At 41.8% G+C, this 48445-nt stretch carries 39 protein-coding genes, 2 rRNA genes and 1 riboswitch; of the genes, 34 read left to right on the top strand and 7 right to left on the bottom strand.

Annotated features, from left to right (window positions below; translation table 11 throughout):
• Positions 1-6: 6 nt before the first annotated feature.
• From rrf to tsaD, 5 genes are all read left to right on the top strand, one after another.
• Positions 7-122, top strand: a 5S ribosomal RNA gene (gene rrf, locus FKZ59_RS12305).
• A gap of 885 nt (positions 123-1007) precedes the next feature.
• Positions 1008-1457 (top strand): tRNA (adenosine(37)-N6)-threonylcarbamoyltransferase complex ATPase subunit type 1 TsaE, encoded by a 450-nt coding sequence (gene tsaE, locus FKZ59_RS12310; protein WP_141603093.1) that lies wholly within the window; start codon positions 1008-1010, stop codon positions 1455-1457.
• Complete coding sequence (tsaB, locus tag FKZ59_RS12315; protein ID WP_141603058.1) at positions 1454-2158, top strand: tRNA (adenosine(37)-N6)-threonylcarbamoyltransferase complex dimerization subunit type 1 TsaB; 705 nt, start codon at positions 1454-1456, stop codon at positions 2156-2158. Before tsaE ends, tsaB begins: the two co-directional genes overlap by 4 nt.
• Positions 2158-2601, top strand: a complete 444-nt coding sequence (gene rimI, locus FKZ59_RS12320; protein ID WP_141603059.1) for a ribosomal protein S18-alanine N-acetyltransferase — start codon at positions 2158-2160, stop codon at positions 2599-2601. The genes tsaB and rimI overlap by 1 nt, the downstream gene beginning before the upstream one ends.
• The gene (gene tsaD / locus FKZ59_RS12325; RefSeq protein WP_141603060.1) at positions 2601-3638 is read left to right on the top strand and encodes a tRNA (adenosine(37)-N6)-threonylcarbamoyltransferase complex transferase subunit TsaD; all 1038 of its coding nucleotides are present in this window, start codon (positions 2601-2603) and stop codon (positions 3636-3638) included. The genes rimI and tsaD overlap by 1 nt, the downstream gene beginning before the upstream one ends.
• Positions 3639-4074: 436 nt before the next feature.
• Here the strand turns inward: tsaD and FKZ59_RS12330 are convergent, their stop codons facing one another.
• On the bottom strand, positions 4075-6015 hold the full coding sequence (locus FKZ59_RS12330; RefSeq protein ID WP_141603061.1) for an ABC-F family ATP-binding cassette domain-containing protein: 1941 nt from the start codon (positions 6013-6015) through the stop codon (positions 4075-4077).
• A 125-nt stretch (positions 6016-6140) separates the two neighbouring features.
• Between FKZ59_RS12330 and FKZ59_RS12335 the strand changes: the two genes are divergently transcribed.
• The 3 genes from FKZ59_RS12335 to tatC all read left to right on the top strand — a co-directional run bounded on the left by FKZ59_RS12335 (position 6141) and on the right by tatC (position 8041).
• The gene (locus FKZ59_RS12335) at positions 6141-6773 is read left to right on the top strand and encodes a redox-sensing transcriptional repressor Rex (protein ID WP_141603062.1); all 633 of its coding nucleotides are present in this window, start codon (positions 6141-6143) and stop codon (positions 6771-6773) included.
• A gap of 91 nt (positions 6774-6864) precedes the next feature.
• Positions 6865-7137 carry a twin-arginine translocase TatA/TatE family subunit gene (locus tag FKZ59_RS12340; protein WP_141603063.1) on the top strand — a complete coding sequence of 91 codons (273 nt, stop codon included), beginning with the start codon at positions 6865-6867 and terminating at the stop codon, positions 7135-7137.
• A gap of 19 nt (positions 7138-7156) precedes the next feature.
• Positions 7157-8041, top strand: a complete 885-nt coding sequence (gene tatC, locus FKZ59_RS12345; protein ID WP_141603064.1) for a twin-arginine translocase subunit TatC — start codon at positions 7157-7159, stop codon at positions 8039-8041.
• An 89-nt stretch (positions 8042-8130) separates the two neighbouring features.
• Here the strand turns inward: tatC and FKZ59_RS12350 are convergent, their stop codons facing one another.
• On the bottom strand, positions 8131-8862 hold the full coding sequence (locus FKZ59_RS12350) for a CPBP family intramembrane glutamic endopeptidase (protein WP_220125038.1): 732 nt from the start codon (positions 8860-8862) through the stop codon (positions 8131-8133).
• A gap of 241 nt (positions 8863-9103) precedes the next feature.
• On the opposite strand from FKZ59_RS12350, the gene groES reads away from it, so the two are divergent.
• From groES to FKZ59_RS12380, 6 genes are all read left to right on the top strand, one after another.
• Positions 9104-9385 carry a co-chaperone GroES gene (gene groES, locus FKZ59_RS12355; protein ID WP_141603065.1) on the top strand — a complete coding sequence of 94 codons (282 nt, stop codon included), beginning with the start codon at positions 9104-9106 and terminating at the stop codon, positions 9383-9385.
• Between the two features lie 104 nt (positions 9386-9489).
• Positions 9490-11112, top strand: a complete 1623-nt coding sequence (gene groL / locus FKZ59_RS12360) for a chaperonin GroEL (protein WP_141603066.1) — start codon at positions 9490-9492, stop codon at positions 11110-11112.
• Between the two features lie 556 nt (positions 11113-11668).
• Positions 11669-12874 (top strand): EAL domain-containing protein, encoded by a 1206-nt coding sequence (locus FKZ59_RS12365; protein ID WP_141603067.1) that lies wholly within the window; start codon positions 11669-11671, stop codon positions 12872-12874.
• A gap of 172 nt (positions 12875-13046) precedes the next feature.
• Positions 13047-14336 carry a LysM peptidoglycan-binding domain-containing protein gene (locus tag FKZ59_RS12370; protein WP_141603068.1) on the top strand — a complete coding sequence of 430 codons (1290 nt, stop codon included), beginning with the start codon at positions 13047-13049 and terminating at the stop codon, positions 14334-14336.
• A 287-nt stretch (positions 14337-14623) separates the two neighbouring features.
• On the top strand, positions 14624-14911 hold the full coding sequence (locus tag FKZ59_RS12375) for an ArsR/SmtB family transcription factor (RefSeq protein ID WP_141603095.1): 288 nt from the start codon (positions 14624-14626) through the stop codon (positions 14909-14911).
• Between the two features lie 38 nt (positions 14912-14949).
• Complete coding sequence (locus FKZ59_RS12380; protein WP_141603069.1) at positions 14950-15903, top strand: cation diffusion facilitator family transporter; 954 nt, start codon at positions 14950-14952, stop codon at positions 15901-15903.
• Positions 15904-15932: 29 nt separating this feature from the next.
• Here FKZ59_RS12380 and FKZ59_RS12385 read toward each other — a convergent pair whose 3' ends face one another.
• Entirely contained in the window at positions 15933-17774 is a 1842-nt protein-coding gene (locus tag FKZ59_RS12385; protein ID WP_141603070.1) for a DNA ligase D, read from the bottom strand.
• Positions 17775-17871: 97 nt separating this feature from the next.
• Here FKZ59_RS12385 and ku point away from each other — a divergent pair, with 97 nt between their 5' ends.
• Complete coding sequence (gene ku, locus FKZ59_RS12390) at positions 17872-18696, top strand: non-homologous end joining protein Ku (RefSeq protein WP_141603071.1); 825 nt, start codon at positions 17872-17874, stop codon at positions 18694-18696.
• A gap of 53 nt (positions 18697-18749) precedes the next feature.
• Here the strand turns inward: ku and FKZ59_RS12395 are convergent, their stop codons facing one another.
• Complete coding sequence (locus FKZ59_RS12395; protein ID WP_141603072.1) at positions 18750-20195, bottom strand: tryptophanase; 1446 nt, start codon at positions 20193-20195, stop codon at positions 18750-18752.
• 279 nt (positions 20196-20474) lie between these two features.
• Here FKZ59_RS12395 and FKZ59_RS12400 point away from each other — a divergent pair, with 279 nt between their 5' ends.
• Positions 20475-21635 carry an endonuclease Q family protein gene (locus FKZ59_RS12400; RefSeq protein ID WP_141603073.1) on the top strand — a complete coding sequence of 387 codons (1161 nt, stop codon included), beginning with the start codon at positions 20475-20477 and terminating at the stop codon, positions 21633-21635.
• A gap of 199 nt (positions 21636-21834) precedes the next feature.
• On the opposite strand, the gene FKZ59_RS12405 is transcribed toward FKZ59_RS12400, so the two are convergent.
• Positions 21835-22581, bottom strand: coding sequence for an alpha/beta hydrolase (locus FKZ59_RS12405; protein ID WP_141603074.1), 747 nt, complete (start codon positions 22579-22581; stop codon positions 21835-21837).
• Positions 22582-22802: 221 nt separating this feature from the next.
• On the opposite strand from FKZ59_RS12405, the gene FKZ59_RS12410 reads away from it, so the two are divergent.
• From FKZ59_RS12410 to FKZ59_RS12450, 9 genes are all read left to right on the top strand, one after another.
• Positions 22803-23690: a LysR family transcriptional regulator gene (locus tag FKZ59_RS12410; protein WP_141603075.1), complete on the top strand. Its 888-nt coding sequence runs from the start codon at positions 22803-22805 to the stop codon at positions 23688-23690.
• 20 nt (positions 23691-23710) lie between these two features.
• Entirely contained in the window at positions 23711-24586 is an 876-nt protein-coding gene (locus FKZ59_RS12415; protein ID WP_246045891.1) for a tetratricopeptide repeat protein, read from the top strand.
• Between the two features lie 212 nt (positions 24587-24798).
• On the top strand, positions 24799-26190 hold the full coding sequence (gene hemG, locus FKZ59_RS12420; protein WP_141603077.1) for a protoporphyrinogen oxidase: 1392 nt from the start codon (positions 24799-24801) through the stop codon (positions 26188-26190).
• An 81-nt stretch (positions 26191-26271) separates the two neighbouring features.
• A riboswitch (SAM riboswitch) is annotated at positions 26272-26373 on the top strand.
• A 101-nt stretch (positions 26374-26474) separates the two neighbouring features.
• On the top strand, positions 26475-28322 hold the full coding sequence (locus tag FKZ59_RS12425) for a bifunctional homocysteine S-methyltransferase/methylenetetrahydrofolate reductase (protein WP_141603078.1): 1848 nt from the start codon (positions 26475-26477) through the stop codon (positions 28320-28322).
• Entirely contained in the window at positions 28315-31746 is a 3432-nt protein-coding gene (gene metH / locus FKZ59_RS12430) for a methionine synthase (RefSeq protein WP_141603079.1), read from the top strand. The genes FKZ59_RS12425 and metH overlap by 8 nt, the downstream gene beginning before the upstream one ends.
• Before the next feature lie 126 nt (positions 31747-31872).
• Entirely contained in the window at positions 31873-32361 is a 489-nt protein-coding gene (locus FKZ59_RS12435) for a GNAT family N-acetyltransferase (protein ID WP_141603080.1), read from the top strand.
• A 147-nt stretch (positions 32362-32508) separates the two neighbouring features.
• Complete coding sequence (locus FKZ59_RS12440) at positions 32509-33543, top strand: fatty acid desaturase (RefSeq protein WP_141603081.1); 1035 nt, start codon at positions 32509-32511, stop codon at positions 33541-33543.
• A gap of 84 nt (positions 33544-33627) precedes the next feature.
• On the top strand, positions 33628-34758 hold the full coding sequence (locus tag FKZ59_RS12445) for a sensor histidine kinase (RefSeq protein ID WP_246045890.1): 1131 nt from the start codon (positions 33628-33630) through the stop codon (positions 34756-34758).
• Positions 34755-35363, top strand: coding sequence for a response regulator transcription factor (locus tag FKZ59_RS12450; protein WP_141603082.1), 609 nt, complete (start codon positions 34755-34757; stop codon positions 35361-35363). Before FKZ59_RS12445 ends, FKZ59_RS12450 begins: the two co-directional genes overlap by 4 nt.
• An 81-nt stretch (positions 35364-35444) precedes the next feature.
• Here the strand turns inward: FKZ59_RS12450 and FKZ59_RS12455 are convergent, their stop codons facing one another.
• Both FKZ59_RS12455 and FKZ59_RS12460 read right to left on the bottom strand, forming a co-directional pair.
• Positions 35445-36422, bottom strand: a complete 978-nt coding sequence (locus tag FKZ59_RS12455) for a proline dehydrogenase family protein (RefSeq protein WP_141603083.1) — start codon at positions 36420-36422, stop codon at positions 35445-35447.
• A 179-nt stretch (positions 36423-36601) separates the two neighbouring features.
• Entirely contained in the window at positions 36602-36799 is a 198-nt protein-coding gene (locus tag FKZ59_RS12460; protein WP_141603084.1) for a hypothetical protein, read from the bottom strand.
• A 252-nt stretch (positions 36800-37051) separates the two neighbouring features.
• Between FKZ59_RS12460 and FKZ59_RS12465 the strand changes: the two genes are divergently transcribed.
• The 9 genes from FKZ59_RS12465 to FKZ59_RS12505 form a co-directional block, all read left to right on the top strand.
• Positions 37052-38509, top strand: a complete 1458-nt coding sequence (locus FKZ59_RS12465; RefSeq protein ID WP_141603085.1) for a nicotinate phosphoribosyltransferase — start codon at positions 37052-37054, stop codon at positions 38507-38509.
• A gap of 17 nt (positions 38510-38526) precedes the next feature.
• On the top strand, positions 38527-39354 hold the full coding sequence (nadE, locus tag FKZ59_RS12470; protein WP_141603086.1) for an ammonia-dependent NAD(+) synthetase: 828 nt from the start codon (positions 38527-38529) through the stop codon (positions 39352-39354).
• A 176-nt stretch (positions 39355-39530) separates the two neighbouring features.
• A complete protein-coding gene (locus tag FKZ59_RS12475; RefSeq protein WP_141603087.1) occupies positions 39531-39869 on the top strand; it encodes a hypothetical protein in 339 nt (112 codons plus the stop codon).
• A gap of 291 nt (positions 39870-40160) precedes the next feature.
• Positions 40161-41105: an AAA family ATPase gene (locus tag FKZ59_RS12480; protein WP_141603088.1), complete on the top strand. Its 945-nt coding sequence runs from the start codon at positions 40161-40163 to the stop codon at positions 41103-41105.
• Complete coding sequence (locus tag FKZ59_RS12485) at positions 41102-42289, top strand: DUF58 domain-containing protein (protein WP_141603089.1); 1188 nt, start codon at positions 41102-41104, stop codon at positions 42287-42289. Before FKZ59_RS12480 ends, FKZ59_RS12485 begins: the two co-directional genes overlap by 4 nt.
• Positions 42286-44454 carry a transglutaminase TgpA family protein gene (locus FKZ59_RS12490; RefSeq protein WP_141603090.1) on the top strand — a complete coding sequence of 723 codons (2169 nt, stop codon included), beginning with the start codon at positions 42286-42288 and terminating at the stop codon, positions 44452-44454. The genes FKZ59_RS12485 and FKZ59_RS12490 overlap by 4 nt, the downstream gene beginning before the upstream one ends.
• A 67-nt stretch (positions 44455-44521) precedes the next feature.
• A complete protein-coding gene (gene guaA, locus FKZ59_RS12495; protein ID WP_141603091.1) occupies positions 44522-46069 on the top strand; it encodes a glutamine-hydrolyzing GMP synthase in 1548 nt (515 codons plus the stop codon).
• 520 nt (positions 46070-46589) lie between these two features.
• On the top strand, positions 46590-47894 hold the full coding sequence (locus FKZ59_RS12500) for an NCS2 family permease (protein ID WP_141603092.1): 1305 nt from the start codon (positions 46590-46592) through the stop codon (positions 47892-47894).
• A gap of 483 nt (positions 47895-48377) precedes the next feature.
• Positions 48378-48445, top strand: a 16S ribosomal RNA gene (locus FKZ59_RS12505); the annotation flags it as partial.

The raw sequence follows: 48445 nt of genomic DNA on the forward strand, positions 1-48445 counted from the left end.
ATATTGTGAAGTGACGATGGCGAAGAGGTCACACCCGTTCCCATACCGAACACGGAAGTTAAGCTCTTCAGCGCCGATGGTAGTTGGGGGCTTCCCCCTGCGAGAGTAGGACGTCGCTTCGCAAGAAGGCACCACTGAAAAAGTGGTGCTTTTTTATTTTCAAAAAAGCCCCAAACTGCCAAAGACCGCAGGTCAGGTCGGCGCGGCTAAGGAAACGGACAATAAAAAGAAAAGGAAATGCCGATCAGCAGCAGGCGAGAAGCCCGGGGACCAAGAAGAACAAGGAAGCGAGGCGGACCGGAACGGAGCGTACTTTGTACGTGAGTCCGGACCGCCGATGCTGACGCAGAGATTCGAAGGTCAACGGGCTTCGGAGCCAGCGCCGATGGGAGTGGGTGGCATCTCCTGCGAGAGATAGACGCGCGCTTCGCAAAGGCACCACTGAAAAGTGGTGCTGTTTTATTTTAAAAAATAAACCCTAAATGATAAAAATTGAAAGTTTGTTCGAAAGAATAAGGAAGCTGCAATATAAAGAAAAGGTGATTCAAATCAGAAGGAAGCGAAAAGCCGGGAACGAAGTAGATTGTTGTAAAAAAGCCATTACTGTTTTGGCAGTAATGGCTTTTTACATTGAGAAGCAAGGATTTTTGCTCAAATGGTTTGAATCCAAGAGGAAGTCCCTACCATGCCATGGCACAAAAAAAGAAACAGAATAAATATAATATAAATCCCCTTTTTGAGGTGAAAAAATGAAGCGTTTAAAAAGAAACACCGTGGTACTCGTTTTTATTTTATTGGCAAGCCTTCTCCACTTTCTCCTCCACTATCTTTATAGATAAAAATTGCCGGAGCATCTCTCTATATAACAAATTGAAACAATTTATTTTTAGATAAGAAAGCAATGCGTTACTATATAGAGAGATGTTTTTATTTTGCTTTTCATTGAAGATGATAGGCTCTTTTCGATAAACTATTGTTGATGTTAGGTGAGAGGATACGTGATGGGAATGTATGAAAAGGAAGTCCATTCATTAGAAGAAACGAACCAATTGGCCATTCGTTTGGCGAATTTGCTTGAGCCTGGGGATAATATTACTTTTGAAGGAGATTTAGGTGCCGGAAAAACAACATTCATCAAGGCTTTGGCCAAAGGACTCGGCATTTCCAGGACGGTCAATAGCCCTACTTTTACGATTATGAAACAATATGAAGGCAGATTGCCTTTAAACCATCTTGATGTCTATCGATTGGAAAACAGTGACGAAGATTTAGGATGGGAAGAAATATTTTACGGTGATGCCGTTACGGTTGTCGAATGGGCGCATTTAATTGAAGATCACTTGCCTGATGAAAGATTAGAAATTGAAATTCAAAGAATGGGAGAAAATAAAAGGAAATTCATCTTTAAACCGGTCGGTAAACGATACGAACGGCTATGTGAGGAGTTATTTCAATGATTTGGTTAGGAATCGAAACTTCAAATAAACCACTTTCCGTCTCAATTGTCAGGGATGGACAAGTGTTGGCAGAAATTGTGCAAAACACAAACATGACACATTCCGTTACCTGCATGCCGGCAATTGAAGAAGTTTTTCGTAAAGCCAATTTAACCCCCGTTGACATTGATGCAATCGCGGTTTCGGAAGGACCAGGTTCCTACACCGGATTGCGAATTGGCGTGACAATCGCAAAAACTTTGGCATGGACATTAAGAAAGCCTTTAGCCGGTGTATCCAGTTTAAAAGTGCTCGCAAGCAATGCGGAATTATACAAAGGAATCATTTGTGCATTATTCGATGCAAGAAGAAAAAATGTTTATGCAGCAGCGTACCGAGGAATGAATTTAGAAACAGTTATTCCGGAACATCACGGTTCTTTGGAAGAATTGCTGCAGCAGTTAAAAGAATATAACGATCAGATTCTGTTTGTGGGCATGGATGTTCAAAAATTTAAGGAAGATATTCAGACAGTTTTAGGCGAACAAGCCAAATTTGCGCCTTCTTCTCTCAATTTGCCAAGAGCTTCTAAACTAATTGAGTTGGCTGAAAAAGAACCTCTGCCATCGTTGGAAACGATCCATTCCTTTGTTCCAAAATATTACCGTTTGGCTGAAGCGGAAGCAAAATGGCTAGAGCAACATCAAAAGGAGCAATCATGATGGTACGATATAGGAAAATGACTGCACAAGATGTGGAGGCAGTACATGCTATCGAAGTCGAATCCTTTCCCACTCCTTGGTCCCTGGATTCGTTCCATTATGAAATGCGTGTGAATCCTTATGCATATTACATCGTAGCAGAAGACGATGATGGAAATATTGTTGGCTATTGTGGTATGTGGATTGTCATTGATTCCGCCCAAATCACGAATGTGGCCGTAACAGAGAAAGCCAGAGGCCAAGGAATCGGGGAAGGGCTGATGAGGGAAGCGATGCGGGCGGCGAAGGAACATAATGCGGATATGATGAGTTTGGAAGTACGGGTATCCAATGAGGTTGCACAAAATTTATACCGAAAACTCGGATTCCAGGAAGGCGGAATCCGGAAGGGGTATTATGCAGATAATCATGAAGATGCTTTAGTAATGTGGGTGAAACTATAATGGAAAACTTAATTTTAGCGATAGAAACGAGTTGTGATGAAACTGCAGCAAGTGTCGTAAGAAATGGAAATGAAATTCTTTCCAACGTCGTCGCTTCACAAATTGAAAGTCAAAAAAGATTTGGAGGGGTCGTACCGGAGATTGCGTCCCGCCATCATGTCGAGCAAATTACCATTGTTATAGAAGAGGCGTTGGCAAAGGCAAACATCGTTCCATCAGATTTGGATGCAGTTGCAGTAACGGAAGGGCCGGGGCTTGTCGGAGCATTATTGATTGGCATTAATGCTGCAAAGGCATTCGCTTTTGCCCATGGGTTGCCCATTATCGGAGTACATCATATTGCCGGCCATATTTATGCAACGGCTCTCGTGGAAGAGATGCAATTTCCGCTTCTTGCGCTTGTTGTCTCCGGAGGACATACGGAATTGGTGTATATGAAGGAACACGGTTCTTTCGAAGTGATCGGGGAAACCCGCGATGATGCAGCGGGTGAAGCATACGATAAAGTGGCCCGCGTCCTGAATTTGCCTTATCCGGGCGGTCCGCATATTGACCGGATGGCTCATGAAGCTAAAAGGGGAGTAGAATTTCCGAGGGCGTGGCTGGAGGATTCGTATGACTTTAGTTTTAGCGGGCTAAAATCCGCTGTCATTAACTATAAACATAATTTGGAGCAGAGAGGGGAAAAAATTGTCCCTGAAGAAATTGCCAAAGGCTTTCAGGACAGTGTAGTGGAAGTATTAACAACGAAAACCGTAAGAGCTGCAAAGGATTTCGGTGTAAAACAAGTGATCGTGGCCGGAGGTGTTTCTGCAAATCGGGGATTGCGGGAAAGTCTCCGGAAAGCCCTTGAGCAAGAAGGAATTCCTTTTACGGCTCCTCCATTGAATTTATGCACCGATAATGCGGCGATGATTGCAGCCTGTGCGGCTTACATGTATGAAGCGGGTGTCAGAAGCGATTTATCGATGAACGGTTTGCCTGGAAAGGAATTAAAGAGCTGGATTGGCGAAAACGACAATCTTCGTCAATCATAATATAAAAGGTTTTCGGATATGACATATTTTGTCATATCTTTTTTTATTGAAGTTATACACAGAATTAAAATATTTTTTATTTTTCTGAAAAGTTATCCACAAGTATGTTAATATCTTTCTTCATTTGTCAAGACGAACATTCGTACTTATGCACAATCTGTGGATAACTTGTGCATAACCTGTGATAAAATTGTGGGAAATCAATATATTGTGTGTATTTTTTCAGAATCAAATGTGGATAATAAAAAATTGTAATGTGGATACTGTGGAAAATGTTGTTGATATGTTGATATTACTGAGTTTTGATTGTGAATAAAATTGTGGGAAATTATTATCGAAATTTGTCTATTGACCAAGATATATGGGCAATACAACATGTCGGTAAGAATTTGAGAAACAAAGAAAAAGCCGCCTGAACAATTTTTCAGGCAGCAAATCAGGATTGAAGATTTTCCAACTCTTCTTGCAGTTCCAGCCATTCCAGTTCGAGTTCGCTGTAGGCTTGTTTAAACGAATCCAGTTGGTTTTGCAGCTCCAATGCTTTTTCATAATCACTGAAAATTTCCGGTTCGCATAGCTTGAGCTCGATGTTTTTAATTTCCTCTTCACAATTAGCAAGATTATTTTCAATCTCTTCCAATTTTCTTCGGATTTGTCTTTCTCTTTTTTTGAATTCTTTATTGGCTGACGATGAACGTTCGGGCTTGGTTTCTTGCGTTGCTTCTTTTTTCGCCACGCTCATTTCGGCCAATTCCATCAATTCTTGCTTTTTCTCGACATAATAGTCATAGTCCCCCAAATATTCCATCGAGCCTGTTGGAGATAATTCAATCACTTTTGTGGCGATTTTATTGATAAAATAACGGTCATGGGAAACAAATAAAATCGTTCCGGGGTAGTCCATCAACGCGTTTTCCAATACTTCCTTGCTGTCCAAATCGAGATGGTTCGTCGGTTCGTCCAGGACAAGGAAATTCGCTTTTTCCAGCATTAGCTTGGCAAGGGCTAGACGCGCTTTTTCTCCTCCGGACAGGGAATGTACAGGTTTTAGGACATCGTCGCCGCTAAATAAAAATTGACCTAATATGGAACGGATATCTTTTTCGTTCATAAGCGGCCATTCGTCCCATAGTTCATTCAAAACCGTCTTGTTGCTGTGAAGTTTCGTTTGATCTTGATCATAATAACCGATTTTGACGTTTGTTCCGTAACGGATGCTGCCGGATAAAACCGGCAAATCTTTAACGATGGTTTTTAGCAAAGTGGATTTTCCGATACCGTTTGGGCCGACAATGGCAACCCGATCTTGCCGGAAAATGCGCAAGTTGATATTTCGTGAAATAATATGTTCATGATCATACCCAATGGATAAATTATCGATTGACAGCACGTCGTTTCCGCTTTGTCGTTCGATTTCAAACCCGAATTTTGCGGATTTTTCATCACCGTCAGGAGCTTCCATCCATTGGATGCGTTCCAGCATTTTTCTCCTGCTTTTTGCAAGTCTGGCAGTGGAAGCGCGGGCAATGTTTTTTTGAATAAAGGCTTCCAGTCTCGCTTTTTCATCTTGCTGCTGTTCATACATTTTTAAATCGCGTTCGTACTGTTTTGCTTTTTGTTCCAAATAATCGCTATAATTTCCTATATATCTGGTTACACGGCCTCTCGATACCTCATATACGATATGAACAATCTGATCCAAAAAATAACGGTCGTGGGAAACCATTAGAATGGCGCCATCATAAGATTTTAAATAATTTTCAAGCCAGCTTAGAGTTTCGATATCTAAATGGTTGGTAGGCTCGTCTAAAATTAATAAATCCGGTTTGCTTAGTAGCAATTTGGCAAGGGCCAGCCGTGTGCGTTGCCCTCCCGATAAGGATGAAACGGTTTGTCCGTACATGTCAGGGTAGAATTTCATACCATGCAGAACGGAGCGGATATCCGCCTCATATTGATAACCGCCGGCTTCTTTAAATGTATGCTGCAGTTGATCATATTCTTTCATGATCCGATCGTAATTCTCAGGGTTTTCATAGACTGAAGGATCGGCCATTTGCTGTTCTAATTCCCGGAGCCTCTTTTCCAACTTTTTTAACGGTTCGAATACCGTCATCATTTCTTCCCAAATTGTCCTTTGCGAATCAAGGCCTGTATGTTGCTCTAAATAGCCAATTGTTATATCTTTAGGAATGATGATTTCCCCGGAATCGTACGGAATTTGGCCGGCGATGATTTTTAGCAAAGTGGTTTTCCCGGCGCCGTTGCGGCCGACCAGTGCAACACGGTCCCGATGTTGAATTTCCAATTTGACATCGCTTAAAATTTCATCAGCTAAGTAGGATTTTGATACTTGATTTACTTGAAGTATGATCATGTTTACACCTCAATTCATTATTTAAGTGTAATCGATAGAAGGAATTCAGGCAATGTGGACGCTTTACTTATTTTGTTATGTTTAGTAATATAAAATCAATTTCGATTTGAAGCAGGGGGATTATCGTGAAAAAAGATATAAAAATTCCACAAGCAACGACAAAAAGACTTCCTCTTTATTATCGATTTCTGCAAAATTTCGCAAATGCCGGAAAACAGAGGGTTTCATCCCAGGAATTAAGCGAGGCAATGAAGATTGACTCAGCCACGATCCGACGGGATTTTTCCTATTTCGGCGCTTTAGGGAAAAAAGGTTATGGATACGATGTTGCTTACTTATTGGAATTTTTCAGACAGATCCTCGATCAGGACGAGGGGGCGAATGTTGCCCTTATTGGTGTGGGGAATTTAGGAAGCGCTCTTTTAAAATATAATTTCCAGAAAAATCATAATACAAGAATAGTTGTTGCTTTCGATACAAAGGCTCCGATGGAAGGGCATGAAATAAACGGGATTCCGGTATATCATCCCGATCGGCTCGAGGAAATGTATCAAAAATACAATGCAGAACTGGCTATTTTGACGGTATCTTCGCGTTCGGCCCAAATGATTGCCGACCGGTTGGCAGCCATCAACGCGAAGGGAATTTTGAATTTTACGCCGGTCCGTTTAAATGTTCCGGAATCGATGAAAGTAATGAATATTGATTTGGCGGTAGAATTGGAAGCTCTAATCTATTTGATTCGTAATAGTGATTGATAAAAAGTTTTCACAAACAACCATTTGATATGTAATGAAAAATATGTCGAATTGGGGTAAAATAATTACATATGACTGAGGAGGTGGCATCATGGTTGTCCATTTAAGTGCGATTTCACCGTCAGCTCTTATTATAATTGGGGTTGTTGCGTTAATCATTTTTGGGCCGAAAAAGTTGCCTGAATTTGGACGGGCTATGGGAACGACTTTGCGCGAGTTCAAAAAAGGCACGCAAGGTTTGATTGATGATAGCGATATTACGGATTCTAAAAAAAATGTGATTGAACAAACTACCCTTCAAATAGATCAGCAAAAAAATTCCACTGAAACGGTTGAAGCGAAAGAACAAGAAAATAATAAGTAATTTTAAGGATGTCTAGTAAATGCAAAAGGATCCAAAAGAACTTCCTGTAATCGAGCATATAGAAGAATTAAGAAAGCGCTTGATCGTTTGTGCTGTTTTTTTTGCGATTGCATTATTTGCCGGATTTTATTTTGCTGAGCCGATCATCAAATACATCCAGTATGATGCGGAGCCATTTATTAAATATTTTCAGCCGGATCATGGGCAAATGAACAGTGAAGAATCTCAGGGGCTCACATTAAACGCATTTAAAGTGACCGATCCGCTAACCGTTTATTTGGAAGTCGCATTTTTTGTCGCGTTAATTTTAACATCGCCTGTGATTTTATATCAGCTTTGGGCGTTTATAGCTCCGGGGCTGTATGAAGCTGAAAGGAAGGCTACATTAAAATATATTCCTTACGCTTTTATCCTGTTTTTGGCTGGAGTATTGTTTGGCTACTTTATCCTTTTTCCGAACGTCATGAATTTTATGATGGGCTTGTCTGAACGATTGGGCATTCAGCAGACGATCGGCATTAACGAATACTTCGGCTTTTTATTCAAATTGGTGATACCTTTTGGCTTGTTGTTCCAACTTCCGGTGATTACCCTCTTTTTATCACGGCTCGGCATACTGAATCCTGTTTGGATGGTGAAATTTCGAAAGTATTCTTATTTTGCGTTGTTTGTCATTGCGGTATTGATTTCGCCTCCCGACTTGGTTTCGTATATTTTGATGTCCATTCCTCTGTTCGTTTTATATGAAATCAGCATTGCTATTGCAAAAATTGGATATAAGAAATATGAAAAAGCGGAAGAACAGCGGATGAAAGAGGAAAGGGAAGCGGCAGTAAATCATCAAGTGGAGGCTGCCCTGGCGGAACAACGCCGTCAAATGGAACAAATCAATCAGCAAAATTAAAGCCTATTTTCAATGAAAGTCCATTCATTGAAAATAGGTTTTTTGTTTTGCTGAAATCGGGGTTGCCAGAAACAATCGTCTGATGCATGTCACTGATTAAAAAATTGCTGGATATTATCAAGATTTAACTGCATGTACGTAACAAAGCCGTTTAACAGCATATGGCTGATGATTGGCGTAATGAGACGCTTTGTTTTATTGTACAAAAAAGCGAATATAAAACCGGTAATTGTATAAAGAATGATATGGCTGAAATCCAAATGGATGATGGCAAAGAAGATGGAGCTCACAAAGGCAGCCACCCAAAAGTTATTCTGGGCTTCCATGATGGAACCGAAAATGACCCGGCGGAATACAAGCTCTTCTAAAATCGGACCAAAGATGACAGATGCCAAAATCATAATCGGTGCTGTTTTCGTAACGTTGATGATCGCTTCTGTATTTTCTGATCCTGGTTTTATGCCTAGAGATGATTCAATTTGAACACCGATGATCTGGCCAAGATAAATCATAAAAAATCCTGCCAGCCCCCAACCGATCGCCGGCAAAACGGGCATTTTGTCCCCCTTTAAACAATTCCAAAAATTTTTATTTCTGGAAATTAGAATAAAAGCTATGATCAGGGCAATCCCTGCCGATATGGAAGACCACCAGGCGACGAGCGCAATGTCCGCCTCTTTTCCCTGCTGTTCTATAAAACCTAAAAGGAATTTCTTTAAAGGAGGTATCCATAGCAAAAAAGAAGAAAGCTGAAAACAAATATACGTCATTAATACATAAAAAGCTGTTTTTTGGGTATGAACTTTTTTTGGACTAACCAATCGTATAATTCCCTCTTTCTAAAAAAATGTTTAAAATGTAAATGTAGGCATTAAATAGCATATGCTAATGACATTGCCAACCATATTCTATTGTAGAGGAATCTTGTTAGAAAAGAAATTTTTAATACTTCTCCCTTGCAAAAGCAGGAATGATTCATTATTATTATAAATGTGTTAGCACTCAGGACGGACGAGTGCTAATAAGGGAAGTTAAAATACGATTATTAGGAGGTTGTTTCACTTGCTAAAACCATTAGGAGATCGTGTCGTTATCGAATTAATCGAAGTCGAAGAAAAAACTGCATCTGGACTTGTACTTCCTGATTCCGCAAAAGAAAAACCACAAGAAGGTAAAGTTGTGGCTGTAGGCTCTGGCCGAGTATTAGACAATGGAACTCGCGTTGAACCCGAAGTAAAAGTCGGAGACACTATCATCTTCTCTAAATACGCTGGAACTGAAGTGAAATATGAAGGTAAAGAATATTTGATTTTAAGAGAAAGTGACATCTTGGCAGTTTTATAATAAATAGAACGAAAATTCCATTTACGCCTGTTCAATTTTATGAATTTTAAGGCGTCTAAATACCAGTTTCGATTACCGAAAGAAAAAATACGGAGGTAGGCAAAATGGCAAAAGATATCAAGTTTGCAGAAGAAGCTCGCGCGTTAATGCTGAAAGGTGTAGATAAATTAGCAAACGCTGTGAAAGTGACATTGGGTCCAAAAGGACGCAACGTTGTACTTGAAAAGAAATTCGGTTCACCTCTAATCACAAATGACGGTGTAACAATCGCCAAAGAAATCGAACTTGAAAACCCATATGAAAACATGGGTGCAAAATTAGTTGCAGAAGTTGCTTCCAAAACAAACGAAGTTGCCGGGGACGGTACAACTACTGCAACAGTGTTGGCTCAAGCGATGATTCGTGAAGGCTTGAAAAACGTGACTAGCGGCGCAAACCCTGTAGGCATCCGCAAAGGTATTGAAAAAGCTGTTGCTGCAGCAGTCGAAGAATTGAAAAACATTTCCCGTCCAGTTCAAAATAAAGAAGAAATCGCCCAAGTTGCTTCCATTTCTGCAGCTGACGAAGAAGTAGGTAAATTCATTTCTGAAGCAATGGACCGCGTTGGTACTAACGGTGTTATCACAATTGAAGAATCTAAAGGTTTCGCTACAGAATTAGATGTAGTGGAAGGTATGCAATTTGATCGCGGTTACGTATCTCACTACATGGTAACTGATACAGACAAAATGGAAGCTGTATTAGAAAACCCATACATCTTGATTACGGATAAGAAAATTTCCAACATCCAAGACATCCTTCCATTATTGGAGCAAGTGGTACAACAAAGCAAACCATTGTTAATCATTGCTGAAGATATTGAAGGTGAAGCACTTGCGACATTAGTATTGAACAAATTGCGCGGTACATTCCAAGTAGTGGCAGTAAAAGCTCCTGGCTTCGGTGACCGCCGCAAAGCAATGCTTGAAGATATCGCAATCTTGACAGGTGGACAAGTAATCACTTCAGACCTTGGTCTAGAATTAAAAACTGCAGACATATCTCAATTAGGCCGCGCTGGCAAAGTTGTTGTAAGCAAAGAAAACACAACAATCGTAGAAGGTGCAGGCGATCAAGCTGCAATCGAATCACGCGTAAATCAAATCCGTGCACAAATCGAAGAAACAACTTCCGAATTCGATAAAGAAAAATTACAAGAGCGCTTAGCTAAACTTGCTGGCGGCGTGGCAGTAATCAAAGTTGGTGCTGCTACTGAAACAGAATTAAAAGAACGCAAACTTCGCATCGAAGACGCATTGAACGCTACTCGTGCAGCGGTTGAAGAAGGTATAGTTGCCGGCGGTGGTACTGCGTTAGTAAACGTTTATAAAGCTGTTGAAAAAGTATTGGATGAAACAGAAGGCGATGTAGCAACTGGTGTGAAAATTGTGCTTCGTGCCCTTGAAGAACCAGTTCGTCAAATCGCAGAAAATGCCGGATTGGAAGGTTCAATCATTGTTGATCGCTTAAAACGTGAAGAAGTAGGCATTGGTTTCAATGCTGCCACTGGCGAATGGGTGAACATGATTGAAGCAGGTATCGTTGACCCTGCAAAAGTAACTCGTTCTGCTCTTCAAAATGCCGCATCTGTCGCTGCATTGTTCTTGACAACTGAAGCGGTGGTAGCTGACATTCCTGAACCACCAGCCCAAAATTCCGGAATGCCAGATATGGGCGGCATGATGTAATATCCGGGGTTTCAATCTAAGAGGGTTCTTTCCAAATCTTTGGAAAGAACCCTTTTTCGTGTTTCCAACATGCAGTTTCATTGCTTAAATCTGACATTCTTAGCGGCTGCTTTTGTTTTTGCACCTTCATTGATTCGATTTTGCTTTTGAACTTGCGCAAAATAAATATCAAATCAATATTTATTTTGAACCATCATTAGAAAATGGAGGTTTTATCACAAAATCTTTGTTTTACAATAAATTTTATAAAATTACTATGTTTTATTAAAAAATTATTTTATAATAAAGAATAATTCGCCAAACAAAATTGTATTTTATATTGGAATGCGTGTTTTTTAGATGTATGAAAGATTCGCCGTATTTGCCGCACTAAACCTTTTGAACCCGTGAGAAAAGGGGCATTCCGTTGGATCCTGTCATTTCAATCTTCATCCTGTCTGGCCACCCAAAATGTTCAGGATGTGTTTCTTTTTGATACTTACTTTTTTAATGTATAATACAATTAGCTGAGTATTGTTTTGGCATGAAACATTATCGTATTGTGTGGGGGTTTCTTATGGAAGCATTGGATATTTTAGATAGATTAAATGAAATAGAAGTGTATTATGAACCGATTTTTAGCGCGGATTCCCAGTCAATTGTCGCCTTTCAGGTTTCCGGTAAACTTGAAATTAATGGAAATACGATCGATATCGTCAATTTTACATACGATTCATCAGTGCCGGAAGAGTTAAGAAAAGAAACAGAAGTGCAATTAATTAAAATGGCATTGAAAGAAGCAAAAAATAAATTGAACGAATACTATCTCTATTTGCCATGCAACCCGAATTTGTTTATGACTGATGTGGGTGAATTGTATTTTCAAACAATCAAACAAACCATTGATGAGTCCCTGTTGCCAAAAATCTATTTAGTGATTCCAGCCCATAAATATCAGGGGGATGCCGAAGAGCTGCATCATCCGATTCGATATATGAAAACTTATGGAGTCAAAATCGCTTTGGATGATATCGGAAAAGACAGCAATTTGGACCAAATTTTCATGCTGGAACCGACCGTATTAATGATTAATATCGCCCAGCTAAATTATGATGCATGGGGTTCGCAAAGCCATGTGTTTACAACCATTCAAAATTTGGCGATTAAAATGGGCGCCACTTTAATGTTTAAAGATATTAAAACGGATTACCAATTGCATCATGCCTGGAAGCATGGAGCGCGTTATTTCAAAGGCGAATATTTACAGAAACCTTCTGCACAACTAAATCCGACAGACGCATTAAAAGAGCGGTTCAGCAATGATTGCAAGCAGTTTATTGCGACTGAAAGAAAGCAACTGGAGTTAAAATATGAAGAAATGAAGAAATTGAAAAGAACCATTGCGACGATTGTTGAACAATCAAGAATCCAAAGCAATGATGAGGAATCGCTTTTGGCACTGGCAAATAAATTGACGCCTTATGCTTTTCGATTTTACATTTGCGATGAAGAAGGTTTTCAAATTTCGCCGAATATTGTACGAAAAAATGGCGAATGGGAAGTGGAAAAAGAAGCTCTTGGGAAAAACTGGAGCTGGCGTCCGTATTTCTTGATGAATATTATTAAATTAAAAGAAGATACAAAAGGCGAATTGTCAAATATCTATAGCGATATTAAAACCGGAGAATTAACCCGGACATTTTCGATGGCATTGGATGACAACGAATATTTATTTGTTGATATTTCTTACGATTATTTATATGAACATAATTTATTATATTAACTCGTTTAGTTGTTCCAAAAGGATGATAGATTCATAAAGGGATGAAGGCTATCCGGAGAGCGGTCTTTCCGGGTGGCCTGTTTTTTTGCCACAGGCCATTGAACTGTTATTTTCTTTAAAACATCATCATACAATCTATTGATTGGCATAAGCGCGAAAAGGAGGATGTGTTATTCAAATTCATGTTGTGCGGCCGGGAGAAACCCTTTGGGGAATCGCGCAAAGCTATAATGTAAATCCGCAAACCATAATCCAAACCAATCAGATTGAAACGCCGAATGAATTGGTTGTAGGGCAAGCCATTGTCATTCCGATTGTCGGAAGTTTTTATTGGGTACAACCGGGAGACACCCTTTTTGCCATTGCGCAGCGATATGGATTAAATTATGTTACGCTTGCACAGATCAACGGCATTAATCCCAATCTGCCATTGATGCCTGGAATCCGATTATATATTCCACCGCGCCAAAAAACGAGGGCGGAAGTCAATATCTATATTGAACCGTCAGGAAACTCGGTTAGCGAAACATTATTAAATAGTGCCCGCGAGGCGGGGCCGTATCTCACATACCTGGCGACATTCAGTTATCAAGCAAGGAGAGACGGCAGCCTGGTTCCTATGCCGATACAAGGAATTCCGGAAGTGGCCGAAAACAGCAGGGCCTCTTTGATGCTTGTTGTGACAAATTTGGAGAACGGCCAATTCAGTGCAGAACTGGGGAGAGACATATTGCAAAGCGCAGCAGTGCAAGACGTTTTGCTGGACAACATCATTGAAGAAGCAAAACGGATTGGAAGTGTATCGGATATTCATTTTGACTTTGAATTTTTGCCTCCGGACCAAAAAGAAGCCTATAACAATTTTTTAAGGAAAGCTGCGGAGCGTTTGCATGGCAAAGGATTTTTGATATCAAGCGCTTTGGCTCCAAAACTGTCCCGGGAGCAGGCAGGACAATGGTATGAAGCCCACGATTATCGCGCCCATGGGGAAATAGTGGATTTTGTTGTGTTGATGACCTACGAATGGGGGTATTCGGGAGGACCGCCAATGCCGGTATCGCCCATTACCGAAGTAGAAAAAGTATTAAATTATGCTTTGACGGAAATGCCGGCTGAAAAGATTATGATGGGCCAGAATTTATATGGCTATGATTGGACTCTGCCTTATGTGGAAGGCGGAAAATATGCCAGAGCCATCAGTCCTCAACAAGCGATTGCCATTGCCCGTGAACATAATGCGGAAATTCAATACGACCCGAGAGCCCAGGCGCCATTTTTCTATTATGTTGACGATGAAGGGAATAATCATGAAGTATGGTTTGAAGATGCAAGATCCATTCAGGCAAAGTTTGATTTAATGAAAAGACTAAATTTGAGAGGCATCAGCTATTGGAAGCTGGGATTTGCATTTCCTCAAAATTGGCTGCTCATACAAGACAACTTTAATGTGGTGAAAAGATAGTATCCGTGCATCGCCCGAGTCTAGAGAAAGATTCATCACGTCAGTGGCTGACCGGCTCGGGCTGAAATTTTCCGTTGTACATAAGGAATATTGTGGAAAGATTCCGCGCAAAACCGGGCGGATTCTTTTATTTGGCATATATTCAAATTTCGAATTTTTTTTTAAAGTACTACCAGATCGCCGCATTATCACATATAATATTTGTATATGAATAAATGTTTATATAAGAATTGGTGGTGAATAAGTTGGAAGAAAATAAGGGCTTTAACAATGGCGATGAAGAAACAATGGATTTAGATGAGGAGACGTTATTTTTAGTATCCCAGACGTTTAAAGCGTTGAGCGATCCAACGCGGATCCGGATATTATATTTAATTTCTCAAAAAGAATGTTCAGTGAATGAAATTGCGAAAACATTAAATCTTAGCCAGCCGAATGTATCCCATCAATTGCGTTTTTTAAAGAACTTGAGACTTGTCAAATATCGCAGGGAAGGAACGACAATGTATTATTCTATCGATGATGACCACATTGTACATATGCTGTACCAAACGATTGAGCATTCGAAACATTGAAGTTTATGAGCATATACTAATATAAAGGAGGTATGATGATGGGACATGGACATCATCATGCACACCATGACCATACCCATGGTGCCAATAAAAGAACATTGACGATTGCGTTTTTCATCATAGCCGTTTACATGCTGATTGAAGCAATTGGCGGCATTCTCACAAACAGTCTCGCGCTTCTTTCCGATGCCGGCCATATGCTGAGCGATGCTGTTTCATTAGGTGTCGGAGTGCTGGCTTTCAAATTTGGGGAGAAGGTTGCTGATTATAGCCGGACTTACGGATACCGGCGTTTTGAAATATTAGCCGCCGTTTTCAACGGCGCCACGTTAATCGTCATATCCATTTTTATTTTTATTGAAGCCATCCAGCGTTTCTTCTATCCCCCGGAAATCTCATCTTATGGCATGTTGGGAATTGCAATGGTCGGGTTGGCGGTGAATGTTCTTGTTGCTTGGATTTTAATGCGCGGTGGCGATACGCATGATAATTTGAACATGCGGGCAGCCTTCCTTCATGTAGTGGGAGATATGCTAGGGTCGGTGGCGGCAATTGTGGCGGCACTCTTCATCCTTCTTCTCGACTGGAGATGGATGGACCCGCTGGCAAGTATCATTGTTGCGTTCATCATCATAACAAGCGGCTACAGGGTGACGAAGGATGCCGTCCATGTATTGATGGAAGGCACTCCAAGCAATGTCGATATCGATGAAATTATTACATTGTTCAATAATACCCCGGGGATCATTGGAATCCATGATTTGCATGTATGGTGCATCACCAGCGGACAAAATGCCCTGTCATGCCATGCGGTAGTGAAAAACGATTTGTCTTTGACAGAAATACAGAATATATTAAAGAACATCGAACATGAATTGCTGCATTTAGGTATTGCCCATATGACGGTGCAAATAGAAGATGAAAATCATGTCCACGATGATTCCGTGCTGTGCAAAAACAATGGGATTCATCACCACCACCATCATCATTAAATTTAGCCTCCATCTTCCAAAGATGGAGGCTATTGATTTTTCAATAAATTTTTCAACTCGGCAAGGACTGTTTTCAATGGTTGTTTTTCCCCTGCTTCAAAAAAATTGCTGAATGGGTCTCCCCATGTTTTTAATCTTTCCATGATGACTGGAATGGTAAAGTTGTGGGGATGCAACTTTTCCCCTACTTCTTCCCAATAAAGTGGAGCAGCAACACAGCCGTATTCATTTCCCCTTGACGAGTATGGGGCGATAATGGTTTTCCCCCCGGCATGTTGTATATAATCCAGATACAACTTTTTTCCCCTGTTCTTTTTCAATCTTTCCAAAGTAAAGAGTTGAGGATTTTCATTGACCAAAAATTTGCAGATGAATTCGGTGAAAATCCGTGTTTCATCATAGGTAAATGCATTTTTTTGAAGCGGTATATACACCTGCAATCCTTTTCCTCCGGATGTTTTGACAAAGGCTTGCAATTCAAACCGGTCAAAGATGGCTTTCATTTTTAAAGCGGCTTCAACAGCAAGCGGAAATTCGTTGACCGATGGGGGATCCAGGTCAAAGACGATTTCCGTGGGGCAATCAGTGTCAACAGTTTGAAAGGGGATATGGAATTCCAGGGCAAGCTGATTGCCAAGCCAGAATAATGTGGGCAGGTCATTGCAAACGATATAATCAATATCTTCTATCCGTTTTGTTTGTACAAATTCCGGAGCATAGTCCGGAACATTTTTCTGATAAAAATGTTCGCCGCTAACGCCATGGGGATAACGGATGGCGGTCAGTGCCCGTTTCTGCAGAAAAGGAAGCAAATAAGGGGCAACTTGTTCCAAATAAAGCAGATAATGCTCTTTCGACAAATTCAATTTTGGCCAGACCGGCTTGTCGGGATGGGTGATTTGAACCTTCTCGGGCAACGGATGAAGTTGCTTTTGAAGGGTTGTCCAATTGCATTCCTCCGGTGATAAGTCAAAACGGAAGGAATGGAATCTCGGTTCCCTTAATTTTTTTCCATCGAAATCGATGCAGGCAACATCGGCGCAAATGGATGGAGGCAATGTCCAGATGGAGTTGGAAGTTTTTTCTCCTTTTGTTTGGAAAAAAGAAGCCAATGTTTGAAATGCTTCATCGGTCAGACCGTGTTTAAAAGCGGTGACCTCCACCAATTGGCCATCTTTATAAACCGCTCCGGTAAAGTAGCCGTTTGCTTTGTTGAAAGAAAGGACGATAGTGGAAACATATCTCCAATTTTTTATTTTGATCCAGTCGGTTGTTCTTTGTCCGCTCATCCATGGGCTTGCTTTCCGTTTGGCGACCATTCCTTCTCCGTTGTGCTCTTTGATGATTTTCCAAAGAGCGTCGCCATCTTCGCAACTTTCAATACATTGAATTTGTCCCCGATGGAAAAATTGGATTTTCATCGGAAGATCTGCTTTTTGAAAAAGTTCAAGCAACCGTTTTTTTCGTTCTTCGAGGGGGAGCGTATTCATCTCGTTTCCATTCATTTTAAGCAGATCAAAAACGATAAATTGGCATGGGAACCGTTTGCTTGCTTGTTGGATGCTTTGTTTTGTTTTCATTTTTCCCCGGGATTGGACTATGGAAAAATTGCTTCGGTAATTATTTTCCAAGTAGACGATTTCCCCATCAAAGGCTAACGGAAGAAAAGGTTTTACATTTGGAAATGCCTGTTTGCAAAAATCAATCAGTTCGGGGAACAATGGGGATAAGTCGCGTTGATTTCTGCTGATGATGGCAGGAACTGCATCTTCCCATTCCAAGATTGCCCGAAAGCCGTCATATTTTGCTTCGTAAATCCACTCATCCCCGGTCGGCCATTCATCCGCGGATGTAAGAAGCATTGGCTTCATGGCAAAAACCTCCTTGTTCATTATTGTTAGACGGAGTGACAAGGTTATACATAGTTATGGTTCATCTAAGCATAATAAGAAAAAGGCAGGTGATAGTATGCATACGATCTGGAAAGGCAGCATCAGTTTCGGCCTGGTCAACATCCCGGTCAAATTGCATGCCGCTACAGAAGATAAAGATGTGAAATTGAGGCAGCTTCATAAAGAGTGCAATACGCCCATTAACTATAAAAAGATATGCCCTGTTTGCGACCGGGAAGTGAAAAATGAGGAAATCGTCAAAGCCTATGAATATGCCAAGAACAAATTCGTGATATTGGATGAGGAAGATTTGGAAACAATAAAAAAAGAAAATGAAGAAAAAGCGGTTGAAATTCTGGAATTTGTAAAGCTTGAAGAAATCGATCCGATCTATTTTCAGCGAAGTTATTTTTTATCTCCGGATACTGGTGGAATGAAAGCTTATGCATTGCTCAGGCAAGCGTTGAAGGAATCGGGAAAAATCGGTGTGGCGAAAATCACGATTCGTTCAAAGGAGCAGCTCGCGGTTGTCCGGGTTTATGAAGACACGTTGTTAATGGAAACGATATATTATCCCGACGAAGTCAGAAGCGCGAAGGATGTACCGAATATTCCAAGCAAAGAAAAAGTGGTGCAAAAAGAGTTGGAAACGGCTCTGATGTTAATCGACCAATTGACGGTCAAATTCGATCCTGAAAAATACCATGATGACTATCGGACTGCCCTTCTTGAATTAATCGAGAAGAAGAAAGCGGGGGAAACGGTAACCGCCAAGGAGAAAGAACCGGCGATTCCGCCGGATATGACGGATTTAATGAGCGCCCTCGAAGCGTCTTTGAAGAAAGTAAAAAAGAAGCCTTCAGGACGAAAGCGGAAAACGCAGGAAAAGAAGGAAGCATAGCAAAACAAAAGGACATTTCAAAGGGAGTCCCTTTGAAATATCCTTTTTTGTTATTATAGACTATCGCCGAAATCTGCTCTGAATTTTTCCACAAGCCGTTCAGGCCAATCGGATAATGCATCCAATTTTCCGACGAAGAAACGCAATACTTTAGGCTCATCGACGTATTTTAATCCACCGATGATGTCACGATTTTCATATAGCCATGCAATCCGGTCGACTGCATATTTGATTTGGGATAACGTAAATACCCGTCTAGGAACTGCAAGGCGAACCAGCTCCATATTGGCGAGTTTTTCTACACCATTTTCATCCCGCGCTTCTGACATCGTACCCCGTTCCATGCCGCGCACTCCGCTTGCAATATAAATGGCTGCCGCCAATGCGCCGGCCGGATACTCGTTTTGCGGAACATGAGGCAAGAATTCCATCGCGTTGATGTGGCATCCCAATCCTCCAGGCGGCGTCACGACAGGGACACCTTTTTTGATGAATTCATTTGTCATATATTCAATGAAAAGAGGTCCCTGGCTGATCATTTCTTCGTCCATTGTTTCTTCCAAACCGACGGCAATGGCTTCAATTTCGCGTACACTCATTCCGCCATAAGTCAAGAATCCTTCGTATAAAGTTACATACTCCCGCATTGCGCGCATATCTTCTTCGCTATCTGTAATGATTCCGCCCCCACGAGCAAAGCCGAGTTTGCGCGCAGAGAAGTAGATAATGTCGCATAAGTCGGAAATTTCCCGCGTGATTTCGCGGATTGTCATATCTTTGCATGAAGGTTCTCGTTGTTTGATAAAGTACAAGTTGTCTTGAAGCAAACTTGCGTCAAGCACCAGTTTGATTCCGTATTGATCACAAACTTTGCGGACTTCCCTCAAGTTTGCTAATGAGAAAGGCTGTCCGCCGATCAAATTTGTACCAGCTTCCATACGGACAAACGGAATGTTTTCAGCGCCCACTTCATTGATGAGCTTAAGCAATTTTCCGATATCGATGTTTCCTTTGAAAGGATAATTGCTATTTAAATTCAATGCTTCATCCGTGAAAATTTCAACCACTGTGCCTCCTTCTTTTGTAATATGGGCTTGGGTTGTCGTAAAGTGGTAGTTCATCGGAACATAAGAACCAGGTTTGACATACACCGTACTTAAAATATTTTCGCAGGCACGGCCTTGATGCGCAGGAAGGAAATATTTTTTGCCGAAAATCTCTTGTATTGTTTTTTCCAATCTGGTGAAAGAAGCGCTTCCTGCATAACTATCATCCGCGATTAACATGGCAGCTTGCTGGCGGTCGCTCATCGCGTTTACGCCGCTGTCTGTCAACATGTCCAGGAAAACGTCTTTGTTCTGTAAAAGGAACGTATTATATCCGGCTTCTTTCATTGCATTTAGACGCTCTTCCACCGGCAGTAGATTAAGTTTTTGAATGATGCGGACTTTGTGCATCTCTAAAGGTATATTTTCCCCGGAGTAAAACTTAACTGTCATTACAATGATCCCCCTACAAACTTTATCACTTTAATGCTTTGACGCTTCAACGCTTCAACGCAATAAAAAGCCGCTATATATTAATCATACATCAATTCCGGCAAAAAAATAAGATATTACTTAAATTTCAGGAAAAAATCTATTTTCGACAGAATATTTTGATTTTTTCAGAAAAATCATTTGCGAATGAAAAATCATAAGGACGGATGAAGTGTTCATTGCATGGCAGTTGATTGAAGATGCATGATAAAATAGACAATTAAGAAGGACGGGATAAAATTGGAGAATTATTATGTCGATTTGCATATTCATATCGGGAGAACGGAAAGTGGACGGGCAGTAAAAATTACCGGAAGCAAAGAACTGACATTGAAAAATATTTTAAAAACCGCCTCAAGCCAAAAAGGGCTTGATATCATCGGAGTGATTGATTGCCATTCGCCTGAAGTCATAAAAGAAATCGAACAATTGATTGAAGAAGGGAGCATGGGTGCTCTTTCGGAAGGCGGTTTAAGATTTGAAAATACGACGCTTATACCGGGATCGGAAATCGAAATTTTTGATGAACATTGCAAAGGACCGATTCACGTCCTTGCCTTTTTTCCGACCCTTGATTTGATGAAGGAATTTTCGGGTTGGATGGCAGAGTTTGTGAAAAATATTCATTTAAGCTCCCAGCGCATTTATTGTGATGGGGAAACTTTGCAGGATAAAGTCCGGGAATTGGGGGGCCTTTTCATACCCGCCCATGTGTTTACCCCTTTTAAAAGTTTATATGGCAAAGGGGTGGAGAAAAGTTTAACGGAAGTGTTCGATCCCGACAAAATTGATGCCATTGAGCTGGGTTTGAGTTCCGACACATATATGGCCCAAGGAATAAGTGAATTGGAGAGATATACATTCGTCACAAATTCGGATGCCCATTCATTGGGGAAATTGGCGAGGGAATATCAAAAAGTGCAGATGGAAGAACCAAATTTTCGGGAGCTTGTTTTCGCTCTTCAAGAAGCGCAAGGAAGGAAAATTGCAGCCAACTACGGATTGAATCCCAGATTAGGAAAATATTTTTCCACTGCCTGCCAAGCATGCGGGGAACGGGTTGGGCATGGCGATGTATGCCCAAAATGCGGAAGCCGTGAATTTGTAAAAGGCATTTCTATAAGGATTCGGGAATTGTCGGATCTCAAACAGCCAACCCGGACAAGACCGCCTTATATTCATCAAGTGCCATTGGACTTTATTCCAGGCATCGGTAAAAAGACGATCCAACGGTTATTGGAGGCTTTCGGTACGGAAATGGCCATTTTGCATGAGGTGTCATTGGAGCAATTGGAAGAAGTGGTGCCAGGGAAAATAGCGAAAATGATTGATTTGGCACGGAAAGGCGAATTGACGATAGCGGAGGGAGGAGGAGGCGTGTACGGAAAAGTATTGGAATGATGACGGCCCGGCCCGTGTTTCGGGGTTGGGACGTTTTTTTGCATAAAAAAACAAGCTACGAAATAATTAGACGGGGATCGTTTTTTTCGTAGCTTGCTAAAGGGATGTATGTCTCAAGGACATATAAATATATATTTTTATAGCAAATTGGGGAATTTGCTAGGGGATACATTATTATTATGTCGGGAAAATCTGTATTTTATTCTTCCCAATCCAAACTTTCGAAGAAGCGGTAAACTTCTTCAAAAACGAGTTCGCGTTCTTTATCCACAGTCAATATGTGGCCTGAACGGATAAAGCTTTTGACGGATTTAATGCGAGAATTTACAGAGTTGTATATAAAATCTGCACTTTTGCAGTAATACTCATCATCATTTAAACCGCGCAAAATGTGAACCGGTTTGTCGATTTTATTTAACTTTGCGCTTGTATCATTAATAATGTTTTGCAAATATTGGAGTTTAGGCATTTTATATGTTCTTGCGATGTTTTCCGGTTTATCGACTTCTTCATTATATGTGCCAGTTAGCTTCTTGTAATTAATAGTATAACTGATTATTCGCTGTTGTAAACTGTCAACACTTTTATCAAGCGCCGGTGCAGACATTGTAACAATCGCCTTGATCGGTCTTTCTTCCCCGAGGCGCAACGAGAAAATGCCTCCGAGCGATACACCGGCCACGGCAATTTCTTTGTAGCCGCGTCTGCGAAGTTCATCGTAACCCTCAACGGCACTGTTCCACCATTCGATTGGATCTGTTTGGATGAGGGTCAAAGGGTCACCTCCATGTCCTTTATATAAAGGAGCATGAACCGTATAATTGCGTTCTGCCAAATAACGGCCTAAACGCTTTACATCATTTGTGTTGCCTGTAAAACCATGCAATAATAGGACAGCACGCTTTCCCGCCTCAATCGTAAATGGCTTTGGCGAAACGATTCTCATTATGAAGAACTACTCCTTTTACAAATAATGTGACAGAATTTTTAAAATTGATTTTACAATAAATTGAAAATTTTTATAAACAACTTGTTTTTTTTATGATTTTTTGGTATTCAAACGCTTCGTTTAACTTTATTATAGAAATAGCTTTACATAAATACAATTTATTATTTCTATCAAATTGATTGAAAACGGTTATAATTTTGTTAAGAAGGGAATTTGCCATGGAAATACAACAATTGGAGTATTTTAAAGTGGTTGCCGAAACGGAACATATGACTCATGCAGCTGAAATGCTGAACATTTCCCAGCCTGCTTTGAGCAAATCCATTTCAAATATCGAGCACGAGATAGGAGTGCCTCTTTTTGACCGTCAGGGGCGGTCCATTGTATTAAACCGTTACGGCAAATTGTTTTTGGAAAGCGTAAATAAAATTTTGGAGGAGTACAATAGGGCAAAACAGGAAATTAACGGGCTCATCATGCCAGGCTACGGGGAAATCTCATTTGGATTCATCCATACATTGGGGATGGAAGTTGTGCCCGAATTAATGGCTCATGTGCACAAAAAATATCCAAATATCAAGTTTACTTTAACGCAGGCCGCGTCCATGTATTTGTTGGAACTGCTGGAAAAAGGGGAACTTGATTTATGTTTGTCCCAGAGGATTGAATCAAAAGTCGTGGAAATTGAATGGATTGAATTATGGACTGAAGAACTGTTTGTCATCGTTCCGGAAAATCATCCTCTGGCAAGCAGGCAGCATATTGATTTGTGCGAAATAAAAGATGAGCCTTTTGTGTCCATTAAAAAAGGGAATGCATTGCGCCAGATGGTGGACCAATTATTGAAAAATGTAGGCATTTCTAAAACAAACATTACATTTGAAGGGGAAGATCCCCATACTGTGGCCGGATTCGTCAGCGCGGGCCACGGTGTCTCGATTATTCCGGACATTAAAGGTTTATCGGAATATAATGTAAAGAAAATTTCGGTGAGAGAGCCGATTTGTGAAAGAAAAATCGGAGTATCTTTGGTTGCCGGGAGATATTTGTCTCCGGCTGTGAATCAATTTAAAAATTATTTGGTGGAGTATTTTAAAGGAAAATAGGAAAAGGTGCAGTCCGAGTGATGGAGAAATACGATTGTTTCGAAGAACGTTTGCAGCATTATCAACATGTACTTACGGATGAGCAAATGAATGAAGCAAGAAAGATTTACCGGCGTGCCCAGGAAAAGAATGTGGAGGCAATGGTTGAATTAGCCTATCTTTACCGGGTGATGGAAGAATATCCTCTTGCGGTTTATTGGCTGCAAAAAGCAAGCAGGGAAGGAAACAGCGAAGCCCAATTCCAGCTTGCCAATTGCTATTATGAAGGGCTTGGTGTTGAAGAGGATATTCAGAAGGCTTTTCAATTATATAAAAAGGCGGCGAAAAGGGGGCATGCGGATGCCCAAAATAACTTGGCGGATATGTACCTGAACGGGGAAGGAGTTCCGGTAAATTATAGGGAAGCTTTGAAATGGTTCAAAGAGGCCGCCAAACAAAATGTGGTTGAGGCGATGTTCACATTGGGAATCATGTATGAACAGGGGATTGGCATCAAAAAAGACGAGAAAAAAGCCCTTGATTATTATTTAAAAGCGGCGGAAGGCGGAGATTTGGACGCCCAATTCCGGATGGGTTCCATCTATCTGGACGGATTGTTGGGTGTGGAGAAGGATGTATCAAAGGCCGTCGAATGGTTTGAAAGGGCGGCAGAATATCATCATATTGATTCAATCTATAATCTGGGCTTCTTGTATGAGCATGGAATCGGAGTGGAGAGAAACGGAAAGAAAGCGCTGTATTACTATAAGAGGGCGTCCTTGCTCGGCGATTATCAGGCAAAATTAAATATTGCATCAATTTACGAAAAAGGAATTGATGTGGAAGTCGACAAAAAAGCCGCAGCCCGTTGGAGGGAATTGGCAAGACGACAAAGGGAAAATGAATATTACCAATAATAGCTCGGGCTTGTTCCTCTTTCTGAATGAATACAACTCCTATGTTTGGAAGCCATAAATCCAAGTTGGATCGGGAATTCTATTTATAGCTTCCGCTTTTTTAAATTTTTTCGACTATTATTCAATGAAAATTGCTAAAGCCGACACAAAAAGAGATAAAAAATGCGATTATACTAAAATTAGCAAAAAAGAATGTATAGGAGTTGTATTGAATGAAAACGGTAACAGTAATTGGTGGAGGAATTACAGGACTTTGCACAATGTATTATTTGCAGAAACAACTGAAGGAAAAGAATGTTCCTGCCCGTTTGATCCTCTTGGAGAAAAATCCGTACCTCGGCGGGAAAATGCACACCGCCCGTGAAAACGGATTCATCATGGAAACGGGGGCCGATTCCATTGTAGCCCGTTATCCAAGCGTCCAAGAACTCATTAAAGAACTCGATTTTGAATCGGAAGTCGTTTATAACGAAACGGGGATTTCCTATATTCATACCAATAATGAATTGCATGCCATACCGAAAGAATCCGTCTTCGGCATCCCGATGACAGAAGAATCATTAAAGGCAAGCACATTGATTTCCGAAGAAGCAAAACAGCGCGTGCTGCAAGAAAAAGACATTCCAAACACAAAATTTACGAAGGAAAGCTCCATCGGCGAATTTTTAGAGTACTTTTTAGGAAAAGAAATCGTTGAAAAACAAATTGCCCCGGTGCTTGCCGGCGTTTATTCCGGCGACATTTATCAATTGTCCATCGCCTCTACCCTTCCGTATTTGGTTGATTATAAAAATGAATATGGAAGCATCATGAAAGGATTGGAAGCGAACCGGGAGAAGTTTGAACGGGAGGCGAACAAGAAGTTCCTTTCCTTTAAAAATGGATTATCCCAATTGTTTGAACGCATGGAAGAGCTTCTGGAAGATGTAGAAATTTATAAAAATACGGAAACTGTCCGGGTGGAGAAGAAAGATGGAAGATATGAAATCGCATTGGCAAATGGAGAGAAGATCGAAGCGGATATTGTGGTATTGGCATTGCCAAATAAAGTGATCAAAAACTTGCTGAACAATGAAGAACTGAATCCGTATTTCGATCAATTTAAAGATGCTTCCGTCATCACGATGTATTTGGGATTCGATCTTCCGGATTCCATTTTGCCTCAAGATGGCACAGGCTTTATCGTTTCTCACAACAGCGATTTGACATGCAACGCATCCACTTGGACAAGCCGCAAGTGGAAACATACATCGAAGGATGGAAATTTACTCGTCCGCGTGTTCTATAAAGAAAGCAATCCGCGGTATCCGGAATTGATCAAAATGAGCGACGAAGAGCTCACTAAAGTGGCATTGAACGATATTAAACTCAGCCTGAATATTGAAGCGCAGCCTAAGGTGGTCAAAATTACAAAATGGATCGAGGCCATGCCGACTTATGATTTGGCCCATCATGAAGCGGTGCAGCAAGTATTGACAAAGCTGGAGGAGCTCTATCCGAATCTGTTCATCGCAGGATGCTCTTATTTCGGAGTAGGAATCGGCGCCTGCATTGATAATGGAAAAGAAATAGCAAATAAAATTGCAAACATGCTGGAACAGTAATTCCTATTTGTCAACTTGACAAAATGAAGAATACAGTTTAAGATGTATGCTATTAAATTGGTATTTCAAAATAGAATAGAGCACTTATCAAGAGAAGTGGAGGGAACTGGCCCAAGGAAGCTTCAGCAACCGCTAGCCATTAGCAAGGTGCTAAATCCAGCGGCAATTGCCGAAAGATAAGGTGGAATTCTGAGGAATTGGCAAGCCTTCTTTCGCGAGAAGGCTTTTTCTTTTAGACGAATTAACTGAAAATTAATGAAGTAAAGAAAAGTGAGGTAATTCGGATGGGGCTTTTGGATGCGCTGAAAGATAAAGTGTTAGTTGCCGATGGGGCAATGGGGACACTTTTATATTCATATGGACTAGAATACTGCCATGAAGAAATGAATATTGAAAGACCGGAAATCATTGAAAAGATTCATAGTCAATACATACAGGCCGGCGCTGATGTGATTCAGACGAATACCTATGGCGCCAATAGAATCAAACTTGCCCGATACGGCTTGGAATTCAAAACAGCGGAAATCAACCAAAGCGCGATTGAAATCGCCAAACGCGCTGCAGAAGGGCATAAAGTGTTTATTTTAGGCTCGATTGGCGGCATACGCGGCATACGCAAAGTTGACCATACATTGGATGAGATTTTGGAAGCGGCCCGTGAACAGGCGGAAGTATTGATTGGCGGGAATTTGGACGGTTTATTGCTGGAAACGTATTACGATTTTGAAGAACTTACCGCAACGTTGGCAATGCTCAGAACAATGACCGATATGCCGATCATCGCCCAGGTTTCCATGCAGGAGCCGGGCGTCCTAATGAACGGCATGAAATTGAATGATGCATTGAAGCAGCTGGAATCATTGGGCGCGGATGTTGTAGGCGTGAACTGCCGTCTGGGTCCTTATCACACAATCCAGGCCTTTGAAGAGGTGGAAATTCCGGAACGCGCCTTTTTGTCGGCTTACCCGAACGCTTCTCTATTAGATATTGAAGATGGCCGTGTCGTGTATGAATCGGAAGTGGATTATTTCGCACGGGCCGCAGTGGAATTGTGCAAGGAAGGCGTAAGGCTGATTGGCGGATGCTGCGGTACGACACCAAAACATATCGAGGCAATGAAAAAGAAACTTGCCCATTTTCGGCCGGTTGAGAAGAAAGCGGCGAAGCCTCATAGGGAAATCGTTATCCGGGAAGCGGAGCCCCGCAGCTTCGAGCCGCTTCATGAAAAGGCCAAACGGGAACGTTCCGTCATTGTCGAATTGGATACGCCAAAACATCTTGAAATCGAAAAATTTATTGAAGGTGCAAAGGCCCTTTATGAGGCTGGCGCAGACCTCATCATGATGGCGGACAATTCACTGGCCTCTCCAAGAATCAGCAACTTGGCGATGGGGGCTATTTTAAAACTGAAATACGGTATCCGCACAATGCCGCATATTACTTGCCGGGACCGGAATTTGATCGGATTGCAGTCCCATTTGATGGGATTAAACGCTCTCGGGCTTCATGATGTACTGGCCGTGACAGGGGATCCGACAAAGGTCGGGGATTTTCCGGGGGCGACAAGCGTCTATGACGTATCGTCGATGGAATTGATTTCCCTTATTAAACAATTGAACGAAGGAATTTCATTCTCAGGAAAATCGCTCGGAAAGAAAGCGAATTTCTCTGTCGCGGCAGCGTTCAATCCCAATGTAAGAGTGCTTGACCGGGCGGTTAGCCGGCTCGAGAAAAAAATTGAACATGGCGCGGATTATTTCATCACCCAGCCGGTCTATACAAAAGAAAAGATTGTGGAAGTTTATGAGGCGACAAAACATTTGGAAACACCGATTTACATCGGAATCATGCCGTTGACAAGCTTTAAAAATGCGGAATTTTTGCACCATGAAGTGCCGGGGATTAAATTGTCCGACGAAGTTTTAGAAAGAATGAAGCAAGTGAGCGGGAATAAAGAGGAAGAAACGAGGGTCGGCCTTGAAATCGCGAAAGAGTTGCTGGACACCGCAACGGAATACTTTAATGGCATCTATTTGATTACGCCATTTATGCGCTATGAACTAACAATCGAATTACTGCAATACATTCAACAACTTGATGAGCAAAACAAAGGAGTAAAGGCAAATGGTTAACCATCCGATCGAAGAACAGTTGAAAAAAAGAATTTTAATCATCGATGGAGCAATGGGGACAATGCTCCAGCAGGCAAATTTGAAACCGGAAGATTTCGGCGGGGAAGAATATGAAGGGTGCAACGAACACCTCGTATTAACAAGACCTGACGTGATTGCAGGCATACACAGGGCATATTTGGAGGCGGGGGCGGATATTATTTCCACCGATACCTTCGGGGGAACTCCCCTCGTGTTAGATGAATACGGGTTAGGCCAAAAAGCTTATGAAATCAATAAAAAGGCGGCCGAAATCGCAAAGGCGGAGGCGGAGAAATTTTCCACAAGCGATTGGCCGCGTTTTGTAGCAGGATCAATCGGTCCAACGACAAAAACGTTATCTGTGACCGGTGGGGTCACTTTTGATGAACTTGCCGAAAATTTTTATATCCAGGCAAAGGGATTGATTGATGGGGGAGCGGATCTGCTCTTGCTTGAAACGAGCCAGGATATGTTGAACGTTAAAGCGGCGACTCTTGGCGTAAAGCGGGCATTTAAGGAAACGGGGAAAGAGCTTCCAATCATGGTTTCCGCAACGATTGAACCGATGGGCACAACCCTTGCAGGCCAATCGATTGAAGCTTTCTATATTTCCATCGAGCATATCCATCCGCTCTCAATCGGTCTTAACTGTGCGACAGGGCCTGAGTTCATGACAGACCACATCCGCTCCCTTTCCGAAATATCCGAAAGTTATATCAGCTGTTATCCCAATGCGGGCCTGCCGGATGAAGAAGGGCATTATCACGAAACGCCGGAATCGTTATCAACGAAATTGAAAGGTTTTGCTGAAAAAGGCTGGTTAAACATTGTCGGAGGTTGCTGCGGTACGACACCTGCCCATATCAGAGCCATCCGTGAAGCGGTCAAAGGATATAAACCGCGCCAGAAGAAAGAACACACTCACGGGCATGCAGTTTCAGGAATTGAACCGTTAATTTATGACGAATCCATGCGCCCGTTGTTTATCGGGGAAAGAACAAACGTCATCGGATCCCGCAAATTTAAGCAGTTAATTATTGAAGGGAAATATGAAGAAGCTGCAGAAATTGCGCGGGCACAGGTCAAAAAAGGAGCGCATGTCATCGATATTTGTTTGGCGAATCCTGACCGTGACGAGCTCGAAGATATGCGCAAGTTTATGCAAGAAGTGGTGAAAAAGGTAAAAGTGCCTCTCATGATCGACTCAACGGATGAGCGGGTTATCGAGGAAGCGTTGAAATTTTCACAAGGTAAAGCGATTATCAATTCCATCAACTTGGAAGATGGGGAAGAACGTTTTGATAAAGTGCTCCCGATCGTGAAAAAATATGGAGCTTCTGTAGTGGTGGGCACCATTGACGAAAAAGGAATGGCGATTACCCGAGAAAGAAAATTGGAGATTGCGGAACGTTCTTATAAAATTCTGACTGAAAAATGGGGTCTTGCACCGGAAGACATTATCTTCGACCCGCTGGTATTCCCTGTCGGCACCGGGGATGAGCAATATATCGGCGCCGCGGAAGAAACGATTGAAGGAATACGTCTCATTAAACAAAAATTCCCTAGGGCTTTAACGGTTCTTGGAATCAGCAATGTATCCTTTGGTCTTCCTCCGGTGGGACGGGAAGTGTTGAATGCGGTGTTCTTATACCACTGCACACAGGCCGGCCTGGATTATGCCATCGTGAATACGGAGAAATTGGAACGATACGCCTCTTTGCCTGAAGAGGAAATCCAACTGGCGAACGATTTAATCTTCCATACAAACGATGAAACATTGGCGAAGTTTACGGCCTTTTACCGCGATAAAAAGAAAGAAGAGAAAAAGGCAGAGCTTCCTGCCACGGTGGAGGAGCGCCTGAAATATTACATCGTGGAAGGAACGAAAGAAGGATTGATTGAAGATTTGGAGGAAGCCCGGAAAATATACGACACTCCGCTGGACATCATTAATGGACCGTTGATGGACGGCATGGCGGAAGTGGGGCGCTTATTCAATGACAACCAGTTAATCGTGGCGGAAGTGCTGCAAAGTGCCGGCGTCATGAAAGCGGCCGTTGCCCATCTTGAACAATATATGGAGAAAGTGGAAGATAGCGGCGGAAAAGGGAAAGTGATTTTAGCAACGGTGAAAGGCGACGTCCACGACATTGGGAAAAACTTGGTGGACATTATTTTGAGCAACAACGGTTATCAAGTGATTGATTTAGGAATAAAAGTAACGCCTGCAGAATTAATTGAAGCCATTCGTAAGGAAAATCCGGATATTGTCGGCTTGTCAGGACTGTTGGTGAAATCGGCGCAGCAAATGGTGTTGACGGTACAGGACTTTAAAGCGGCCGGAATCAATGTTCCGGTTCTCGTCGGAGGAGCAGCTTTAACGAAGCGCTTTACAGAAACGAAAATAGCCCCGGAATATGATGGACCTGTCATTTATGCCAAAGATGCGATGCAAGGGTTAGATCATGCCAACCGGTTGATGGATCCGGACGAGCGGGAGAAACTGCTCGAAGAATTGCGGGAATCCCGGGAAAAACGATTGGCTGCGGACGCAAAGCGCGCAAACCGGCCGAAAATTGAAGCTCCGAAAAGACAGGCACGCACGGTCGAGGATGCGCCGGTGTTTGTGCCGAAAGATTTGAAAGTGCATATTAAGAAAAACTATTCAGTGCAACACCTGTTGCCCTATATCAATATGCGCACATTGCTCGGCCATCATTTGGGTTTGAAGGGCAACGTTGAAAAATTATTGGAAGAAAAAGACGAACGGGCGACGGAATTGTACAATCTGGTTCTGGATATTTTGAATTCCGGGGTGCTCAAACCTTCGGGAATGTACCGTTTTTTCCCTGCCCAAAGCGATGGGGACGACGTGATTATTTACAATCCGGAAGATATGAAAACAGAAATTGAGCGTTTCCATTTCCCTCGCCAAAAAGAGGAGCCATACCTATGTCTTGCCGACTATCTAAAATCCGTGGACAGCGGCGAAATGGATTATGTGGCGCTCATGGTGGTGACGGCAGGACATGGCGCAAAAGAGAAGGCGGACCAATTAAAAGAAGAAGGAAAATTTTTGGAAAGCCATGCATTGCTGTCGACAGCGCTCGAGCTTGCGGAAGGATTTGCGGAACGCCTGCATCAGGAAATCCGCGACGTTTGGGGATTCCCGGATCCGACAGACTTTACGATGAAAGAGCGGTTTGCTGCGAAGTACCAGGGACAGCGCTTCTCCTTTGGCTACCCTGCTTGCCCGAATTTGGAGGACCAGGAAAAGCTGTTTAAGTTGCTGAAGCCGGAACAGATCGGCGTGCATTTGACAGAAGGCTATATGATGGAACCGGAAGCAAGCGTCTCGGCGATTGTCTTTGCCCATCCGGGCGCAAGATATTTCAACGTTTAATAAAAACATCCCCTCGTGGAAGGGGATGTTTTTCATTGATGAATGGTTATTTTATAAAAAATCCGTTTTCATTCCGCTTGAAAATGTTTGTAAACACTTTAACAGACGAGGAGGGGAGGATGCGTTATGATCCGTCCGATGAAAATGGAAGATTTGGAAAGCGTATTGGAAATTTATAATGATGCCATTTTGCACACGACAGCCCTTTATCGCACAGAGCCTGAAACATTGGAAGAAAAACGGAAATGGTTTTTTGAAAATGAAAAGGAAAATAATCCGATGTACGTCTATGAAGAAAACGGGGAGGTCGCAGGATTCGCCGCGTTCAAACGATTCGTTCCGAATGAAGGATATAAGTATTCCATGGAACACTCCGTTTACGTTGCGCCGAAGTACCAAGGCAAGGGAATCGGCAAGCGGCTGATGGAAAAAATCATTGAAGAAGCGAAAAAACGGAACGTAAGGACGCTGATAGCCGTCATTGATTCAGAAAATATCGCCAGCATCAAGTTGCACGAACAATTCGGGTTTCGTCTGGCGGGCCGGTTAAAAAATGTCGGATACAAATTCGGGAAATGGCTGGACATCGTGTATTACCAATTGCATTTTTATTGAAAAAAGGATTCATCCCAATGGATTCGGGATGAATCTTTTTTTGAGTATATGACATTTGTAATGTGGAAAATATGATATTTGATTCTATTGGTCAACGGCAATTCATTGTACGATGAATATAACAATTTATAGGAACAGGTGAAACCTATGTCTATGACAGATGCAGAAAAGACGAAAAAGCTTCGCAGGGAAGTTGCCCCATTTGCCAAATCGGAAACGAAGAAAAGTGTCATTCAAATCATCAATACCATCCTGCCCCTTCTCTTTTTCTGGGGGATCGGCTACAGTTTTGCAAATACCAATCCATGGGTCAGTGTGCTTTGCGGTGTGATCGCTTCGGGATTTGTGGTAAGAACATTTATTATTTTTCATGATTGTACCCATGGCTCCTTTTTCAAGAGCAAAAAGGCGAATGATGCCGTTGGAAACATAACGGGAATCCTTACTTCCTTCCCTTATGAGAAATGGCGGAGGGAGCATTTGATTCACCATGCCACAAGCGGCAATTTGGATAAACGCGGCATCGGTGATATCGACATGTTGACGGTCGATGAATATTTGGCCCTTTCGGCAACAAAACGTTTCTTCTACCGCTTATACCGCAATCCTTTTGTGATGTTTGGACTTGGGCCGTTATATTTGGTGCTTGTTCTGAACCGCTTTAACCGGAACGACGCGAAAATGAAAGAACGCTTGAACACGCATTTTACAAATGTGGCGCTTGCCCTTATGATAACAGGGCTGATTGTGTCCTTTGGCTGGGAAGCGGTGCTGCTCGTTCACGGCATCACCTTATTTATCGCAGGATCTCTTGGCATTTGGCTGTTTTATATTCAGCATACGTATGAAGAATCCTATTTCGAGTATGATCCGGAGTGGGATTATGTAAAGGCGGCGGTTGAGGGAAGCTCGTTTTATAAACTCCCAAAAGCGCTTCAATGGATTACCGGAAACATCGGATATCATCATGTGCACCATTTGGCCCCCAGAGTCCCTAATTATTATTTGGAAGCTGCCCATAACTCCGTGCCTCCGCTTCAAAAGGCGACAACAATCACGATCAGAACGAGCCTCGAATCGGTCCGTTACAAATTGTACGATCCAAAGAAGAAAAAGTTTGTCTCCTTTAAAGAAGTCGGAAAAGTGTATAGCGGAAGGAAAATCAAGTCTGCCGAAGCATAAAGAAAAGTCCCAAAAGCAAACTCTTTTTGGGACTTTCCTGTTTTTGCAATATATAATATTAAGAAAAAGAATGGCGTGGAACTGATGAAACACTGGTACATGATTTTTCCGAGAAGCAAATGGATCAGCATTTATATATGGATTATCTTTTGCATTCTCCCTTTCTACTTTCTTGTAAGAACATTGTCGCCCCTTCAAATCTTTTTCGGGGTTGTCCTTATATTGCTCTATTTTTTGTCTTATTACTTCTCTTTCCTTTCGAATAACGGGCTCGTCTACATGTGGGTCAGTTTCGGGATGGCGCTGAATATTTTGATGACGTTATTTTATGGATATGTATACCTGTCCATCTTTACCTCTTTCTTCATAGGTAACATTAAAAGCACGGTCGGTTTCTATATTATGTACGGATTGCATATCGGATTTACGATTTTGTCCATTGCAGCGGGTTATTTTATTGAACTGGAGTCCTTTCTTAGCCAAACGCCTTTCATTATCATCACCGTCGTCGGGGTCGTCATGTTGCCGATCGCCATTTACAGCAGGAACAAGCAGGAAAATTTGGCGGGTGAATTGGAAAGCGCAAAAGAGCGGATTGCGGAGCTCATCATCCACGAAGAACGGCAGCGCATCGCAAGGGATTTGCATGATACCCTCGGACAAAAATTGTCCATGATCGGTTTGAAGAGCGATTTGGCAAGCCGGCTTGTGGAAAAAAATCCGAAAGCGGCCATTCAGGAAATTAAGGAAATACGCCATACGGCAAGAATTGCATTAAAAGAAGTGAGGGAACTTGTGTCCCATATGAAAGCGGTAAAATTGAGCGATGAGCTGGGACGGGTGGAAGAAATGCTGGAAGCCGCCGGAATCCGCTATGAGCTGATCGGCGATCTGCAAAAATTGAATATTCCTGTATTGGTGGAAAATGTATTGAGCATGTGTTTAAAAGAAGCGGTGACCAATATTGTGAAGCATAGCGGCGCAAAGAATTGCCGCATTGAAATACGGCAAAATCAAAATGAGATGTCCATGATTATAGAGGATGATGGGGAAGGAATCACTGAAAGGACAAGATTTGAAGGGAACGGTTTGAAAGGAATGCGGGAACGGTTGGAATTCATTAACGGATCATTAATGATTGAGAGCAACCCTGGAGCGAAATTGACGATTACGGTTCCGCTTACCATCACTCATCAGGAAGGAAGTGCGAAATGATAAGGATTGTAATTGCGGAAGATCAGGGAATGCTGCTTGGCGCATTAAGTTCATTGATCAGCATGGAAGAGGATATGGAAGTGGCCGGCCTTGCGAAAAACGGGGAGGAAGCGGTGCGGCTTGTCCATGAATTGAAGCCGGATATCTGTATTATGGATATTGAAATGCCGGTTAAGACAGGGCTGGATGCCGCGGAAGAATTAAAAGGAAAAACGGATTGCAAAATCATTATTTTAACGACTTTTGCAAGACCCGGATATTTTGAACGCGCCAGAAAAGCGGGGGTTCGCGGCTATTTGTTGAAGGACAGCCCGATCGAGGAGCTTGTCAATGCCATCCGGATGATTATGGATGGAAGAAGGATTTATGCGCCTGAACTGGTGGATATTGTTTATGAAGAAGAAAGCGAAAATCCGCTGACAGAACGCGAAAGCCAGGTGTTGGAACTGGTTGCTGAGGGGAAAACCACAAAGGAAATTGCCGAGGAACTATATTTATCGACCGGAACGGTCAGAAACTACATTTCCAAGATTTTGGATAAACTGGGCGTCGGAAACCGGATTGAAGCCATTTCCCGGTTTAAAGAAAAAGGTTGGAATAAGTGAGCGCCAGCTTCCATCAGAAAAATAAATTGAAAAAATCTCATCCAAAATGGTTTGGATGAGATTTTTTGATTTTACTTTATATTATTTATTTCTTTTCGTGAGACGTCCCAATGCAAAGGCTCCGGCCACCAAGGCAAGCATCGTATTTGTTTTCTTATTAAAGACTTGTTTTGTTACAAGCTGAATGTTTTGCGGTCTTTCAGCGAGTCTGCGCATGAAGTAGCCGTACCAGTCTGAACCAAAAGGAACGTACGTACAGAAATTATAGCCTTCTTTTGCCAACTGCAGTTGCATATCTTTGCGGAATCCGTATAGCATTTGGAATTCAAATCTGTCATTTGGAATGTTGTGATCTTTCACGAATTGTTTTACGTGATTGATGACATTATGGTCGTGCGTTGCAATGGAAGTGAATTTACAATTCAATAAACTATATTCAATGATTTCGATAAAGTTCAAATCGATATCGTTTTTATCCTGGTAAGCAACATTTGGTGACTCTTTATAAGCGCCTTTTACGATGCGCAGGCGGTAATTTTTATATTTTTCGGCATATTCTTTCGCTTTAAAGAAATATGCCTGGATAACAGTTCCCACGTTATCATATGTTTCAGATACTTTTTCCATTAACTTGAATGTCGGTTCCAACAAGTCGTAAGTCTCTTGGTCAAAGTTTACATGCATATTGTATTTATGGGCGGTACCGACAATTTCCATCACATTTTCGTAACAGAAATCAAAGTCGATTTTTAAACCGAGTTGGGAAGGTTTAATGGAAATATGGGCATCAACGCCATTTTCGTGGATGGCTTCGATTGTTTCGATGATATAATCTTTCGCTTTAACAGCTTCTGCCCGATCGTTTACAAATTCGCCGAGGACATCGACCGTACATGATATGCCATGCTTATTTAATTCTTTAATGCTTTCGATGACTTCCGGGATATTTGTACCTGCAACCACGCTTTGGGCTCCAAGTTTTAGACCATATTTTTGCGCAGCCTTATTTAAAAATTGATTTTCAGATAATGCGATGAAAAAGTCTCGTAAAATTGGCATAACGATCTCCTCTTTTCTTTTAAAGATGTATTTAGAATAATTATATCATAGACGAGTTTTTTTCTTCGAAATTCACAAATCGTTAAATTATTGTTTTTTTGTGACAAGTCATCCATGAATTGAAATTGCTCATTCCATAATATCGGAACACATAATAACTTATTAAATAACCGGCCGATTCAGCCGCCATGATCAAACCAAACAAAATCAACAGTAAATTTTACTGCTTGCATCAAGCCGGCGCCTTGGATGCTTTGGCTGCCCGCCATTTCCGGGAAGTTGCGCTGAGTGGTTTGGTGAATTAAAGGATTGCAAAACAATAACAACATGCCGCCGCCAAAATGTTGGTCCAAATTCATCAAAGTTTGTTCCATCAATTTTAATATTTCCCGCTGTGGAAGAAATTAATCCATTCCATATTTTAAGCGTTGCATAAAAATTTGTCTTTAAAAAAACGTTCAGATTTACTAACATATATCTATTATTAAAAGCTGCAGGAAAACCTTTCCGTTCGAACGAATATGTTTTTTAATTAAGGAGATTTTGTAATAATTATTAGGGAAAACTTCGAATGGAAAATAGGAATGGTGTATACTAGAATTAACTAATAATGGAAGAAGGGATCCGAAATGAGAGAAATGTATCAGGACGATTCATTAGCATTGCACACGGATTTATATCAAATCAATATGGCGGAATGCTATTGGGCTGACGGCATTCATAACCGGAAAGCGGTTTTCGAAATTTTTTTCAGAAAACTCCCTTTCGGCAATGGATATGCCATCTTTGCGGGGCTTGAACGGATGATCGACTACTTGCAAAATTTCCGCTTTAGCGAAACGGATTTGGCTTATTTGAAAAGTTTAGGATATAATGATGAATTTCTTGATTACTTAAAATCTTTGCGTTTTACAGGTTCCTTATATTCGGTCGTGGAAGGGGAAGTCGTTTTTGCGAATGAGCCGATTGTCCGCGTTGAGGCTCCTCTGGCAGAAGCTCAGCTCGTTGAGACGGCGCTGTTAAACATCGTCAATTTCCAAACATTAATTGCCACAAAGGCAAGCCGGATCAAACAAATCATTAAAGATGAAGTGGCAGCGGAATTTGGGACCCGCCGCGCGCAAGAAATGGATGCGGCCCTCTGGGGTGCGCGGGCGGCGATCATCGGGGGCTTTGATTCGACTTCCAATGTGCGTGCGGGAAAACTGTTTAACATTCCTGTATCCGGCACCCACGCCCATTCCTTTGTACAGGCTTATAAAGATGAATATGAAGCATTTAAAGCGTATGCAAGACGCCACAAGGATTGCATATTCTTAGTTGACACTTACAATACATTAAAATCCGGTGTGCCAAATGCCATCCGTGTTGCAAAAGAACTGGAAGGGCAAATCAATTTTGTGGGCATCCGGCTTGACAGCGGCGATATCGCCTTTTTATCGAAAGAAGCAAGACGTATGCTGGATGAAGCAGGGTTCACAGATGCCAAAATCTTTGCATCGAATGATTTGGACGAATATACGATTTTGAACTTGAAAGCGCAAGATGCCAAAGTCGATTGCTGGGGAATTGGTACAAAGCTCATTACCGCCTACGATCAGCCGGCGCTAGGTGCCGTGTATAAGCTCGTTGCATTTGAAAATGAACAAGGCGAAATGGAAGATACGCTGAAAATTACTTCTAATGTGGAAAAAGTTACGACGCCGGGATTGAAAAGGGTATATCGCATTGTCAATAAAGAAAATGGAAAAGCAGAGGGAGATTATATTGCAATGGCGGATGAAAATCCGCAGGAGGAAAAACGTTTAAAAATGTTCCACCCGGTGCATACCTTTATTTCCAAATTTGTCACTAACTTCGAGGCGAGGGAATTACATAGAAAAATCATTGACGAAGGCGAAATTGTATATGAAAGCCCTTCTGTCATCGAAATGCGGGAATATGCAAAGGAAAGCCTGGAATTATTATGGGAAGAATATAAACGTTCGCTGAATCCTGAAGTATATCCTGTTGACCTCAGCCAAAAATGTTGGGATAACAAAATGCGCAGAATCCAAGAAATTCGTGAAGCGGTTGAAAAAATGTAATAAAGGGGGGATTTCTATTGGAAAGTCTGCAACAAAAAATCATAAAAGAATTGCGTGTGCTTCCTAAGATTGACCCTGCCGAAGAAGTGCGGAAATCCGTCGATTTTTTAAAGGAATATGCCAAGAAACATTCCTTTATCAGAGGTTTTGTGGTGGGAATCAGCGGCGGCCAGGATTCCACTTTGGTCGGAAAGTTGACGCAAATGGCCGTCAATGAATTGAATGAAGAAGTTGGAGAACAAAAATATTCTTGTTATGCGGTCCGCATGCCTTACGGGAAACAGCTCGACGAACAAGATGCGCAGGATGCGATTCGATTTATTCAGCCGACAAAAGTCATCACCGTCAATATTAAAAGGGCGGTGGACGCCAGCGTTGAATCATTGCGCGAAGCGGGCATCATATTGACCGACTATGCAAAAGGGAATGAAAAAGCCCGTGAACGTATGAAAGTGCAGTATTCGATTGCGTTAATGACAGACTCTGTCGTGGTCGGAACGGATCATGCCGCAGAAGCGGTGACAGGTTTCTATACGAAATATGGTGACGGCGGAGTGGATTTAGTGCCGATTTACCGGTTAAATAAACGGCAAGGAAAGCAGCTTCTTGAATATTTAGGATGCCCTGAGCACTTGTATACGAAAGTGCCGACGGCCGACTTGGAAGACGAAAAGCCGCAGTTGCCGGATGAGAAAGCTTTGGGTGTTTCCTATGATCTGATTGATGATTATTTGGAAGGAAAAGACGTGCCGGAAGAAGCGAGAAAAATCATTGAAGGCCATTATTTGCGATCCCGGCATAAACGTCACATGCCGATTACAATTTTCGATGATTTTTGGAAATAAAAAGAATATGTTGGCAATTGATGGGATGCCCCTATCCGGAATGCTCAGCTGTTCCGGATAGGGGCTTAAATGTTTTCGAATAAGAATTCGCTTCAAAAACAATCCAATTCCATTAAAAACGGATAAATTCTGGTAAAATATAAGGTAACCAGATTGGAAGCGGAGGTGGGGGAAAATTGAGAACTTCCCGCATTCAACCTGTTGTAGGCGGCACTTATGCAAAGCAATTTTTGAGGTCAAACAATGGACAGTTATTTTCAATTATGAATAACGGGAGAGGATTCCCCTTTACGAAAAATCCCCGGCAACAGCAAAAAAACCGGAAGAAAAGCGCAGAACAAGCCCGATTATCCCGATTCGGGATGAAACATGATACCGTGAAAAAGGCGATCGGGCTGCCCTTGGATGGCGAATCCGTCGAAGAAATGAGAAAAAGATTGTTGGAACATCAAAGGAATATTCAAAAAGCAAGAAACAGGGAAGCCCTCATCCGCACTTACCGCAATTCGATTTAGCAATTAATGTTCCCTGCGCTGATTGCCGCAACTTGATGAAGGAGAATGCAGCCCAAAAACATCAAGGGGCGTCTTATACAGTGTGTGCAGTTGAAACAGGTTAAGGCGAAGTGAATACTTCGCTTTTTGTTTATTTTTGAGGAAAAATGCGGAAAGTATAGAAATGTAACAATCGTTTTATTTCGTATATGGGTCCATCAGTTGTTTTTTATTCGAATTATCGTTTATGCTTTATTTATGTTATTTTTTCGTAAATTCTGACATTTCCGTTGAATGCAGGAGGATTCATTTATGCATAGAAAAATTGAAAGGATTATCGGCAATATAGAAAAAGTAATCATCGGTAAACGGGAGGTTGCTGAACTCAGCCTTGTTGCACTGCTTGCCGGAGGGCATGTGCTGCTTGAGGATGTGCCGGGGGTCGGCAAAACGATGATGGTCCGCGCCCTTGCCAAATCGGTAAGCGCAGAGTTTAAGAGAATTCAGTTTACGCCGGATTTATTGCCTTCTGATGTACTTGGCGTTTCCATCTATAATCCGAAAACATTGCAGTTTGAGTTTAGACCGGGGCCGATAGTCGGAAATATTATTTTAGCGGATGAAATTAACCGTACATCCCCAAAAACCCAGTCCGCTCTGCTCGAATGCATGGAAGAATCATCGGTGAGCATCGATGGGGAAGTCATACCGCTGCCAATGCCGTTTTTTGTGATGGCTACCCAAAATCCGATTGAATATGAAGGGACTTTCCCGTTGCCCGAGGCCCAGCTGGACCGGTTTTTAATGAAAATTCGCATGGGCTACCCGACAGAATCGGAAGAAATTGAAATTTTAAGACGCGCGGAAAAATCCGTTCCAATCGATCATCTGGAACCGGTCGTGACCATTAATGAATTGCTGGAGTTGCAAGAAGAAGTGAGAAATGTTTATGTCGATGATTCGGTTAAAGGATATATTGTCCAATTGGCGCGGGCGACGAGGGAGGATGCCGGTGTCTACCTGGGAGTCAGCCCGAGGGGGACCATAGCATTGATGCGGGCATCCCAGGCATATGCCAAAATGCAGGATCGGGATTTTGTGAAGCCGGATGATGTCCAATATTTGGCTCCTTTTGTCTTTGGCCACCGTATTATTTTAAAACCGGAAGCGCGCTATGAAGGGGTTACGGTGGATGATGTATTAGACAATATCATTGCCGGGTCCGTCATCCCGATCAGAAGGTTTGTGGAGAGATGAACGCGGGGAAGAAACTGATCGGCAGATTAGGACGCTTTATTATCATTCTTTTATTAATGGCTGCCACCTTCAGTTATGCGATGTTTCAAGGCGGTTTTGTCAGCTGGTTTTTGTTTTATACTCTGATTCCTTTTTTGCTATATTCACTGATTCTCAATTTTGTTCCCCTTCGTATTGAGGAAGTGCGCAGGGAAATTCATCCGGCAAAATTATCAAGAGGCGATAAAGCGTCCGTTACCGTTTGTTTCAAAAGTAAAACGTGGTTTCCGTTAGCTTTTTTGACTGTAAAAGAAATTGGACTCGATAATGGTATTGCTGAAAAAATGATTGGAGGCGCCAACATCTTTTTTGTCGGTTGGAGGAGAAACTTTTCCTGGTCTTATGAAATTCCGGACCTGCAACGGGGAGTAATTGATTTTTCCGCTTTGCAATTTACCTTTGCCGATTTTTTTGGTTGGACTGTTCGCCATAAGTTGATTCCATGCAAACAAAAGTTGATTGTTTATCCAAGATTAATGAAGTTGAACTACCGGGAAATCGAAAGGCGGTATGATCAGGGAGGCAGTGTGGCTCCTTTTGCTTTATTGAAAGATACTTCCATGGTCACAAGCCTCCGGGATTATCAGGCGGGTGACCGTTTTTCCTGGATTCATTGGAAGTCTTTTGCGAAGGATGAAACCTTGAGGACGAAAGATTTTGAAGTCCGTCACAGCCAAGAAGTCTTGCTTATATTAGATGCGACAGTGAGAAAACATTTTGAGGAAGCGGTAGATTTTTCGGCTTCGATGCTGCAGACGCTGGCGGGGAAAAATGAAGATGTATCATTTTACATTGCAGGAGAAGAACAGTTTTTTTATCCTCATGTAAAGCGCACGCAATTGGAGAAAGTCATGCGGCAATTGGCAATGGTGAAAGCGAATGATAATAAAAATATTGAATCCCTTTTATTAAAAGAAGGGAAGATGTTGGATTCTTTCATCCTCCTATTTACAGGAAAGCTGACGGATTCGTTGAATCACTTCTTTAAATATCACGCGAGAAAGACAAAGGGGATTATTTGTTTTGTCGCCGGAACCGACGAAGCATTGCTGCGACAAATGGAAAGCGGCTATTGCAACGTAAAAGTGGTCCCGGTTGCGAAAACAATGTTCCGGGACGTCTTCACGGAGGTGTCCAGACCGTGAAATATGAAACTTTTAATAAAATTGAACTCGCATTATATTATATTGTCATTTTTTTTATTTTGCGTGAATGGCTATTGCCGGTCATGATGCTGACAGGCGTCGGATATGTCAACTTATTCCTGTTTTTTATCGTGATTTGCCTTTTCATCAGTTTGTTCCGTATTCCTTTTTATCTATCATGGTTGGTGAAAATCTTATATATTTCCTGGTTCACCATCCATGTGTACAGCGATGCCCCTTTTATCTCGCCGGAAGGTATCGGATTTCTTTGGCGTGAATTATTGTCCAACTTCGCTTTAATTGCCCATGGAGAATTTTTTTATACTACGAATCCTTTTCAAACGATGTTATTTTTTCTTCTCATGTGGATGCTCGTCTACATCGTGCATTATTGGCTGACGATCCGGATGAACATTTTTTATTTTCTTGTATTGACGGTCATTTTTATCGGAGTATTGGATACCTTTACGGAATATGACGGTACAGTTGCTATTGTGGAAGTCGTGCTGCTTGGATTGGCCATGCTTGTCTTTTTATATATCAAAAAACTGATCGTTCAATATGGTGCTTCTTTCCGTTGGCAACACTATCTCAAAATTGCGCTGCCGGCCATTCTCTTGATCGGGATGGCAGGGCTTATGGCCATCTTTTTGCCAAAAGCGGATCCCCAATGGCCGGATCCGGTTCCTTATATTAAATCCGCGGCGGGACAAGGATCTTTGTTTTGGGAAAAGGTGAACAAGGTAGGTTATGATGAGGACGATTCCGTTCTGGGAGGCTCTTTTGTCGGGGATGATACAACGGTCTTCATTGCCCAAACGACGAAGAAACAATATTGGCGTGTTGAAACGAAAGATATCTATACCTCAAAGGGATGGGTATCTTCAGATGCGAATGTAACCGCGGAAATTGCTCCGGGACAAACCGTTTATCATTCACTGCCGGTCGGTCCGGATGAGCAAAAGGAATTCGCTCATATAGAACTAAGATATCCTTATGATTTTATCATCCAGCCATACGGATTGATGGCCATCCATCTAAGCGAGGGGATGGAAAATAAAATAAATCTTACCATGAATGTTGAAACGGAGAAAATCTCGGCAAATTATACCGGGAATTATATGTATCATATCGAATATAGCACCCCGGAGTATCTTTACAGCGACTTGATGTCGACAATGGAACAGCCTTTGGATGCCGGCTTGCGCAGGAAATATTTGCAGCTTCCGGAATCCCTTCCCCGAAGAGTCATTGATCTTGCGGAGGAAATTGTAAAAGGGAAAGAAAGCGATTATGAGAAAGCCCGAGCAATTGAAAGTTATTTTGGAAAAAACGGTTTCCGTTATGAAACTAAAGGGGTGCCGGTTCCCGAAGAAAATCAGGATTATGTGGACCAGTTTTTGTTTGAAACAAAATTCGGCTATTGTGACAACTTTTCAACTGCCATGGTAGTAATGCTCAGAGCAGTGGGAATCCCGGCCCGGTGGGTAAAAGGTTTTGCCGGGGGAGATTTGATTGATCGCGAAGGGGAATTGGACACTTATAAAATCACAAACAACCATGCCCATTCCTGGGTGGAAGCCTATATCCCGGAAGCCGGTTGGGTTCCGTTTGAGCCGACGATAGGCTTTTCGGCAAACCGTTCCATCCAATTCGATATTGAAACAGATGAATCCCAGGAGGACATGCTGATTGCGGACGAAAATACGGAACCGGAGAATAAAAAAAACGGAACCAAGGAGGAAACTGCCCGGGAAAACAATGAAAAATTGGCAAGTTTTCAAAATCTCTTCAAATATTTGCGATATGTATTGTATCTTTTATTTTCAGGGATTGCCGTTGCCGGCATTCTATTGGTTGTTTTCCGCAAGCGATGGATGCTGAAATGGTATAGCCGGTGGTTAAAAAATCAAAATATTAATGAAACAACCTTTGAAGCCGTTTATATGAGACTTTTAAAAATGTTAGAATTAAAAGGGTTCAAGCGGAAGAAAGGGCAAACATTGGGGGCTTTTGCAAAAGAGGTGGACGAAATTTTTCATTTCCCGTATATGTCCCAAATTACGGAAGCATATGAAAATTATATTTATGGAAATAAAACCGGAATTGATTATGAAAAACTGAAAGAATGTTGGGAAAATTTAATCAATCGGACAAGTAGTTGATTTTAAATAACAGTCAGAGTAAAATTTAAAAAATTATAAGGCAGAAAATTTAGAAGAGGTGTAAAACGTGACGACGCAATTAAAAGAACAAGAAAAAATCGTTGTTCTCGATTTTGGAAGCCAATACAACCAATTGATCACACGCCGGATTCGCGAATTCGGCGTATTTTCCGAATTGCAGCCCCATACCGTTTCTGCGCAGGAAATTAAAGAAATGAACGCTGTGGGAATCATTTTCTCAGGCGGTCCAAACTCTGTATATGACGAAAATGCCTTTAAAGTGGATGAAGAGATTTTCAATTTGGGATTGCCGATTTTGGGGATTTGCTACGGCATGCAATTAATCGCCCATACCCTTGGCGGAAAAGTGGAAAGCGCCGACACCCGAGAATATGGTAAGGCGGAAATTGAAATTACAAAGGATAACCAATTGTTTGCAGATCTTCCAAAACAGCAAGTGGTTTGGATGAGCCACGGCGATTTGGTGACTCAATTACCGGAAGGATTTGAAACAATCGCGACAAGCCCAAGCTGTCCAATCACGGCCATGCAAGATGTGGAACGCAAATTCTATGGCGTTCAATTCCATCCTGAAGTTCGCCATTCCGTTTACGGAAATGATATTTTACGCCATTTCGTGTTTGATATTTGCGGCGCAAAAGGCGACTGGACAATGGAAAACTTTATTGAATTGCAAATCAAAAAAATCCGCGAACAAGTCGGAAACAAAAAAGTATTATGCGCACTTTCCGGCGGGGTGGATTCATCTGTTGTCGCGGTTTTGGTCCATAAAGCCATCGGGGATCAATTGACTTGCATGTTTGTTGACCATAACCTGCTCCGCAAAGGTGAAGCGGAAAGCGTAATGGAAACATTTGAAGGTAAATTTGGAATGAAAGTGATTAAAATCGATGCCCGTGAACGCTTCATGAACAAACTAAGAGGCGTGTCCGATCCTGAGCAAAAGCGCAAAATTATCGGAAACGAGTTCATTTATGTGTTTACTGACGAAGCCAAAAAATTGGAAGACATGGATTTCTTGGCTCAAGGCACTTTGTATACAGATATTATTGAATCCGGTACGTCCACTGCCCAAACAATCAAATCCCACCACAATGTAGGCGGGCTTCCGGAAGATATGCATTTTGAGTTGATTGAGCCTCTCAAAACGCTATTTAAAGATGAAGTCCGTGAATTGGGAACTCAGTTAGGTTTGCCGGAAGAGATCGTTTGGCGCCAGCCATTCCCGGGACCAGGTCTGGCCATTCGCGTCCTTGGCGAGGTCACAGAAGAAAAATTGGAAATTGTCCGGGAATCCGATGCCATTTTGCGCGAGGAAATAAAAAATGCCGGCCTTGACCGTGAAATTTGGCAATACTTCACGGTGCTTCCGGACATTAAATCCGTCGGCGTCATGGGCGATCAGCGCACATATGATTATGCCGTCGGAATCCGTGCGGTAACTTCCATCGACGGCATGACTTGCGACTGGGCCCGTATTCCTTATGACGTGTTGGAAAGAATTTCAACGCGCATCGTGAATGAGGTGCCTCATGTAAACCGCGTACTTCTTGATATCACTTCCAAACCGCCTGCTACAATTGAGTGGGAGTAATGAAAAAACCGAATGATTAGAATTGCTTTAAAATCTGCGGTATCAATGAGCTGAACAGTTGGCTGTCAGGATGGCTGACACCTTTCCAAGATGAGACTCTCTTTTTATTCACACGGTTATTTGTGAATAAAAGAGGGTCTTATCTTATGCATTTTTTAGGGAAATGAGCGAGCGTTTTGGGCTTTTCAAGAATGTTAGGAATGGAGTGCGGAGGGGAATTGAGAAATTCCGTCAATAATGCAAGTTTAAAAAAGAGGAAAATAATTCATTTTTTATAATATTTTTACGAACTTTATTGAAAAAGAAAGATGAAATGTTCGTGTTTTTTTATGAATTCATATTGAAAGAAAGAAATTTAATGTGATATATTACTTGAGTAAAAAATAAAAATTCGTCGCAAAATGTCAAAAAATTATTGTTTTAGAATGGAAGCCGATTAAAAGACCCGTTCTCGGGAATTTATATTTAGAAACGGGAAATACTGTATATTTGACATTTCGACGAAAATACGGAGGAAATTATGAAAAAATATTTCCAATTTGAAGAATTAGGAACTTCATATCGTCAAGAGATCATCGGCGGACTTACAACATTTTTGGCAATGGCGTACATTTTGGTTGTAAACCCGGACATCCTTTCGCAGAGCGGAATGGATCAAAATGCGGTATTTGTTGCCACAGCAGTATCTTCTGCCATCGGATGTTTTATCATGGGTATATTCGCCAAATACCCTCTTGCGTTGGCGCCGGGACTCGGGTTAAATGCATTTTTTACTTACGGAGTGGTATTGGGCCACGGTTTCCCTTGGGAATACGCTTTGGCTGCCGTATTTATTTCATCGCTGTTCTTCTTCATATTAACGTTAACCGGATTGCGTGAAAAATTAATCAACGCCATTCCTTTGGAGCTGAAATTATCAGTAGGCGCCGGTATAGGGTTATTTATTGCGTTCATCGGCCTAAAATCGGCAGGCATTGTCGTAGACCATCCAAGCAATTTGCTTGCCATCGGAGATTTAACACAGCCTCAGGTGCTGCTTTCAATTTTTGGTATTTTCGCCATTGTGATATTAATGGTATTAAATGTAAGAGGCGCAGTATTCATTGGAATGGTTTTAACGGCAATCGTCGGAATGATATTTAATCTTATTCAAACGCCAAGTGCGATTTTGTCGGCGCCGCCAAGTATTGAACCCACATTCGGAAAATTGTTTACGGCGTTCAATGATCCGGAATTCTATACGATTCCAATGTTGACTTCAATTTTGACGTTCTTGTTTGTAGACTTCTTTGATAATGCGGGTACACTTATGGCGGTAGCGAATCAGGCCGGTTTTGTAAAAGACAACAAATTGCCTCGCGCAGGCAGAGCGCTGATTTCCGATTCCATTGCATCAATGATCGGTTCAATTTTTGGTACATCAACGGTTACATCTTATATTGAATCATCTTCCGGCGTAGCGGCTGGTGCAAGAACAGGCTTCGCTTCAGTTGTGACAGGGCTTCTGTTCTTATTAGCACTATTCTTTTCTCCTGTATTGAGCGTTGTAACCGGTGCGGTCACTGCCCCTGCGCTTATTGTGGTCGGGGTACTGATGGTTTCATCATTGGGTGAAATTGAATGGAAGAAATTTGAGATTGCGGTGCCTTCTTTCTTGACAATGGTCATGATGCCATTTACAGGCTCCATTGCGACAGGTATTGCAGTAGGTTTCTTATTCTATCCATTAACAATGGTTCTTAAAGGGAGAGCAAAAGAAGTCCATTGGATTATGTATATCTTTGCCGTCATATTCTTGATTTTCTTGGCAACTACGACCCATTAATATTGAAAATAAATGAGCGCCATTACCCGGGGGAGGAATGGCGTTTTTTATTTGCTTTAGGATTATGGATAATTTCTGCCGTCATTCGCCGTCTCAAAAATTAGAACTATACTTTAAATCTGGCAATGTTTAATGAGAATATTTGGGGGTAATAAAAAAATAGGAACCATTATAAACAATTCCATTGTTGGAGAAAGATAATTTTCTGAATTGTTTTTTATTTAATTTTGTTATTGTCAAAAACGTAAAAACGTTGTATATTTGTAAACGTTGTGTGACAAACACGATATAACAAACAAGAAAAGATAAAAAAACATTTGACACTTGAATGCAAGTGTGATAGATTAATAAAAGTCTTCACTTTATTGGTGAACGATGAACCTTGAAAACTGAACACCAAAGCGTTGATGCCAGAAACAATTCCGTTTGCCGGCCCCGTCGGCGGACCGGATTCGGACAAACAATTTGAGTGAAATCAAATTCTTTTTGGAGAGTTTGATCCTGGCTCAGGACGAACGCTGGCGGCGTGCCTAATACATGCAAGTCGAGCG

The sequence above is a fragment of the Ureibacillus terrenus genome (assembly GCF_006569205.1).
Lineage (GTDB): Bacteria > Bacillota > Bacilli > Bacillales_A > Planococcaceae > Ureibacillus > Ureibacillus terrenus.

Excerpts from the sequence above, each read along its gene's own strand:
- tsaE (WP_141603093.1), top strand. The coding sequence starts at position 1,008 with ATGTATGAAAAGGAAGTCCATTCATTAGAAGAAACGAACCAATTGGCC.
- tsaB (WP_141603058.1), top strand. The coding sequence starts at position 1,454 with ATGATTTGGTTAGGAATCGAAACTTCAAATAAACCACTTTCCGTCTCA.
- rimI (WP_141603059.1), top strand. The coding sequence starts at position 2,158 with ATGGTACGATATAGGAAAATGACTGCACAAGATGTGGAGGCAGTACAT.
- tsaD (WP_141603060.1), top strand. The coding sequence starts at position 2,601 with ATGGAAAACTTAATTTTAGCGATAGAAACGAGTTGTGATGAAACTGCA.
- FKZ59_RS12330 (WP_141603061.1), bottom strand. The coding sequence starts at position 6,015 with ATGATCATACTTCAAGTAAATCAAGTATCAAAATCCTACTTAGCTGAT.
- FKZ59_RS12340 (WP_141603063.1), top strand. The coding sequence starts at position 6,865 with ATGGTTGTCCATTTAAGTGCGATTTCACCGTCAGCTCTTATTATAATT.
- tatC (WP_141603064.1), top strand. The coding sequence starts at position 7,157 with ATGCAAAAGGATCCAAAAGAACTTCCTGTAATCGAGCATATAGAAGAA.
- groL (WP_141603066.1), top strand. The coding sequence starts at position 9,490 with ATGGCAAAAGATATCAAGTTTGCAGAAGAAGCTCGCGCGTTAATGCTG.
- FKZ59_RS12365 (WP_141603067.1), top strand. The coding sequence starts at position 11,669 with ATGGAAGCATTGGATATTTTAGATAGATTAAATGAAATAGAAGTGTAT.
- FKZ59_RS12375 (WP_141603095.1), top strand. The coding sequence starts at position 14,624 with ATGGATTTAGATGAGGAGACGTTATTTTTAGTATCCCAGACGTTTAAA.
- FKZ59_RS12380 (WP_141603069.1), top strand. The coding sequence starts at position 14,950 with ATGGGACATGGACATCATCATGCACACCATGACCATACCCATGGTGCC.
- FKZ59_RS12385 (WP_141603070.1), bottom strand. The coding sequence starts at position 17,774 with ATGAAGCCAATGCTTCTTACATCCGCGGATGAATGGCCGACCGGGGAT.
- ku (WP_141603071.1), top strand. The coding sequence starts at position 17,872 with ATGCATACGATCTGGAAAGGCAGCATCAGTTTCGGCCTGGTCAACATC.
- FKZ59_RS12395 (WP_141603072.1), bottom strand. The coding sequence starts at position 20,195 with ATGACAGTTAAGTTTTACTCCGGGGAAAATATACCTTTAGAGATGCAC.
- FKZ59_RS12405 (WP_141603074.1), bottom strand. The coding sequence starts at position 22,581 with ATGAGAATCGTTTCGCCAAAGCCATTTACGATTGAGGCGGGAAAGCGT.
- FKZ59_RS12410 (WP_141603075.1), top strand. The coding sequence starts at position 22,803 with ATGGAAATACAACAATTGGAGTATTTTAAAGTGGTTGCCGAAACGGAA.
- FKZ59_RS12415 (WP_246045891.1), top strand. The coding sequence starts at position 23,711 with ATGGAGAAATACGATTGTTTCGAAGAACGTTTGCAGCATTATCAACAT.
- hemG (WP_141603077.1), top strand. The coding sequence starts at position 24,799 with ATGAAAACGGTAACAGTAATTGGTGGAGGAATTACAGGACTTTGCACA.
- FKZ59_RS12425 (WP_141603078.1), top strand. The coding sequence starts at position 26,475 with ATGGGGCTTTTGGATGCGCTGAAAGATAAAGTGTTAGTTGCCGATGGG.
- metH (WP_141603079.1), top strand. The coding sequence starts at position 28,315 with ATGGTTAACCATCCGATCGAAGAACAGTTGAAAAAAAGAATTTTAATC.
- FKZ59_RS12435 (WP_141603080.1), top strand. The coding sequence starts at position 31,873 with ATGATCCGTCCGATGAAAATGGAAGATTTGGAAAGCGTATTGGAAATT.
- FKZ59_RS12440 (WP_141603081.1), top strand. The coding sequence starts at position 32,509 with ATGTCTATGACAGATGCAGAAAAGACGAAAAAGCTTCGCAGGGAAGTT.
- FKZ59_RS12445 (WP_246045890.1), top strand. The coding sequence starts at position 33,628 with ATGAAACACTGGTACATGATTTTTCCGAGAAGCAAATGGATCAGCATT.
- FKZ59_RS12450 (WP_141603082.1), top strand. The coding sequence starts at position 34,755 with ATGATAAGGATTGTAATTGCGGAAGATCAGGGAATGCTGCTTGGCGCA.
- FKZ59_RS12455 (WP_141603083.1), bottom strand. The coding sequence starts at position 36,422 with ATGCCAATTTTACGAGACTTTTTCATCGCATTATCTGAAAATCAATTT.
- FKZ59_RS12465 (WP_141603085.1), top strand. The coding sequence starts at position 37,052 with ATGAGAGAAATGTATCAGGACGATTCATTAGCATTGCACACGGATTTA.
- FKZ59_RS12480 (WP_141603088.1), top strand. The coding sequence starts at position 40,161 with ATGCATAGAAAAATTGAAAGGATTATCGGCAATATAGAAAAAGTAATC.
- FKZ59_RS12485 (WP_141603089.1), top strand. The coding sequence starts at position 41,102 with ATGAACGCGGGGAAGAAACTGATCGGCAGATTAGGACGCTTTATTATC.
- FKZ59_RS12500 (WP_141603092.1), top strand. The coding sequence starts at position 46,590 with ATGAAAAAATATTTCCAATTTGAAGAATTAGGAACTTCATATCGTCAA.